We start from the raw sequence: 57,671 nt of genomic DNA, 5'->3' as shown, positions 1-57,671 counted from the left end.
GTGGCCCATCCGCACGTCAATGTTGTCGCGGTCGGCCATGGGCACGGTAGCAGTTCCGGGGGCGCAGGCCGTAGCGCGCGTCGCATGGGTTGGAGCTGGAGCCGTGCCGTCCCATGAAGCAAACGCGCCGCGCACTGCGGTTTCCACCGCATCGTGCTCCAGGTCGCCCGCTACGACCAACGTGAAGGCGTGCGGCGTGACGTGTTCGTGGTGGTACGTCTGCACCTCGGCACGCGTGGTCTGCTGCAGACGCTCCAGTTCGTCCTCGAACGGACGGCTGTAGTTGGGGTGGTCAACCGAGAACAGGCGCTGCATGAGCGCACGCGAGGCATGAGGCGCGGTGTCTTGCATCGAGCGCTGCACATCGGCCAGCGTCTGCGCTTGCACTTTCGGGTATTCTGACTCGGGAAACGACGGCGTCTGCACCATGTCGGCACATACGTCGAGCACGGTAGGCAGGTCGCCCGTAAGCGACTGCCCCGACACATCCACATAGAGCCCGTCGCTCGACAGCGAGAGCTGCGCGCCGCATTCTTCGAGCAGCGCGGCCAGTTCGAACCGGTCGTGCGTGGCGGTGCCTTTGTCGAGCATCGCCACCATGAGGCGCTGCACCAGGTCGTCGTGCGCTCCCAGGTCGGGGTGCGTGCGAAACGAACCGCGCCATGAGACAAAGCCGTCTACCGGCATCTGAAGGGTAAGCAGGCGGCACGGACCCACGGGACGATCGTGCACGCGGTCGGCATACGAGAGGGCGGAGCGATCCATAGAAGCAGAGAAAATCAGGACGGAGAACGACAGAGATAGCCGGAGCCAGCGGCGTGCTACGCATCCGGCACGTACCAGCCGATGGTGTTTTGCGTGGTGTGCAGATGCTCTTGCGCAACTTCTTGCACGACCTGCGGCGTAACGGCACGGATGCGGTCGATGTACTCGGTGTAGAGCGTCCAGTCGCCCACAGCGATGGCCTCGTTGAGCTGCGAGGCGATGCGGTACGGCCCGTCGCGCCCGTAGGCTTCCTTCGCCACAAGCTGACGCTGCGCCCGCGCCACTTCGTCGTCGGTCACACCTTCGTGCTGGATGCGCTCAATTTCTTCTTCGATCGCGGCTTCCACCGTTTCGTGGGTTGACGATGGCGTGAGGAAGGCAAAGAGGGAGAAGAGGCTCGGGTCGCGCATCCGAAAGTTCATCGCGAACACGTCGGTCGTCAGCTCCTGGTCGGTGCAGCGGCGGTAGAGGCGGCTGCCTTTGCCGGATGCCAGAATGCGCGCCAAGACGTCGAAGGCGTCGGCGGCGTCGGTGCGGCCATGGGGCACCTTATAGCTCGACAGGAGCGCCCCGAGTTCGCCATCCTGGTTCACCGTTACGCGACGCTGCCCACGCTGCTCGGGCTCACGGGTGCGCACCTCCGGAATGTCATGCGGCGCGCTTGATATGCTTCCAAAGTGCTCGGCAATGGACTGCAGATCGGCCTCCGCATCCACCGACCCGATGAGGCTGAGCGTGGCGTTGTTCGGCCAGTAGAACGTGTCGTAAAAGTGACGCAGGTCCTCGGGCTGCATCGTCTCGATGTCACTCCGCCAGCCAATGGTGGGGTGATGGTACGGGTGCGCCACGTACGCTGCGCTCCACACTGCATCGAAAAGCCGCCGCGTGGGGTCGTTCTGCCCGCGGTCGAACTCGTTCAGGATGACCGTCCGCTCCGACTCCACATCGTCGGGCGCCAGGCGGGCGTTGCGCATCCGGTCGGCCTCAATATCGAGTGCCATGCCCACATGCTCGCGCGGCAGCATCTCATAGTAGTTGGTGCGGTCGGTCCAGGTGGAGGCGTTGACCTGGGCGCCCACCCGCTGCAGCACGTCAAAAATGGACGTGCCGTGCTCCTTGTGGAAGCGCTCGGTGCCTTTGAACATGAGGTGCTCCAGCATGTGCGTGGCGCCGGTGTGCCCCGTGCGCTCGTTGCGGCTGCCCACATGGTAGGTAATCATCACGCTCGTAACCGGCGCGGCATCAATGGGATACAGCAACACCTGCAGACCGTTGGCGTCCAGCTCATACTGCTGGATGCCGCCGGATTCCTGCACGAACGAGAAGCCGTCTACCGAGACGGGCGATGGCGAAACAGCGGTGCTCATACGAAACGAGGGCGTCAATGGAAAGAATGGCTGTGCTGCACGAATGAGGACGTTCCGGCGTTCCTGCCGCCGGTGCTGCGTATCCACAAAACGCACTTGTTCAACATGGTGCCATAGCGGAATGCAATGACTGCGCCGTGCGTGGGAAGGATACAGTCAAATCGCAGTCGGCAGTCAGTGCGCCTCCAGCCAGTTATCGGCCAGCGCAATGTCCACGACAACCGGCACCCCATCGAGCGGGAGCGCGGCGTTCATCTCGGTTTCGACGAGCGATTTCAGGGCGTCCTCCTCGCCGGGCGCCACGTCGAACACGAGTTCATCATGCACCTGCAGGAGCATCCGGCTGTCGAGCTGGCTCTGCCGGATACGACTGTCGATACTATTCATGGCAATCTTGATCATATCCGCCTGCGTGCCCTGAATCGGCATGTTCACGGCGATGCGTTCGGCTGCACTGCGGCGGTTGGAATTGCTGGCCGTAAGGTCGGGAATGGGGCGGCGGCGTCCGCGCAGAGTTTCGGCGTAGCCTTTGTCGCGCGCCTCTTCGACCAGCTGGTTCAGGAGGGATGCGACGCCGGGATACGACTTCCGGTACTGGTCGATCAGCTCCTGGGCCTCCTCGACCGAGGTCCGGAGCCGCTGCGCCAGCCCCCACGGCGACACGCCATACGGAATGCCGTAGTTGACCTCCTTGGCCTTGCGCCGCTGATCGCGCGTTACGTCGTCGGGGTCTATGTCGTAGACGCGGGCAGCAGCGTCGGTGTGAATGTCGCCGCCGGAGCGGAAGGTCTCTTGCATCGCCTCGTCGCCACTCATGGAAGCGAGAATGCGCAGCTCGATCTGCGCGTAGTCGGCGGCCATGAGTTGCCAGCCCTCGCGCGGCACGAACGCTTTTCGGATCTCGCGCCCGACGGGCGTGCGAATCGGGATGTTCTGCAGGTTCGGATCGGAGGAGGAGAGCCGCCCGGTGGCAGTGCGTGCCTGGTTGAAGCTGGTGTGGATGCGATTCGTTTCAGGATGCACCAGCTCGCCGAGGCTGTCGAGGTAGGTGCTCTTCAGCTTGTAGGTTTTGCGCCAGTCGAGCACAAGCCCCGGAAGGTCGTGCTTCGTAGAGAGCTCCTCCAGCACACTTTCTTTGGTGGAGGGCCGCCCGGTGGAGGTCTTCGAGATGACAGGAAGATCCAGCTTCTCGAACAGCACCGTACCCAGCTGCTGCGTGGAGTTGATGTTGAACTCGGTGCCTGCCAGCTCATAGATCTGGCTGCCGATATCGTCAAGCTCGTCGGCGAGGCGCTCGGAGATGGCGTCCAGCACATCCGTATCCACCCGAATGCCGGTGTGCTCCATCTCGGCCAGGACGCGCACGAGCGGAAATTCCATCTCCGCGGCAATCGTCCACAAGTCAATTTCGCGCAGCGCCTCCTCCAGCGGCTCCGCAAGCTGCAAACTGATATCGGCATCTTCGCAGGCGTACCGTGCGGCATCGGCAATGTCGACCTCGCGCATCGTGATCTGCGAGCGCCCCGAGCCAATCAGGTTCTCGATGGGCTCCATCTTGTAGTTGAGGATGGACCGCGCCACATCATTCAGGTTCTGGGCCTGTTCGGGATGCAGCAGGTAGTGCGCGATCATCGTGTCGAAGATGGTGCCCTGCACGTCCACGCCATGGCGGCGCATCACCACCAGATCGTACTTCAGGTTGTGGCCGATGAGCGTAGACGGCGCTTCAAGCACGTCACGCAACACGTCGAGCACGTCTTGCGTGGAGGTGCCGTCGGGTAGCGGCGTAGGCACGTAAGTGGCCTCGTGCGGCGTCCAGGCAAACGACATCCCCACGAGCGACGCGATCATCGAGTCGGTCGAGGTGGTTTCGGTGTCGAAGGCGTAGCGGTCGTGCTCGGCCAGCGTCTCGGCGAACGCCTCCAGCTCGTCGCGGTGCTGAATGAAACCGTAGTCCACGACATCGGGATCGAGCTCTTTCACCGCCTCGTACGGCCCAAAGTCAAACGAGAGGGCGTCGCTGTCGTCGCCGCTTGTAGTCTGGGAGGAGGCGGAGGCGTCGGTGCCGTCTCCGTTCAGATCAACGCGGTCGAGCAGAGACTCGAACTCGAACACTTGAAAGAGGCGGCGCAACTCGTTCATGTCAGGATTGGCCTGGCGGAGCTGGTGCCAGTCGAGCCCAAAGTCCACATCGGTCTTAATCTGCACGAGCTTGCGACTCATGCGCGCCTGGTCGGCAAACTCCTTCAGGTTCTGGCCACGCTTGCCGCCGACCTCGTCGGCATGGGCAATGACCGATTCTACGTCAGGATACTCACGAAGCAGCTTCTGCGAGGTCTTTTCGCCAATGAGCGGCACGCCCGGCACGTTGTCGGACGAGTCGCCCCACAGGGCGAGCATATCAATGAACTGCGACGGTTCGAGGCCCATTTCCTCGCGAAAACTCTCGGCAGTGATGTGTTCAAAATCTTGATCACCACGCGCCGGTTTGTACATAGAAATGGACGGCGACAGGAGCTGCTTGAAGTCCTTGTCAGGCGATACGATGACCACATCGGCACCGTCGTGCTCGGCATCGCGGGCGAGTGTGCCAATCACATCATCGGCCTCTACGCCCTCAACTTCGGCCACGGGAATGTCCATGGCGCGCACAATGGCTTTGATACGAGGCAGGTTGTCGAGCAGGTCTTCGGGGGGAGGATCGCGGTGGGCTTTGTAGTCTTCGTAGATGTCTTCGCGGAAGGTGCCATCCTGGCTGGGCACATCGAACACCACCGCGATGTGCTCCATCTCGTGATCGCTGATGAGCTTGAGCAGCGAATTGGTGAAGCCGTAAGCTGCCGAGGTGTTTTCGCCCTTCGAGTTGATAAGCGGGCGCTTGATAAAGATGTAATGAGCACGATAGGCGAGCGCCATCGCATCAATAAGATACAGCGTGGTGTCGTCGTTTTCGGCGTGGGCCATGCGCAAAGGAGTGAGCGTGCAAGAGGACATGGGGTAGCATATCGTGTATGCCTGGCTGAAACCACGGTTCGGCAACACAACACCCTACATTGATACCTTGTATGCGCAGGAAGGCAGAACGCCTCCCTCCTGCCTCTTCCCCCTCCGCACGATATGAAAAGCCGACCAACGAGATGCACGTAGTATGTTTTCAGAAATACGTCTCTGCAATCAAGTGTTTTGTCTATCTCCCTGATTGCAATTGTCTTATATCTAAATTAGATTCATGATTATCTTGGTAGGGCATCAGTGGTTCAAATTGAAATACCGCCGCGGTAAAAGCTGTTTAAAAATCACTTGCCCCTCCGTTTTCTATTGCGTACCCTTCGTATTACGCTTGTACCTAACCAACGTATGTAAGGAAGTGTTATAAGAGGATTGAGCATCGTCGTACTTCCATGTGCCGCTTCGTGGATGCATGGTGCCTGTGATGCACATAGGCTGGTGCTGACACAAAACGCTCTGCAAGAGCAATCGCTCCAGATGAAGCATCATGCAGAATGACGCTTTCACGCCTCTTTGGCACCCTCATTAAGCTACTACAACACAATATGTTATTCACAACGCACATACGTATACCCAACCACTGCCCGCTGGTGTAGAGCGGCTCGGCCGGTGCTTGCTCGGGGCCCCAAACGCATGCTGCCGGCCTGTTTTCGGAGCAGTACTTCTTCGTCTTCTCCGTGGCCGTATTATGTTTGACCGGGTGCCCCTCTTCCTTTGCTCGTGTAGTCGCTGAAGATTTTTCTCCGGACGCAATGCTCCCAATTTCTGCCCACGGTACAACCTATCCTGGACGCCGCGAGGTCAATCAGGACGACATTTTGCAGTTCTATCCGCATCCTGATGCGTTTTTCTTAGCGGTGGCCGATGGCATGGGGGGTACCGCAGGAGGACAGATTGCGAGCCAGTCTGTGCTGAAGCGAGTAGAAGCCTATCTCGACGAGCGGTTTCGGTATCAAACCGAGCCCGAAGAGATGAAGGAGATTATGACCGAGATCTATCAGGAATCCCAAGAGGCCATTCGCACGGTTATTGAGCGCGAACCCTCATTGGATGGCATGGGCACCACGCTCACCTGCGTGCTTGGATTCAAAGACCGGTTTGTCGTTGGCAATATGGGCGACAGCCGTGTGTATCACCTGCACAGCGGGGTTATGCGCCAGGTAACCACCGACCATTCGTACTTAGAAGAGTTTCGCAAGCAAGCAAACACTGACGACCTCGACCCCAAATTTGTACGTCAGTATGGTCATATTATCAACAAGACACTCGATGGAGGCAATGATGTACCTGACTTCTTCCCCAAAGAGCAGCCGTACTACAAACTTGAAAATGGGGACGGGTTTTTGCTCTGTTCTGATGGGCTCATCGTAGATAAGATGGACGACCAAGAGAAGCTTTTTGCCTCATACATGGTGGGCACGCCCGACCTACGCACGGCAGCTGAGTCGTTGGTATCGCTGGCGTATCATTCGGGGTCGAGCGACAATATTTCGGTTGTGATGGCTGAAGCCGGTTCGATTACCCGCAACCTGGGCCAGGTACGCACTTACGCGTTCCCTCCAGCCCAAGAAGAGCCGGCATAACACCGTTCTCGTATTTCTGCCCCGCGCTGGTCGTCCGTGAGCCTCTGCCCTGTTCTTGACCTGCCGCATTCCGCCGAGTTTTATGCGTCGACCTTACCCCCCATTTCTTACTGGCCTCTTTGTCATTGTCTTCTCCATGCTGGGTGCTACCGAGCCGTTGCCGGCCTCGGCCCGCTCGATACAGGCTCAGACCTGCGACGAGTCGTTTGCAGACCAGCAGTTATCGACGGCAGATCGCCTCATTAATCAGAACAACTATTCCGGTGCGATACGACTCATCAACACGGCTCTGCGCGAGTGCTCAATTGGACGCGTGCAAGATGCACTGGTGGAGGCGTACAGCAGCTGGCATAGCTACGTGCAGCAGGCACCAAGTGGCAGTCCGTCGTTCTTGCAGTCGGTCACAACAAACGACTACCTGGCCAATCGCGGCGCGTTTGGTGGACGCATCACCTCGACCCTGGAAACGTGGGTAGGGCGGCTGCACGATAATGAATCGTACGGCGAAGCGCATCGATACTGCACCCGTTACGGTGCCTACAGCGACCGCACGTTTCGCTTGAACTACCTGTGCGGCTCCTCGGCCTATCGGACGGAGAACCATGAGGAAGCCATTGCCGCCTACGAAACCATTATTAACGACTGGAATGGCGATCAATCGTATGTTACGTGGGATGATGCAGCATCTGACCTGAAGGAGCTGTACATGATCACCACCGAGTTCGACGACGCTTTCGATATCGCCAAGCGACTGGCCATCCGCACGCCCACCCCCGAGAATGTGTTGACGAGTCTGATTACGGTACGGGGGCAGATGTTAAGCCCCATTGCCAAGCATGGAAACGTGCTGTTTGGTGGCGTAACCTCCGACGCGGTTGTGAGCCACGTACGGAGCGAGATGCAACGCATCCGCTTTCCTGATTTTGTGGTTGGTATCTACCTGATGACACGCGACGCCCGCTCGGATGTCATTTTTTACGATTCAGGCACCATCGCCCCGCCCTCAACCAACGACTTGGAGCGTCTATCAGGAAACGTGACCATGCTTGAGTCTTCAGAGAACCCGGATGAGGCATGGCTCATCTCACCTGTAGATGCCGGATACTTTGTCCTGCAGTTTGAGTCGCGCACCTCGTCCGATGAGAATGCGCTGCTTGAAGGATTGCTTGCCGATATTCAGAACAACGAACGTTGGCAACGCATGGTGTCAGAGCAACTGTCGCGATCGTACGCAGCTACCGGGAGCGCCGTGGCTACTCTCATTGGAGGAGCCTACCTGGGTGGTGAACCTCTTGCCAACTTCGGCCCGCTGTTTGAAGAAAGCAGTGCGCTCCTCTATTTTGCGGTTCAGGATCCAGAAGGGGAAGTCATTCACAGCGAGCAGTTTTCGCGAGGCGGCCTGGAATACGGTGGCGATCTGTGGGAGCGCACCACGACAACCCCCGCCCTCTATCATCATAAAACACGATATGCAGGCCGACGTGCCTACGAAGTAGTTTGGCCGAATTATCAAGACGACGAGTGGGCCGGGGTTGTACGCGTGGGCATTCGGAATAATTAGTTTACTTCCTGAATGGTTAACGACCGGGCCCCCAACCCGTGTGAGTCCCCCGCATGCAGCTATGCAGCCTGACGCCCCCTAACATTGAGGGAGTTGTTGAAGTAGCATTCCAAGTAAAACAATCTTGCCTGTGCCTTCTCGCTGACAAAACATGCTAACTGTGCCTGCTATATTACGGTCTTGATCCTGCGATATCGAAAAAGGGCATTGACCCCGTGCCTGCTAATGATTATTGTGTAGCTGTTCCTCCCCTGCAAGCCTTCCGGCCTGTGAGGCTCGGATCTTTCCTTGTTCACCAGGACAGGGCCCCGGCTACACCCCGCTTTTGCGTTCACGTTTGTTCCCTATACCTTTTCCCTTTGTCCAATGAGATTTGTTTGGTTGGCTGTAGCCTTCCTGGCTTTCATCGGAACCGCCCCCGCTGATGCTCAGACATCAGTGAGCGATATTCTTAACAACCCCGGCCAGTACAATGATACACAGGTTTCAGTTGAGGGCACCGTAGCCCGGGTCTTGGCTGAAGACGAGGGGAATTACATACTGGAAGACGAGGACGGAAACCAAATCCGGATTCGCTACTCGTCTGACACTGCCCCTTCAGAAGGGGATCAGCTCACTGTTGAGGGGCTCGTATCAATCAGCGCGTTCAATCGGGAGCCGTACATTACGGAGAGTAATCGGTCTTCTACCGCAGCGGGCAGCCAAAGCGGCGAGACGCCTGAGGAGCGTAGATTGGAGAGCGAAGGGAATCCGTTTACGATCATTGGCATCATTGGCCTGCTGATTACAATCGCGATTATTGGCAGCGCCTATTACCTCTGGAAGCGTGAGGAAGAAGCCGAGCAGCGGCGCGAAGAGAAGCGCGCCCAAGCAGAACGCGAGGCGGCAGAGGCGGCCAAGTCTGAAGCAAGCCAGGAAGACGGTGACTTGAACGTGCAAGACACCGAATTGCAAGGTGGCGACGACTCCCTGTTTCCAGACAGCGACGGCCCCACAACCGATGAACCCGAACGCCGCATCAAGTCGGAATCAAGCAGTTCAACGGCGAATAAGCCCGAGAGCCCCGAAACCTTGAAGTTCAAGGCCCCCCCTAAAACGATGAAGTTTATTCCTGGCAAGCTTGTTATTATCTCTGGACCCGACAAGGGGCGCGAGTTCCGTATTGCGGGCTTCCCGCGCGAGGAAGAAGATGGCAACGTCGTCACCATTGGTCGTGCCGATGTGAAGGGCGAACGGGCGTTTGCACATATCCAACTGGGAGACACCTACCGCACTGTGTCGCGCATCCAGGCCGAAATCATCCAAAAAACGAGCAGTAACGAGGTCTACCTCCGCAACAAGAGTACAACCAACCCCACGGAAGTTAACAACGAGCAGGTCCCCCCCGAGGAAACTGTCGAACTTCAGAACGAGGATACCATTCAGATGGGTGAGCTAGTTCTTCGGTATGAGGTGTAGCATCGCGTTTTCTGCCTTGCTTTCCTCCGCGATAGCCCTTACACCTGAGGACGGCTCGACTCTCTTGCGCCCGTACGAACCACGGACCGTTTCTAACCACTCCCACCCCCTATGTCTGAAGCCACAAAGCGCTGCCCGTACTGTCACGAGGAGATCTTGGCTGCAGCGCGCAAATGCAAGCACTGTGGAGAGTGGCTGGAAGACCCACCTACAACAACCACCAGCATCCGCAACCCGGAAACGCTGGTGCGTGAGGCGCTCGACGAAAACTACGAGATTGAGAAAGAGCTTGGCCGGGGGGGCATGGCTATTGTCTACAAGGCCAAGCAGCGCAGCCTGGGCCGTGACATTGCTCTGAAGGTACTTCCCCAGGGGGTCTCGCATGATAAAAAGATGCTGGAGCGCTTCCACCGCGAGGCGCGTTCTGCTGCACGGCTAAATCATCCTCACATCGTAACCATCATCGATGAAGGGGAAACCAATGGCGTCCACTTCATGGCGATGGAATACCTGAGTGGACGCGACATGCACGAAATCATTCAGGAGCAGGGGCATCTGTCCAGCCAAGAGGCTGTCACGATCATCACCCCTATTGCTGATGCGCTGGCGTATGCCCACGAACAAGGCATGATCCATCGCGACGTAAAGGGCTCGAACGTCATGATTACAGACGTGGGGCGGCCCGTGCTCATGGACTTCGGCATCGCGTATGCCTCTTCAGAGGCTCGCCTCACTCAAACAGGGACGGTACTTGGCACCCCCGAGTATATGAGTCCCGAGCAGGCTCGTGGCACTGAAGTTGAGGCCCGGAGCGATCTGTACAGCCTTGGCGTCGTGCTGTATGAAGCGCTCACAGGCCAATTGCCTCACTCTGGAGGGCACCCTATGAGCGTGGTGTATAAAGTCCTCCATGAGCCGTACACCCCACCGCGCGAGCTGCAGCCCGACATCCCCGAGTGGCTGGAGCAGGTTGTAGCGAAGTGTCTTATGAAAGAGGCCGACGACCGCTTCGACTCGTGCGCAATGCTTGCCGAAGCTCTCCGCAATGAAGATCCCGGAGAGTATGTGGAGATTCCTTCGCCCTCCGATAGCGGCGATGCCGAAGCCGGTCCTATTCGTCTGGGCGACGAAGATGAAGCGGAAAACCAGCCTGCCCAGACGCAAATCTTCCAGTCGAAAGACCTCTCTGATGACGACAGTGCCTCCGAAGAGAAATCCAGCTCTTCAGCCCGCCGCTCAGACGGAAGCAATAGTAGCCCGCAGCGCCAGAACCTGAGCATTGTGCGCAGCCTCGAAGGCACTGCCGACTGGGTCAATGCCGTCTCCTTTTCACCCGACGGCCAGTTCGCCCTTGGCGGCGGTAACGACAACGAGGCCAAAGTCTGGGAGGTCGTCTCGGGCGACGAAATTCAAACCATTCGTGGCCTCGATGGCCATCCCATTGCAATCGATCTGTCGTCGAATGGAGAAACGCTGCTCACGCTTAGCTCGGAGAGCACACTGCAACTGTGGGACCTGGAAACCGGCACCCAATTGCACAACCTCGAAACCTCGCCCAACTCGGTGCTCACAGCCTGCTTCTCTCCCGACGGCAACCGCGTACTCGGCGGAGCCGGCCAAGGAGGGACGCTACGCATCTGGGACGTAAAGTCGGGAGAGCCTGAGTTTACCTTCGATACACACGAAGAGCCGGTCTTCTCGGCTGCATTCTCGCCCGACGGCTCTCGCGTCGTCACAGGCACTGGGCAAGGCGCTCTGCGCATCTGGGACGTGCAGTCTGGTGGCCAGGTCATGGAGCTTGATACCAGCGACTGGGACGCAGCGTATGTCTTCTCGGTCGCATTCTCGCCCGATGGCCAGTACGTCCTCTCGGGCAGTGACGACATGACTGCTCGCCTGTGGGATGCGGCGTCGGGCAAGCTCCTGCGCACGTTCGACCGCCACGATGGCCTCGTCATTGCCGTGTCGTTCTCGCCCGATGGCCAGTTTGCCATTTCGGGCACCAGCAACCTCAACGTCTGCCTCTGGAAGGTTTCCGACGGTAGCCTTGGCTATCTGTTCAAGGGTGAGAGCGGCGAAGGCGTGAGCGCTGTCGACTTCTCGCCCGACGGGCGCTACGTGCTCTCGGGCACCAAGGAGCGCGGCATCCGCATGTGGACGCCGTAAACCGCTACACGCTGCCTGCCACACAGGACGAGAGCGCCAAACTGCCGCGTCTGATACCAACGCATTCAACAGCAAGAGGGACCGCCGGGGTCTGCCGGTCGGCCCCTCTTTTCTGTAGGGCTGTTGGATCCACAAGTAGCTGCGAGCACCGCACAGGAATCGTACCGAATCTGGGTAGTGGATAGACCGTAAGTGATGGCCTTCTGGTAAAAGCGTTGACTGGGGCGAACGGTCCGTACGTGTTTAGCGCAGAGGAAGAGCAGGTGTAAGCAGCCACTCCAGGCCGCTCCCCTGGAGAGGGGAGCTGTCGCGCAGCGACTGAGGGGTGGATTTGAAGCAGCACTTCATGCGGAGTTGTCCCGGCCCGTGAGCCGCCTGCTTCTGTCAAGGAGGAAGCGATGTTAGTAGAGCGCATGCCGTGCCGGTGTTGTAGGAGACCTTTCGACTCCTACCGACGGCTGTCGGTATGCGCTCAAGGTGACCAAAAGGGGAGAAGGGGAGCATGTGCACCCATGGAAGACCCCGGGCGGTTATTGAACCACGCTAAACAGATACAGCGGTCCTCCGTTCGCCTCCGCAAGCCCCGCCGGGGACGTCCGCGCCGGTCGGCGCTCCCAGCCTCCTGCTACTGGCATGTTTCCTCCATCACTTAGCATTGAACCGCTACCCAAATCTGGTTGCAGCATTGCGCTGAAGACGTACGTAACGGCATGTGCGGGTTTCTTTTTTTCCTTTGCTGATCGCATTGTGGCAGAATACGCGGTCCTGACATCCCCCATTCCCTCACGCTGTTCGGGCGTTTCCCCCTTCGCGAAGGGGGAAATGTCGCGCAGCGACAAAGGGGGATGCCCGACCAAAAGAAAAATGGGAAAACTTGCACACCGCGTTACGTAGTTGCAACTCACACACGTTATCTCGTCGCGGGGCTCTGCCTCGTGACGGGGCCGTTCAGGGGCTCCGCCCCGTTCTTCACGCTGTAAGTAGATGTTTTTCGTCTCCCCGTTCACCCTTCCATACCCCGATACACCAGCGAAGCCTGTGGAGTTGGAATCAGTGGATGCGCTTGAGCGCGTTACGCTGGGCCGCAAGTGTTTTGTCGAGCTCGGCTTCGCCGTGCTGCGTGCCAAAGAAGTATGCCTCAAACTGCGAGGGGGCCAGGTACACGCCTTCTTCCAGCATCGCATGGAAATAGTCGGCGTAGGCCTCCGTATCGCAGGCTTTAGCTGTCTCAAGATCGGTGACGCGCTCGTCCGAGAAGAAGAGGCTGCCCATGGCGCCCACGCGGGTGGTGTAATACGAGAGCCCGAGCGCGTCCAGGTTCTGGCGGGTGCCTTCTTCGAGCGCCTCGCTGTAGCGCTCCAACTGCGGATAGATGTCGTCTTTTTCGGTGGCGATCTTCGAAAGCACCGCGTGGCCCGCACGCATCGCCAGCGGGTTGCCGCTTAGCGTCCCGGCCTGGTAAACGGGTCCCACGGGCGACACGTAGTCCATGATCGCTTTCTTGCCGCCGTATGCGCCCACCGGGAGGCCGCCGCCGATGATCTTGCCCAGTGTCGTCATGTCGGGCGTGACGCCGTAGCGCTCCTGGGCACCGCCGGGCGCGACGCGGAATCCGGTCATGACTTCGTCGAAGATGAGGACGATGCCATGCTCGTCGCAGATGGCGCGGAGTTCTTCCAGGAAGCCGGGCTCGGGCGGAATGCAGCCCATGTTGCCGGCAATCGGCTCGACGATGATGCAGGCGACCTCGTCCTCGTACGATTCGGCAAGCTCGCGCACATGTGCAGCGTCGTTGTAGCGCGCCAGGAGCGTGTCTTTGGCGTTGCCCTCGGTGACGCCCGGCGAGTTGGGTTCGCCCAGCGACAGCGGGCCGCTGCCTGCGGCGATCAAGAAAAAGTCGCCGTGACCGTGATAGTTGCCCGCAAACTTGATAATCTTATCGCGTCCGGTGTAGCCGCGTGCCACACGGGCTGCGCTCATGGTGGCCTCGGTGCCCGAGTTCACCATGCGCACCTTTTCGACCGACGGCACCAGATCGCAGACCAGTTCGGCCACCTCAATCTCGATTTCGGTCGGGGCGCCAAACGAGGTGGAGGCATCTGCGGCCTCTTTTACGGCGCGAACGACATCGGGATGGGCGTGGCCAAACAGCATCGGCCCCCACGACCCGATGTAGTCGATGTAACGATTGCCATCTACGTCGGTCATGTACGCGCCCTCGGCGCGGTCGATAAACAACGGCGTACCGCCTACGCTTTTGAAGGCGCGAGCAGGCGAGTTCACGCCGCCAGGAATGCGGTGCTGCGCCGCCTCGTAGTGACGCTTACTGGTGGAAAGGTCGAGTTCTGTTCGAGTCTGTGTGTCTGTAGCCATAACCAGAAGATCGCTGAACGACAGAGAATGCAGAAGGTCTGCGGTGTAACGTGCGGTATCCAACTGCCCTGGTATTGATACTGCCCAAGCCGCCGGGTTGATCGTGACGGGCCTGGAATAGCCGCACAACATATGCGGTTATTTTAAGCAATTGTCTCAAACCGCGTGTACGGATGCAGCACCTCGGGCAGTTCGACGGTACCGTCTTCGATCTGGTACTGCTCAATGAGCGCGGCGATTATGCGAGGAAGCGCCAGTGCACTGCCGTTGAGCGTGTGTACAAGCTCGGGCTTGGCCTCGGGCTCGGGGCGATACCGGATCTGCATGCGGCGCGCCTGAAACGCCTCAAAGTTCGAGACGGACGACACCTCCAGCCAGCGTTCCTGTCCGGCGCTCCACACCTCCAGGTCGTACTTCTTCGCCTGCGTGAAGCCCATATCGCCGGTGCACATGAGCAGGCGTCGGTACGGCAGCCCCAGCGCCTGCAAGAGCGCTTCGGCATCGGCGCACATTGCCTCCAGGGCGCGGTAGCTCTCCTCCGGCGTCACGAACTGCACCAGCTCCACCTTGTCGAACTGATGCATGCGATTGAGGCCGCGTACATGCGCACCATACGAGCCCGCCTCGCGCCGAAAGCACGGCGTGTAGGCGCAGTACGTGCGCGGCAGGTCGTCCGCATCAAAGATTTCGTCGCGGTGCATGTTAGTGACAGGCACCTCGGCGGTGGGAATCGGGAAGAAGCCCTCACGCGGGATTTCGTACATCAGGTCTTCCTTGTCGGGCAGCTGCCCCGTGCCGCGTGCGCTGTCTTCGTTGATAAAGAGCGGCGGCTGCACTTCCGTATAGCCGTTCTCGTTGGCCTGGTCCAGGAAGAACTGGATCAGTGCACGCTGCAGACGCGCGCCCTTGCCGGTGTAGATGGGAAATCCGGCGCCGGTCACTTTCGCACCGCGCTCAAAATCCACAAGGCCGAGCGCATCGATGAGCTCCCAGTGCGGCTGCGGGTCGAAATCGAATGTCGGCTTCTCGCCCACCTCTTCCTCCACCTCGTTGTCCTCTTCGGAGGCACCCACCGGCACGCTCCGATGCGGAATGTTGGGCAACTGCAGCAGCATCTGCTCGGTGAGGGCCTTCTTTTCGCGCACTTGCTCTTCCAGCTCGCCGATCGTTTCCTTGAGCGCGCTGGTTTCGTCAATGTGCTCTTGCGCCTCTTCCTTCTTGCCCTCGCGCATCAGCGCGCCGATCTGCTTTGAGATGCGATTGGAGCGCGCCTGCGCCTCTTGCAGCTCCGTGATGAGCGTGCGCCGCTCCTCGTCAACCTCCAGCAGTGCGTCCACCTGCTCGGGACGGTCTTCGCCTTTGGCGCGCATGGCTTCGCGCACGCGGTTCGGGTGTTCACGGACAGCGTCAAGGTCAAGCATAGGAGCTACGGATTCAGGTCAACAAGCATACGAGTACAGGCGGATGCGCTGCGTATCCCTAAGAACGCAAGCGCGTCTCGAAAAGGCAGGGATGTGGTGTTAATATAGCACGAACCTGCGGAGGCGAAGGCACGGTGCCGCGGTCACGAATCTGACGCAATACCCAACGTGCTCCCCACCGCCCGCAGGCCTTCGCGCAGCGGTGTGGGGTGGTAGCCCAACTCCGTTTCAGCTTTCAAGATGATGAATCCGGTGCGCGGCGGACGCGGTACGGCGTTTTCGAAATAGTCGCTGGTCACGGGCGTGATGAAGTCGGGGTCGTAGTTGCAGACGTCGGCTACGGTGGTGGCCAGGTCGTAGATCGAGACAAGCTCGCGCCCGGAGATGTGGTACACGCCGGTCTTTTCGTAGTGCAGCAGCCGCTCAATGCCGCGGGCCAGGTCGTTCACGTAGGTGGGCGTGCGCCACTGATCGGTGACGATGTGCACCGGCTCGCCCGCTGCCAGCTTCTGCATCAGCCACGTCACGATGGTGCCGCGTCCCAGGTCGGTGCCGGTGCCGTACACCAGCACCGTGCGCACAATGGCCCAGTTGGCCAGCCCCGAGGCACGCACCGCGTTCTCGCCCGCGAGCTTCGAGCGTCCGTAGTAGTTGACTGGATTCGGGCGGGCATCTTCGGCATAGGGCCCGTCTTCGCCGTCGAACACGAAGTCGGTAGAGACCTGCACCAGGCGTGTGCCGTGGCGGCGGCAGGCCTCGGCCAGATGCTGCACGGCGGTGGCGTTGGTGGCCCAGCAGTCGTCTTTGGCATCGGTGCAGCCATCCACATCGGTCATGGCCGCGCAGTTGACAAGGACGTTGGGCGTGAAGTCCTCGAAGAGCGCCGCGATGTCATCGGGTTGGGTGATGTCGAGCGGGGCGTAGCCACACGAGCCGGTGTCGAAGCGGGGCGTGTCGTCGCGGGCGGTGGCGAGCACGTCGTACTCGGGTAGCTGGCTCAGGCGCCGGGTGAGCGCCTGCCCAAGAAGACCGTTGGCGCCTGTGATGAGTACGCGGTTATAGAGCATATGTCCGGCACAGAGGCAGTCGGGCAAACAAGGCGATGCTGCAACGAGGCAGCAGACAATCAGAAACGTAGGTAGTAGCGGAGGCCTACGCTTCCCCCTATACGAACATCGGGCGCAGGCAATCCCTCGGCGCGGGGGCTGGCGTGCAGGTACACCTCAATGCGCTCGGTGTAGAAGTTGAGTCCGACGCGCGCGCCGGCCCCGGCCACCACGCGCGATCGGGTGTCGAGGCTGCGCAGCCCCAGAAACAGACTCGGGCCCCAAAACACCCAGAGGGCCGATTCGGGCAGGTCTCGTTCGCGCAGCAGGTGCACATGGGCCACCGTCTGATCGCGAAAGTTGGTACCCAGACTAAACACTCCGGCCCAGGGCGCGCGGCCATATGTCTTGACGGTAAAGCCGCCCGGCTGCCCGGCTTGCGTTCCAACGCCAATGGAGCCAGGGGCACGCTGAGCATGGAGCGGGGTGAGCAGCACGCTACTCACCAGTCCACCAGCAACAAGCAGAATGCAGAGCAGGTAGCGCATGGGGATGCAGAAAGCTTACTCGCTGTCGCGGGCGGTACGCACGGCCTCGACCATATCGTCTTGCAGGTGGTTGGCCTCGTCGAGCGAGAGGCGTCCGGCCAGCACCAGGCGCACGTCGCGGCGCTTACCGGCGGCTTTGAAGCGCTCTTCTTGCCGGGCGGTTTCGGGCACGATCTGGGGCACCTCGATCGGATGGCCGTCTTCGCTGAGGGCCACGAACGTGTAGAAGGCACGGTTGCACTTGCGGCGGGTGCCATCGCGCGGGTTTTCGGCCCACACGTTCAGTTCCACCTCCATCGACGTGCGGAAGGCGCGGTTCACCTGGCTCTCGACCACCACGACGTTGCTCTCGCGAATGGGCCGCTGAAACTCGACGTTATCGACTGAGGCGGTGACGCACACGCGCCGGGCGTGGCGCTGTGCCGAGATGGCGGCGCACTTGTCCATGAGGTGCAGCAGCCGCCCGCCCATCATGTTGCCGAGCCCGTTGGTGTCGTTGGGTAGCACAATCTCGGTCATGGTGCAGCGCGAAGCGGCGACGGTGTGTTCGGTTGACATAGCAATGGGGAGGCCAGAAGAAACAGGCAGATACAGTAGTAACGATACGAACCCGCAGCGGCGATGTCACTCGAAAGCCTGGCGAACCGGGCGGTCCTATCACGTTTTTACGGAGCTGTTGCGCTGTCTCGTAGACATGTGAGATGGGCGCACACAACGGTTCCGTCTTGTGCCCCGTGCTATCCATGCCGAGATGCACATCGCATCCACGAAAAAGCCTCCTTCCGTCGGCAGACAGAAGGAGGCGTCGGCGTGTGTGTTTGTATCAGCGGTGGGGGAGGGATTCGAACCCCCGGTACCCGTGAGGGTACTCCGGTTTTCGAGACCGGTGCGTTCAACCAGGCTCCGCCACCCCACCGGGGCGTTGCAGATGTGCTGTACCTGTCCTCATGCCCCACGTTCCGCCCGCCTGGCTCAAATTATGGTGAACGGCAGCCCTTCATCTGCTGCGCAACCTTACTCCGGCACCACAAGGTGATCGTTTTCTCGGACAAGCGTTTCATTCTCCAGCATGGATGCGATGGCGTCATCTACATGCTTGCGGATCTTTGAGCCCACGCGCCCGAAGCCGAGCGTACGCCCCACCTGCTGCACCAGCTCCTCGCGGTCAACGCCAAAGGAGGCACGCACAATGCGGCGGGCCGCCTCCTGGATCTCGGGCATGGGCACATACGCAATATCACGGTCGCGGCGGTCGAGAGCACTTCGGTCACGCACCGGCACGTCCTCCTGGCCAGGCGGCATCAGCACGTCATCGGTGCGCGTGATGCGCCTGATGTCTTCGGCATGGACGATGGCCTCACGCAGTGCGTCTTTGATGCGCGTGCCCATGCGACTGGCCCCCGACGCGTCGACGATGCGGCGCATTACAGTGTGTGGATGGACCGGACCTTCGCGCTCGACTACGGTCGACACCCACGTTGCCCGGGTGCTGCGGTCGATGGAAGCCAGGTCGCTGGTGTCGGGCAGCGAGAGCGTAGCCGTTTCGTACGGCACCGCCTCCACCGGGTCTGCCGCTTCGAGCGTAGAGGCCGATTCGCGGGCAATAACCGGTTCGTCGTGCTGCGGCGCAGCGGGACCATCGTCCTGCGCAGTGGCGTCGTCTTTGGGGTTGGTCTCCGTTGCAGGAGCCGCCGGCGCGTCCTGCGCCGGGGCCTTGCGGTCGCGCTCGGCCTTCGCCTCCACCTGTGCACGCTCAATGGCTGCAATGGTGGCTTTCATCTCGTCATCGGGATTGCGGAACCAGTCGGTGCTCCAGATGCGGTGAATGCGCCAGCCCAGGTTCTCCAACACCGCCTGACGCGTGCGGTCGCGCACACGAGCCATCTTGGCGCTGTGGTACGTGGCGCCGTCGCACTCAATGCCGAGCACGTAGCGGCCCTCGCGCTCGGGGTCGACCACCGCCAGATCGATGAAAAACCCGGCCACCCCAATCTGATGCTCCACGCGGTAGCCCGCACTACGAAGCCGCTGCGCAACCGCGCTCTCAAACGGCGAGTCGGGGCCGCCTCCAGTGACTGTGGGCACGTCGAGTTCGCCGGTCTCTGCAAACTTCAGATATTCCTTCAGCACCTGCACGCCGCGCGCATTGGTGCGATGCAGATCGATGTCGTCGGCCTTGAGGTTCGTGAACACCTCGCAGCGATACTTGGCGCGTGTGGTGAGCACGTTGAGGCGCCGCTCGCCGCCTTCACGGTTGAGCGGGCCAAAGTTCATGGTCACCTTGCCGTTCGCATCCCGCCCGTACCCCACGCTAATGTACATCACGTCGCGCTGGTCACCCTGCACGCTCTCCAGGTTCTTGACGAAGAACGGTTCGGTGGGATGCCCGGTGAAGAACGACTCGCACGATGGATCGTCGCGGCGCAGGTGCTCCAACCGGTCGCGGATGGCGTCTTGCTGCGCTGAGCTAAACGTGGCTACGCCCAGCGACATATCGGGACGTGTACGGGCGTGCTCCATCACGCGCTCGGCCACGGCCTGGGCTTCCTTCTTGTTCTGGCGGCTCCCGCCCCGGTCGTAGACGGTATCGGGCAGGTGGTTGTAGACGAGCCCGATTTCGCCCTGCTCGGCACTGGGACTCGGAAAGACGTTTAAATTGTTGTCGTAGAACGCTTTGTTGGAAACGGCAATCAGCGATTCGTGGCGGCTGCGGTAGTGAAACCGTAGCATCTGCTCGGGCGCGCCCTTCGCCCGAAACAGGTCCAGCACACTCTCCTGGTCGCCTGCCTGCTGCGCGAAGTCGTCGCCGCTGGTGTCGATGGCCGCGTCGAAGAAGTCGGTGGGCGGAAGCTGCTTGCTGTCGCCCACCACCACGGTCTGGTCGCCGCGCAAGATTGCGCCGAAGGCATCCACCGGACGCACCTGACTGGCTTCGTCAAACACGACCAGATCGAACGATGCGCTCGCGGGCGGCAGGTACTTCGGCACCGACATCGGACTCATCATAAAGACGGGCTTAAGCGCCTGGATCGCGTTTCCGGCACGCTGCATGAGCAGCCGAATCGGCATGTGGCGGCTCTTTTTGCCGAACTCATGCATTAGCACGCCCATCTGCCCGGCGCCGCTGGGCGGGGGCATCTGCTCGTAGTGCTTCAGCGCCAGTTCGTGCCGGTTGTGCTGGAGCGAGGCGCGGTCCAGCTCCCGGAATTTCTCGGCCACCTGCTCGTGCTGCTCCCCGCTGAACGTCTTGAGCGCAGGCCGCTCCTCGATAGCGCGCCGCACCAGCGCAGCGTAGTAGGCCCGGTCAAACAGATCGACCAGATGCGCCGGCGCCTCGTCCCACGTGCGCGCTACCTGCTCGACCGGCTCCAGATCCTTCGCGGCCAGGTCGTTCGCCAGGTCGTTGTAGGTAATCATCTGTTGGATGCGAGGCACCGCGGCTTCGCACCGGTCAAGCAGTTCGGCCTGCACGTCGTACGGCTGATCGTGCAATGGGCCCTGTTCAAACCGCACATCGGCGTTCAGTGCAACGGATGTCGCAAACGCATCAGCAGCCTCGTGGTAGCGCGTGCGGCGCGTGTGCAGGGTGTCGAGGTGATCGGCGGGCGCGGCGGTATCGGGCAGAGGCAGCGCATCGAGTACATCGGCGGGCAGGTCGTCCGCAGCGATGGCGTCGTGCAGGGCAGTAAGTGCTTCGGTGATGGCGTGCAGGCGCTCCCAATCGGAGGAAGGGCCGCGCCAGGCGGGACCGAAGACGTCGGCAGCAATGGCATCGTAATCGGTAAGGGTGGATTCGAGGCGCTGGGCTTCGAGAATGGCATCGAGCAGCGCCACGCGGTCCTCGCTATCGTCGGGCAGCGGCCCCTGACACAGCGCAGCCAGCTCGCTTTTGGCGCGTCGCCAGTCGCCAATGAACCAGCGGTACCACTTGGAGCTGTGCTTGGCCAGCGCCTGCCGCATGGCAAACACGTCTTGCGTCCACGCCTCGGGAATGAGTGTGTCGTCGTAGGTGGCGTGGAGTTCGGCATAGCGCTGCCCGGCTTCCACCAGCTCATGTAGCGCGTCGGTGTTTGCGCACCACACATCGGCCTTCACATCGACACCCGACAGGTCAGGGGCGTTGGCGGCCCAGGTGGCAGCGTGCTCCAGGCGGTCGGTGGCCTGAGGCGTGGGTGGTGCGTTGAGACAAAGCTGTTCGGCCAGCGCCTGGGTGGTGGTTTCGAGGGCGTGGAGCGCTTCGCGGGCCGTACGGGCGGCTTGTTCAACCGCATCCTGCTCTTCGGGCAGGTAGCCCTCCTTTTCGCATCCCCAAAACGGATGGCGAACCGGCACACCCATGCCGTCGAGATGCGACGCCACCTGCTCCACCAGAAACCGGCGCGTGTCGAAGTCATCCTTCGTCCACGACTGGGCGGTAGGCAGCCTGAGCGTTGGGGGCTCGGCCTCGCTCAGGGCGTCGCGCAGGTGCGCAAGCTTGCCGTAGGCCACGTACGGACGCACGCTGCTCTGTCCTACGGGCGTGTTAACGGCGTCGGTGTAGTCGTTGAGCCGCTGGCGCGCTTGCAGGAATACGTCGGTGTGCTGCGCGGCATCGTTGACGGTGGGGCGCCCGAGCTTGAGGGTGCGCTGCAGTTCGTTGAGCACCGACTTTTTGCGCGTTTTGTGGCTGTGCAACTCCAGGCAGGCATCGCCCAGCCCCACCTGATCCAAGTTGCGCTTAACCACATCGAGCGCCGCTGCCTTTTCCGAGACGAAGAGCACGCGCTGCCCCTGCCCAATGGCCTCGGCAATGATGTTCGTGATGGTCTGCGACTTGCCGGTACCGGGCGGGCCTTGCAGCACCAGGTTGCACCCTTGCTTGACATCGAGCACGGCGCGCGTCTGCGAGCTGTCGGCATCGACCACGTGGTGGGTGTCCTCGGGGGCCAGGTGGTCGTCGAGGTGGGCGTCGTCGGGGATGCGCCCTTCGGGTACAGAAAAGCCTTCGTCGAGCACCTTGCGCAGCACCGGATGGTCGCCGGGCTTTTGATCCTCGGGCCAGTTGGCGGCGTCGAGGTCCTCGAACATCAGGAAGCGCGTGAACGAGAAGAAGCCAAGCGCCATGGCATTCGGGGCAATCGACCAGCGGCTCCGTCCCTCGATGACCGAGCGTAGCGCTTCGGTGTAGGCAGCCACATCGAGCGGGACGCTGTGGGCGTCGTCGGTATCAGGCAGCGGCCAGTCGAGCCCAAACTCGCCCTCCAGAAACGCACGCAGCGAGAGGTTGCCGCCCACGGTGCCGCCGGTGTAGGTGAGGCGGAAGCGGCCCTGCACGTCGGTGCGGTCGAGCGATACGGGCACGAGCAGCAGTGGCGCGCTCCGCTCGGTGTCTGTATCTGGACTGCGGTACCAGCGCAGCATGCCCAGGGCCAGATACAGCGTGTTGATGCCTTCTTCCTGCAGCGATTGCTGCGCGTGGTAATAGGTGTTGAGCAGGCGCTGCTGGAGCTGCGGCGAGGTGTACGGCGTTTGCAGCACCGTGTCGGTGTGGCGCTCGGCGGGGCTGTTCGCCTCGGTATCGGGAGCTGGTTCTTCGGGGCCGGTGGATTCGTTCGGCTGACCAAACACCAGTTCGTATTGATCGGCCTCTGGTTCGCCCTCCGATTCGCCATTCAGCTTCTGGCGCTGCTCATCGCTCACGCTGTTGAAGGAGAGGCGCCGTTCCTCGTCGACCAAGAGACGATGCACCTGTGTGGCACGTTCGTCGATCACTTCAACGCCCCGCGACTTCAGGGTGCGGTAGCTGATAAGCGGGTTGCGCAGGGTGAGGTCCAGCAGTTCGTTCTTGCGTGCGCGATCAAGCTGCGCATCAACAGAAGCCATAGTAGAATGGGGGCGATTGGATAAGACGGCCCCGGCACGCACGCGACGGATGTGGTTCAATTCCAGACGCGTACAGGGTTGCAGGGCGAAACGCGTGGTACCAACATGCTGATTGGCACGCACAAGCGCAACACAGCGCGTCCAGCGCCGCAGACCATGCAGCACAGACTCACCCCACCCGTCCGCGCACCCAATCGGCCACCCCATCGAGCGCAGCAGCGAGCTTGTCGCCGTGGCGTCCGCCTGCCGAGGCAAAGGTCGGACGTCCCCCGCCGCCCCCGCCGAGTTCGCGGCCCAGATCGCCCACCAGGTCGCCCGCCTTCAGGTCGTGCGCCCCGATGAGGTCGTCGGCGACCGACGCGACCACGTAGACTTTCTCGCTTTCGGGATCGGTGCTGCCGAGCACGCCCACGGCTCCGGCTCCGAGACGATCACGCAGTTGCTGCCCCAAGTCTTGCAGCAGATCCATATCCGCTTCGCCGATGGAGCCCGTGGCCACGGTGATGCCGTTCACCTCGGTCGCGTCCTCGATGATACGATCCAGGTGCTGAGCGAGCTGGGCGCGCTGCAAGTCCTGCACCTGATCGCGCAGGGCGTCACGCTCGGCCTTCAAGGCTGCGATTTCAGATTCGAGCGGACGCTGCAATCCCTGAAACTGCTTCCGCGCCCGATCGAGCGTCTCCAGTTCGCTTTCCACGTAATCCACGGCCGCATCCCCCGCCACCGCTTCGATGCGGCGGATGCCCGAGGCCACCGAGCCCTCCGAAAGCAGCCGCACAAACCCGATTTCGCCCGTGGCGTCGACATGCGTGCCGCCGCAGAGCTCCATCGAGAAGTCCGGGTCGAACGTGATGACGCGCACCTCGTCGCCGTACTTTTCGTCGAAGAGCGCCGTAGCGCCGCGGTCGAGGGCCTCGTCCATCGGCACGCTGCGCTCTTCCTGCTTGGCAATGTTGCGCTGCACGGCCTGGTTGATCTGCACCTCCATGGCGCGGAGTTCGTCGTCGGTGACGGCCTCGAAGTGACTGAAGTCAAACCGCAGCCGATCCGGCGCCACGAGCGAGCCTTTCTGCTGCACATGCTCGCCCAGCGTGCGGCGCAGCACTGCGTGCAAGAGGTGCGTGGCGGTGTGGTGCTTCTTGATGTGCTGACGGCGCGGGGCGTCGACCGTGGCTTCAACCGGCGCGTCGAGCGATTTCGGCAGGCGCTCCACCATGTGCACAATGCGGTCGCCAATGCGCTGCGTGTCGAGCACGCGCACGGTGTCGCCATCCACAGTGAGCGTGCCGGTATCGCCCACCTGACCGCCGCTCTCGCTGTAGAAGGGCGTGTGGCTCAGTTCAATGTGCGCGCCAATGCGGTCGTCATCGTCCACCGTGCGCACGGCACGAATGGCGGCGTCATCAACATGCGTGGTGTCGTAGCCGACAAACTCCGAGCGCGGGCCATCGGACACCGTGTGCCAGTCGCCATCGGTGTCGCCTGTGCCGCCAAACTGCGAGGCGGCGCGAGCGCGCTCCTTCTGGCGCTGCATGAGCTGCTCGTAGCCGTCCATGTCCACGGTCAGCCCCTCCTCACGCGCCATGAGCTGCGTCAGGTCGATGGGGAAGCCGTAGGTGTCGTGCAGCAGGAATGCGACTTCGCCCGCCAGCGCGCCCGCTTCGGCGGTGGAAACAAAGGCGTCGGCAATAGCGGCGCGGTCGTCGTGGTCCACGTACGCATTGGTGAGCAGATGCATCGCCTGCGCATCCCCCTGAAGCGATTCGAGGGCGGCCTTGGCATCCTTCTGAGACTGATGCACATACGGCACCACGGTCTGGAAAAAGTCGAGTCCGGTACCCAATGTCTCCAGGAAGCTCTCCTCTTCAGAGCGGATGACGTTTTCGAGATAGCCCTGTTTTTCGTCGAGATCGGGGAAGGCATCGCCCATGGCCTCAGTGAGCGCGGGCAGGAGCGCATGCAAAAATGGCTCGCGCAGACCGAGCGTCTGGTAGCCATAGCGCACGGCCCGGCGCAAGATGCGACGGATGACGTAGCCGCGTCCTACGTTGCCGGGGGTGACGCCGTCGAGGATGGCGAACGCGATCGCGCGGATGTGATCCACAATTACGCGCAGCGCAATGCGCACCGCCTCCACCTCGTCGGCATCGTCAAGATCGATGTCGTTGTACCCGCGCACGGATTCGCGAGGCGACGCATCGGCCACTGCCTGCAGGAGCGGCTCAAACAGGTCGATGTCGTACGTGCTGTCTTTGCCCTGCAGCACCGCCGCAATGCGCTCAAAGCCCATGCCCGTATCGATGTGCTGGTTGTCGAGCAGCTTCAGCGAACCGTCAGGCTGCGCATCGTACTGCATGAACACGAGATTCCAGATCTCAATGACCTTCGGGTGGTCCTTATTGACGAGCGTCTTGCCGTCCACCGCCGCGCGTTCCTCGTCGGTGCGCATATCCACATGCACCTCCGAGCACGGCCCGCACGGCCCCGTGTCACCCATCATCCAGAAGTTTTCTTTCGAGGGCTCATACAGGATGTGCGCCTCCGGAATCGTTGTCTCCTCGGCCCAGAGCGTGGCAGCCTCCTCGTCGGCCTCCAGCCCGAGTGCCTCGTCGCCTTCGTGGACGGTGGCGTACAGCCGCTCCGGCTCCAGGCCCCACTCATCCACCAGCAGCTCCCACGCCCAGCGGATGGCCTCGCGCTTGAAGTAGTCACCGAAGCTCCAATTGCCGAGCATCTCAAAGAACGTGTGGTGGTACGTGTCGTGGCCCACCTCATCCAGGTCGTTGTGCTTGCCCGACACCCGCAGGCACTTCTGCGTATCGGCAGCGCGGCTGTAATCGCGGGTCCCCGTGCCCAAAAACACATCCTTGAATTGGTTCATCCCCGCGTTCGTAAAGAGCAGCGTGCTGTCGCCACCTGGCACGATCGAAGCGCTGGGCACAATCGTGTGGTCATTCTCCGCAAAGAAGTCGAGGAATTGCTGGCGGATGGCCGAAGCGGAGCGATCGGGGGTAGGCATAGACAGAACAGCCGGTTAGGAGACACAAAAGTATAGATGGCACAGGAGAAAGCGCAGGCCCGTGCCACGGTCGGATGTAGATATCCGCGCTCCGGGGGCTCCGTTCCACAAAGGACGCATGTGTGCCGCAGGCAAGGGCTAAGCTTTCGCTCAAAACGATGGAGTTTTTCGTCGCATAATACCTTGTAGCAATAAAAATTAAAGATGCGGGCTGTTTTTTTGTAACTTGAACATACACTGACATAGGGATCAAACCTAGTCGCTACCAGTGTCGCCAATCCAATTTACTTCCATTTTGACTCGCACAAGTACAGGATATGGATCTCTCTAATCTGCGATTTAGTCGGATCGCGGTGCATTACATACCAAACAAATCAGCATCGGAGGACGCTGACCCTGAATATGGTGACGACTTGATTGAATTAGGCTCAAATGCCCAAGACATCCTCACTCAACGAGTTACAGAAGTTTTAGGAGATCCGAGCTTCTCTGTAGAGATATCGATTATAGAGGATGAAGAAGATAGCACCTTCCAGAAGTCTGCCCCCCTCATCAGAGCAAGCACAGAGGAGTTCCTTGATGGGTCACGTCATATAGCAGATAACCTGAATGATGCTCAACAGCGTAGCAATATTCCTGCAAGTGTACTTCTAGTTGCAACTGGAAAGTCGGGAATAGCCCAAAATAATATTGTTGCTCTCGTGAAAGCCGAGACTCAAGATGGTTTTAGTTTCTCCACCTCAGAAGGCGACATCCGGGTCGATTTCATACGCGATCTTTTCCTGACTCCTGATCAAAAGCTCTACAAGGTAGGACTATTCGCCGAAATGAGCCGAAGTTCAGACGATAAGAAGCTAAGGGAGAAAGAAGACTTCGAAGCCTTAGTTTATGATAGCAACTTGCGTCAGCGGAGTGAGGCCGCAAAGTATTTTTACCGTACATTTTTGGGATGTGACTATGCTTCTTCAGGTAAGCAGATGACCAAAGAATTTTTTGAAGCACATCAAGAATACTTCGACTCTATAGATATCAGTTCCGAGGAAAGGAAAGATCTCAAAACTCATCTTTACTCTTACTTGAAGTCGAAGCAAAATCTCATCGGGGTCGCGGGCTTCGCTGACAATTACATTGGAGATAGCGATCGGGCTTCTTATCTGCAGTTTATGGATGAACGTGAAATTGCCGATCATGCATTCGAAAAAGACATCTCTTTAGTTCAGTCAAAGCTCAAAAACAGGAGAATTCGGTTCACAAATGGAGTGACAGTTCGAGCAAAAGCAGAAAACTTCAATGAGAAAGTCAAAGTCATAAAAGAAGAGACAGACACTACAACTATACGTGTTCTTTCAAAAATTGAAAACCAAACATAGAGAGCCGTGACTGAGACTGAAATAATCAAACGCTATACGAATGAACGTCCAATGTATGAAGCATATGGCGAATTCATCGTTGATGAGTTCACGGCAAAAATGAGATCGGAGATAGAGAGTCAAGATTTTGGAGACTTGTTTAAGGTAGAGCCGAGCTACCGAACGAAAGAGCCCGCCTCGTTAGTAGCAAAAGCGCTGTACAGGGCAAAAGGATATGAAAATCCCTACGAGGAAATTAATGATAAAGTAGGAGCGCGATTTGTGGTCTTATTACAAACACAACTCGAAAAAGCATCTGCACTGATTGAGGATCATGATATTCTTGATTTTGAGAAGTCAAGGGACTTTAAAGATGAGAGACATGAGAACCCTTTAAGCTTTGAGTATCAGTCGATTCACTATATTGTGAGGCCTACAGAAGATGTAAAAGTTGGAAATATGACAATACCAACGAACACTCCTTGTGAAATTCAACTTCGAACTCTTCTACAGCATGCGTATAGCGAACTCACGCACGATACGGTTTACAAACCCCGTTTAGTTGCAACACCGGATGTTCAACGAGTTGTTGCGAAGAGCATGGCTCTTATTGAGACAACGGGAGAGTTATTCTCCAAAGTCGAGGAGAAACTGCGAGATATGGACAAACAATATCAACATATAACTGATCAACTTACACAGATCTATGACAAATTTAGCGATCCAGAGTATAATAAACGTCTAAACGATTTTCTTCTTAGCGAATTTCACCCTCTTCTTGAAAAGGATAATTTCAATATGCAAGAAGTAATTGATTTTTATGAATCAAGTGAAAGCAGTTACATTACTGAATATATTAATGATAAATCCAGTGACAGTTTAATTTACAGACAGCCGGCTATCTTACTGGTGGCCTATCTGGTGAAAGAGTACAAGTTCGAGGCTTGGCGCCACTGGCCGCTTCCTCAAGATGAACTTGCGCCTATATACTCAAAGTTTGGCTATAGTCTGAGCAGCATTTCTGGGAAAGGAACCTACTGATTTGCCCGTCGATTACCGTTTATTGTCACACCCGATAGAGTATGGGGACGGCTTGCAAACGTGAGAGACAGCCCCCCACAATCACAGAACCACTACCGTTGCCCGCCCGGATGGAGGCGCAGAGCAGGCGACCGAAATGTATCCTGTTTGAGTAAGCGCCAGCGAATGCGTTTGATACATGTCAGCGCGCACGGAGCCGACATCAGGCGTTTTCTTCACCGCCTTGATTGTCGAAGTCCCTTCTGTATCCAGACAAACGCTCCCCACCGGCGAGCCCTACTCACCCAGCGTGGGTACCGAATCGCCCAGCGTATCCGCTACGTACAACATCTGGATGAGCACAATGAGGACGACCGCGAGTGGCGTTGCCATGAGCACGCCAATGGCCCCCGCCAGTATGCCTATGATAACCTGGGCGCTGATGAGCACCGCTGGCGGGAGCGACACCGCGCGCTCCTGGATGAGCGGTGTGATCAGGTAGCTCTCAAGCAGCTGAACCGCCCAGTAAATAACGAGCACGTAGAGCACCTTGTTGGGACTGTCGGCCAGCGCGACCAGCGCAGCGGGAACGACCGATGCGATCGGGCCAATGTACGGCACAAACGAGAGCAGCGCCGCAATAAGCCCCAACACAAATGCAAGCGGTATACCGGCAATCCAAAGGCCCACAGCGGTCAAGGCCCCAACGATGGCCATCGAGGCGATGCGTCCCAGCAGCCACCAGCGCAGCGCTTTTCCCAGGGCGCGAACGACCTCACGTCCGCGGCTGCGCCGGGCCGGAGGCAACAGCCGGATGGCTCCATCAATGTAGACACTCGGGGTTGCAGCAGCGTAGAGACCGATGATGAGCACGACCAGCCCACTGGCGAGCGCGCCTATCGTGTTGGTGATTCCACCCGCTACAAATGACATCGCCTGCCCCGAAAAGGATATGCCTTGTCCGGAACCGCTTGGTCCAAGCAAGAAGCTGCGCACCCACTCGTACTGCGCCACCGTCGCTTGAATCCGTTCGATCGCACTTGGAATCCGCTCGCCCAGCCGATTGATCTGATCGTTGATCGGCGGCCCTGCAAACCACCCCGACGCCGCGAAGGCCAGGCCCAACAGGAGAACAACAAGCCCGAGGCACCATCCCCGAGCCAGGCCAATGCGTGCTTGCACGAGAGATGTCAGGCTATCCAGAAATACAGCCAGCAGGATACCTGCAAAAATCAGCAACAGCACGGATGCCACGCGCTGTAGAATCAGGGCCAAAAGCACGAAGCCCAGTACAGTTGCTCCGGCGATAAGCACCCGTTTCGTGTAGGGATCGAAGTTCGTGTCCATACAGGCCCTGTTTGCTGTTATTCGTTTTGAGAACAGAACGGTAGAGACCGTGCGGCATCCTGGCAGCGTTCGCTCGTCAGTTCACTTACTGATTCGAGCCGCTCTCACGCTCCATTTCGTCCATCTTCTGCTCGATGTTTGTGCGCAACTCGGCGAGGTTTTCGGCCAACGTATCCCGCATGTTAGCGAACTCGTCTTCGCTGGCGTCCTGCACCCGACTAAGGGCCTGCGTAAGCTCATCGTATCGGTACCGCAGTTCGCTGGCCTCTTCACTGTAGTCGGACTGCATCTGGCCACTGGCGTTTTCGGCTTGCTGCTCCAGCGTATTGATTTCCTGCTCCATCTTGTTGAGGCGCTCTTCAGCAGCCTGCGCAAACTCCTCGCGAGAGTCGGCGGTCCGCAGTTTCAACTCTTCCAGACGACGATTGAGGTTAGCTCGCTGCTCTTGTAGACGCTCGCGCACCGTCGCCAATTCATCTTCGTTCGCGTTCTGCACCTCCTGGAGCTGCTGTGCAATCTCCTGACGCTGCTCACGGAGGTCGGCAACGGCCTGCTGCATCTCAGAGTCTACATTGGCAGACTCCATCCGGCGTTCCAGTGCGTCCAGCTCCTGGCTGGCGTCGTCCAAGGCAGCATCCATCTCACCTCGCAGATTGTCCACATGCTGCTGAATGGCCGATCTGGCCTGCTCGCCCTGTTGCTGGGCCTGCTCTTCGTGCTGCTCCGTGCACGCTGTCAGGACCAGAAGTAGCATAAGAGGTACTGCAATTAAACGTTGCATAGTCGATCATTTCGTTGATAAGAAAATCGAGTTATACTGTATGGACTTGCACGTAGTATTGGTGCAGTCCACACGCTCACCCGAGCCAAGATAGCAGTGCAGAAGGCATGGTAGCCAATCAGTAGGCGTTGCTTTCACAGCAGGATCTCCGCATTCTCCCTATGGCTTCACCGAGACGTACGGATGCCCCGCTACCGAAAACCGCCACGGGCGCTCGGCCCCTTTGGTGATGCCGATGCGCGGACTGCGCACAATCGACAGCGTGGGCGCCTCCGAATCACGGGCCAGATAGAGTGGCGGTTCGGTGAGGGGCACATTGTGATAGGTTTCGTCGTCGATGCCAAACGCCTGCGTGAGCTTGCCGGGCCCGTTCGTAAGGTCCACGTCGCGCTTTGCTGCCGGACGGTTCGGGCGCATGGCGGCAAGGCCTTCAAGCGGCTCCACGGCCCGAATCAGCACGCCCCCGCCAATGCCATCGGGCTCGGTGACGACATTCAGGAGCCAGTACATGCCGTAGATCAGGTAGACGTAGGAGCGGCCCGGCGGACCAAACAGATCGGCGGTGCGGCTGGTGCGCTGCAGTTCGCCGGTCTCGGGGTCGCGGGCGTTCCACCCGTGAAAGGCCGGATCGTCTTCGGTGTAGGCCTCCGTCTCCACAATGCGACCCACCCGACGTGGCACATCGGGCGGGTCGTGCACCACGCAGTGGCCGAGCAGCTCCGGCGCCACCTCCAGCGCCGACCGTGCGTAAAACGAGGCCGGAAATGGATCCATGGTACATCTGTTGGTTGCAAGGGGGAATATGCGCCACGACACCAACCCGAAAGCTTGCGTATGTGTTTTGTTCAGGGGGATGCGCTGCGTATCCCTCTAAAAAAAGTCCGCCTCAGCTTCGGCACCGTACGTCACAACAAAGCGCGGACCCTCACAGCCGAGCGTCCGCGCATGGCGTTGGAAACCCCAACCGATTTCGGGAGGCTTAGAACCTGTTTGGGTTTTGGTTTGACGGCGAGAGCGAGGGCCGCTGAGGCGAAAATTGGACCCCAATCGAGGCTCGTAGCCGGGGCTACGGGCCGAGATTAGGGGCAATTTGCAGCCCAGCGGAGCCGCTCGGAGCCCAAAATAAGAAATCAAAACAGGTTCTTACACCCGCTCGATGCCCATGGCCACGCCGCCGCCGGTGCCGTGGCAGATCGACGCCAGGCCCTGCGTGCCGTCGTGCTGGATGAGCGCATGCAGCAGCGTGACCACAATGCGCGACCCCGATGCGCCGATGGGATGCCCCATTGCAATGGCACCGCCATGCACGTTCAGGCGATCGGCGTCTACGTCTAACATCCGCTGGAACAGCAGGTTGTTGATCGCGAACGCCTCGTTGTTTTCGAAGAGGTCGTAGTCGTCGGTGGAGGTGCCACTTTTTTCGAGCACCGTTTCGACAGCGGGAATGGGGGCTTCGGGGAAGCGCCACGACTCGCCCGCAGCCCAGCTGCTTTCGGTGACCTTGGCCAGCGGGGTAAGACCGTGCGCCTCGACCGCTTCTTTGCTGGCCAGGAGGACCGCCGCCGCGCCATCGCTGATCTGGCTGCTGTTGCCGGCGGTGAGCACGCCTTCTTCGTCGAACGCCGGACGCAGTCCGCTGAGCGAATCGGTGGTAGTGTCGGGGCGCACGCCTTCGTCGTGGCTGAGCGTCTCGGGGCCTTTGCGGGTGCGGTACTCCATGGGCAGAATCTCGCCCTCGAACGCGCCGCTCTCGTGGGCCTGCGCGGCGCGCTGGTGCGAGGCAGCCGCTACGGCATCCAACTCGGCCCGTGATATGCCGTGCTCAGCGGCCAGGCGCTCGGTCTGCACGCCCATGGCCTCGCCTGAAAACGGATCGCTGAGTCCGTCGCGAAACATCAGATCGGTGACCTGCTCGTGGTCGCCCGGCAGGTACTTGTAGCCCCACCGCGCTTTCGAGGAGAGGTAGAAGCCGGTGTCCGACATCGACTCGGTGCCGCCGGTGAGGACCAGGTTGGCCTCGCCCGCCTTGATCATGGTAGCCCCGTTGATCAGGCTCATCATGCTGGAGGCGCAGACCATGTCGACCGCATAACCGTCGATGGTTTTGGGGATGCCTGCCTGAATGGCCGCCTGGCGCGGCACGAGCTGGCCGTGTCCGCCGCGTAGCACATTGCCAAACACGTAAATGTCGAGCGCTCCGCCATCGACATCAGCCGATTCGAGCGTGCCTTTCATGGCGTGAGCGGCCAGATCGACCGGCGAATGCTTCTTGAGCGCGCCGCCGAAGCGTCCGATGGGCGTGCGGTGAGCGGATACGATGTATACGTCGCGCATGGCGAGTAAAGGGTGTATGAGACAAGCAGGCGGTGGGATGCGCCGGGTGGGCATCCGAAGTAAGTGGATGTACAGCATCCGGAAACGCTTCCAGAGAGGCAAGCCCTCCATCTAAAATTACAGCAGGCTCCGCTTGGAAGCCTGCCGTGCAGATGTCGTTGGCAGCCTGTGGAGGCGGCCCCTACGCATCGTCAGAGGTTTCGGGCGCGGGCATGGACGTGTGGAAGTCCTCGTAGAAGCGAGTCATGTACTCGTGGAGCAGGGCGTCGACGCGCTGCTGGCTATCGGCCCGCACGATGAGCCCGGCATGATGCTTCTTCTCCATTTTCCATGCGATCGCCTCCTGGTATGCTGAAAGATCGGGGTGCTCCTGGCGCGCCAGCGAAATGATAATGCCCGCGTAGTCTTGCTTTTGCTCCGGTAGTTCGTAGGCATCGTTGCGGGCGCGCTGCACCTCGATGCGGGCCCACTGTGCCCACAGATTGATGCCCGTTGAGGCTTCGACCATTTCTGCGATGTGGGCCCCGCCGACCCGAGCAGCAGTTTCGAGAAAGTAGAAGTCGCCATCGTCGCGTCCGCGAATAAACTCGGTGTGCACCGCGCCGTGGTGCATCCCAAAGTCTTGCACAAGCTGTTTGTTAAGGGCACGGCAGGTGGCCGACTCGTCGCCGTTGCGGTCGAGGGTGCGGCTGGCAAAGATACCGCCGCCGTGCATTACGTCGAAGGGAGCGTTGGCGTAACGATGGGCCTCGGCAAAGACCACGTCCCCATTGCTTACGAGCGAATCGATGTGGTAGACATCGCCCGGCACGAACTGCTCCATCAAGAAGTGCGACTGCCGGTCGCCCAGCTCGTCGAGCGTGCGCCAGAGTACCTCGGGGGCGTGGATTTTCTTGATGCCAATGGCTGATGCCTCGCTGCGCGGCTTCAGAATCCACGGACGCGGGCAGCGATCCATGAAGGCGCGTATGTCATCGTAGTTGATGACGGGCACGAAGTCGGGCACACGGATCCCCGCATCGCGCGCTTTCATGCGCATGGCGAGCTTATCGCGAAAGTAGCGCACAGCAGTCTGCCCCATACCCGGCAGGCGCAAGTGCTCACGCAGCATGGCCGCGTTATACAGATCAAACTCGTCAAGCGGCACGATCCGGTCGATCTTCTCCGCCCGCGCCAGATAGCTGATGCTGTGAAGGACGTCGTCTTCGTTCGAAAAATCGGGAACGTAGTAGACCTCGTCGATCGCCTCCCACGGCCAGTCGGCATCGCGGAGCTTCTCAACGGTCACAAAAATAACGCGGGCGCCCTGCGCTTTCGCTTCGCGGAGGAAAGCCGCGCCCTTTTCGTAGCTGGCAAGACACAGAAGGGTGACAGGCTGTTGCGTGCTCATAGAATCTCAGATTTGTTGCTGGATATATATTGTAAAAGGGCTCGCTGCTGCATTTTGGGCCGTATTTTGGGGGATGCGAAGGGCCACGAGCTACGGCAGTACGCGTCGCAAAAAGCGCAACCAGTTGCCTCCCATAACACCGCTTCGCGCCTCTTCAGGTACCAGCTTTCCAAGTTTTGAAAAGTCGGCGCCCCGCGTGAGTTCGTGGGGCGTTTCCTGTACCCCGAAGCCCCCGTCGAAGTCGCTCCCGATGGCCACCTGGTCCCACCCAATCAGGCTGGCGACGTGTTTGGCATGGCGGCGCACATCGCGCAGCGTGACCTGCATGGTTGCATGATCGGGATGCAAGAAGGCATCGCCAAGCACGATACCAACGACCCCGCCCAATGCTCCTACCGCGCGAATCATGTCATCGCTTATCTGACGATCACCCGGCGTTATGGCGCGGGCGTTGCTATGGCTGGCCAGTACGTGCCGGGGCGATAGATCCATTGCATCCCAAAAGCTCTCTTCAGCAAGGTGGCTTACATCGAGTGGGATGTTGTGCTCGGTCATGGCCTGCACGAGCGCTTTTCCTTCGGCGGTGAGCGGACCGGGGGCGCTGGTGCCCCCAGCATAGCGCGTGCCCCGCCAGGCAGGCCCGATCATGCGAAGCCCTCGGTCGACCCACCACGCAAGTTCGTCGGGCGTACGGATCGGGTCAGCCCCTTCCATGAGCACTACAAGTCCGATGGTGCGGTCCCCGTCGTCCCACGCCGTAACGTGCGCCTGCAGGTCGCTTTGCGTACGCAGAATGCGGATGCGCCCTTCGTCCTCCCATTGCTCGTAACAGTCCAATTGATCTACAGCAAGGGCATGCGCTTCATCGGGCGTGGCGTAGCTGAGTTTTGCTTTCCACGTTGGGGGAGTGTCGCCCTCGTACTGCAAGGCCGAGCGGGGCATGGCGAAGAGCGTGCCAAACACAATGCCTACGTTGGCACGACGCAGCTCGGGGAGCGTCACCATAAGCTCCTGATGCGAGCGGTCTTCGTCTGCACGAACGGCTATCACCCCGCGTGTCAGATCGCGCTTGTGAACGACGGCATTGAAAGCAAGATCGAGGTGGCCGTCGATATACATACTGAGGCGAAGTGAGAAGAAGATAAAGGAAGCGTTGTATGATGCTTCATACGAACGAGCGACGCGTGCAACGTTTAGCGAAGGGGGTGGGGTTCCCCGCGAGAATGCTACAGCCTGCGGAAGCCACATTCTGGTCGGGTTGCTTGTCCACACCAGCACGTTGCAATGCCGTTGAACTTTTGACCCAGACTCCTGTTTTGAAACGACAGCTTTACCTCATTTTCGAAATGCATGCACGGCCATGCCCATCGACACCCTCAAATCGAAGCGCCGCCTGGTTGAAGAGTACGGCCTGGATGACCGACAGGCCGAGGGCATTGTGGAACTCATTGCACAGTCGGAAGAGCGCGGCGCGACCGCCTCTGACATTGAGCTGGCCGAGCAGAAGCTGAGCAGCCAGATCAAAGCGCTCCGGCAAGAGATGCAGTCTGGAGACGAAGCCCTCCGGGCAGAAATTGAGACACTCCGGAAGGAGATGCGATCTGGCGACGAAGCGCTCCGGCAAGAAATAAAGGCAATGGATGAGTCGCTCCGTCAGGAGATACAATCCGGGGATGAAGCCCTCCGCCAAGAGATAAAGGCGGTCGATAAATCGCTTCAGCAGGAGATAAGGGCGGTGAATGAATCACTTCACCAGGAAATAAAGGCAGTGGATGAGGCCCTCCGCCAAGAGATCAAGTCGAGCAATGAAGCGCTCCGGGCGGAAATCGAAACGCTCTGGCACGAGATGAAATCTGGCGACGAAGTGCTCCGCCAAGGGATAAAGGCAGTCGATGAATCACTTCGCCAGGAGATTCAATCAACGGAAGGGCGACTCCGCCAGGAAATCCTTATGTCGCAGCAAACGATCCTCAACCGCATGTACGCGATTGCTGCGTTCATTGCCGCGCTCATCTCGCTATTCGAGTACGTACTGTAACCGTACGTCCTTACCTTAACTGCTCTGCCAGCGCTTCTGGATCGGTGGTCGGGGCATCGCAGGTGAAGCCTTCGCACACATAGGCGGTGGGCACGTTGTCTTGTGGCGGTTGATGCACCAGGTAGGGGGCCCAATCGAGCAGCACGTGTTCATCGCCAGGGGGACGGTGTATGACCATGTCTTCAGGCGTCTGATGCGCCTGGACGGTCTCGAGCAGCGCCTGATAATGTGCATCGCCAGGATCGCCCGCAAGCACGATTTCACGCCCGGCATGGTGCCAGTGATGCAGCGCCCATAGCAGCGTGGTGTGCTGTCCGGGCTGCGAGCGCATGTGGCGTCCGGCACGCTGTAGGGCCCGCTCGGCGGTATCGGCAAATGCCTCAGTGCCCAGCATGCGGTAGAGACGATGCAACACGTAGATGGCCACGCCGGTGCCCGAGGGCCGCGCTCCATCCGAAATCGCCTGCTGGCGCACCAGCACGTCATCGGCAGTGTGGGGCGCGGTATAGAATCCACCACGCTCTTCATCAGCAAAGTCGGCGCACAGGGTCTGTGCCAGCGTGCGCGCCGCTCCGAGCCAGCGCGTGCTGAGTGTGGCGTCGTACAGATCGAGCAGGCCCCACGCCAGGTAGGCATAGTCGGCAAGCGTGGCCTCAATACCGGCTTCGCCATTGCGGTAGCGATGCCACAGGCGTCCGTCGTCGCGCAGCATGGTGTCACACAGAAACGAGGCAACGTTCTCCGCAACAGGCAGATACGACGCGTCAACGTGCTGTGCAGCGCGGGCGAGGCCAGCGAGCGCCAGTCCGTTCCAGTCGGTTAGGATCTTATCGTCGAGGAAGGGACGCGGATGCTCGCTTCGCACCTTGAACAGCGTAGCGCGGGCGGCGTCTATGTCGTGTTGCAGGGCGTCAGGCGTTGTGTCAAGCTGTTCGGCCAGCGCGCCCCAGCTATCGGCGCGATGAAGCACGTTTTCGCCGGTGCGTTTGCCAGTGGATTCCTCCTCGAAGTTACCCTGCTCCTGCATACTGTACACCGTTGCAAAGCGCTCGGCGGTGTCAGCGTCGAGATGATCACGGATGGCGTCCAGCGTCCACGTGTAGAAGGCGCCCTCACGCGATTCGCCCGTCTCAGGGTCTGCGCTGTCGGCATCTTCGGCGGAGTAGAACGCGCCGGTGTCATCCAAGAGATCGCGTTTCAGGTAGGCGACCAGATCGTCGACGTGACCATTCCAACCGGCATGGGGCTGCAAGCGATGCGCATCCGTCAGGGCCATAAGGAGCAATCCCTGGTCGTAGAGCATCTTCTCGAAGTGCGGCAACCGCCAGATGGCATCCGTAGCGTAGCGGTGCAGTCCGCCACCCAGGTGATCGTTAATGCCGCCGCGCATCATGGGACGCAGCGTGGAGGTGGCCATATCCACGGCGTAGTCACTTCCCGACGCAGCGCCGTAGGTGCTCAGGAAGAGCAGCGTATGCGGCATGGGAAACTTGGGCGCACCGCCAAATCCGCCATGCGTAGGATCAAACTGGCGGCTGAGCTGCTGCACACCGTTCTGCAGGGTAGACGGCGCGGGGACATCGCCCCGTGTGTCGGTGTCGCTCTCTTGCTCCAGCAGGTCGATCATCTTGTCGGCCTCCTGCTCCAGCTTATCGCGTTCCTGCGCCCAAAGCGCCTCCACGCGGTCGGTGAGCTCCATGAGTCCGGTGCGCCCCATACGTCCGTGTTTGGGCAGGTAGGTGGCCGCATAGAAGGGCCGTTTGTCGGGCGTCAGGAGCACGTTGAGCGGCCAGCCGCCGTTGCCACGCATCATTTGGCAGACGCTCATGTAGAGCTGGTCGAGGTCGGGGCGCTCTTCGCGATCCATTTTGATGGGTACAAACACCTCATTCAGGCGCGCGGCCACCTCCGCATCCTCAAACGACTCATGCGCCATCACGTGGCACCAGTGGCAGGTAGCATAGCCAATTGACAAGAACACAGGCTTGTCTTCGGCCTGTGCCTTCGCAAACGCCTCTACGCCCCACGGATACCAGTCCACCGGGTTGTCTTTGTGCTGAAGCAAATAGGGGCTACTGGACTGCGCGAGCTGGTTGGGCATGACGATATGGAGCCAGGGGGAGACAACGCGAAGACACACACGCAGAGATGCGTGGGTTGACTACTATGAGCAGGTCTGCAACGCGTGCCCGCCCCATCTTGCTTTCATGCAGTGTGCACGAAGGACCGCACGGATGAACATCCATTCAGATGGCATCTCCAACCCGTGCGGTCCACGTGCTTACACCATGGCATCTACAACAGGCAGCACCACCTCCATCACAAAGAGCACCAGTTCGTGAACCCACTGCAGCATGTATTCGATTACAGATTCAGCCATAACGAAACAGAGGTATCAGACAATGATCGGGGAAGACTGCAGAAGCTATGATTGCATAGCGTCCACATGGTTTCAATAGTTTCGAACAATGTAAGGAGAACGATAGAGATCTCCAAACGAATTATCGGGCTCTTTGGCAGTACGCCTGGGCGCATTGTCCATCTCGAAAAGGAACCTTACGGATATGCGCCAATAGATGCACTCCTTTTCGCCTGCCCTACCCCTTGGAGCTATTTTCCGTGAGTGGCTCGCTGCTTGCTTCGGCCCGTTCCCACTTTGCGACGCTGCGTGCCCGGGCCCACGTTCCGTTCTCGGATCGCCCGCGCAGCGTACTCTTGGTGCTGCGTGACGGACGTTGGATTCCGGGCGTCCGCATCGAAAGCGCATCGTACTCGCTTAGCATATCGGCCCTCGGCAATGCCGTGACAACCGCATACAGCCTGCGCTGCTTCGACGCCGTGGCTGGGATCCTGAGTTCGGCTCCGCTCTCGGCTGCTGACCACGCCTATCTGCGAGCACTCGATGGGTTTTCAGGTGCAGCACCGAACTCGAACGGACAGGCTGTTACGGCCTACTGGCGCACGTCTCCTCCTTCCCAGCTGGGTACTGTGGTGGATTCGGCGCGTCCTGTGCCTGCCTCGCCAGAGGCAGGCATCAGCGCGGCGCGTAACGTGGCGACCACTGCCCACGTCCCCGAGTCGCACTTTCCGGTGGGGGCTGTGCTCGTGCACAACAACCAGATCGCCATTCCCGGCGTAAACGTGGAGCATCCCGACTGGACGCGCATTCTGTGTGCAGAGCGCAATGCCCTAAGCACGGCGTACGCATACGGCTACACGCACTGCACGGCGCTGTATCTGTCGTGCCCGAAAGCGCCGAACGGATCGCCTTGCGGGGCATGCCGACAGGTGCTGGCCGAGCGGGCGCCCGAGGCTACGCTCTACATGGACCGCCACGATGCCCCGATGGAGCAAAGCACCCCTGCGGCGCTGCTGCCTGCCTTCTTTAACAGCTCCGACCTGATTTCCGACTGATTCTTCTCCGTTTTCGTCTCACGCGGCTTCCGCTACTCCGTCCTGTATGCTTGTCCATCTTAGCTTTTTCATCCTTGGCCTGATTATTCTCTACTTTGGGGCCGAGTGGATGGTCGGCGGCTCCTCGCGCCTTGCGCTCTATTTTGGTATTCAGCCTCTCGTGGTAGGGCTCACCATTGTAGCGCTGGGCACCTCGCTACCTGAGTTTCTGGTAAACCTGTTCGCCGTCATCGCCCGCGAGGACAGCATCGCCGTAGGCAACATCATTGGCTCCAACATCTCGAACATTGCCCTCATTCTGGGCATGGTGGCCGTGCTGGCACCCCTGCGCATCGCACGAAACACGCTCCACCGCGAGTACCTCATCATGATGGTGGTGCTCTTAACGTTTGCTGGACTGGCCTCCGATGGCGTCATTCAGCGTCACGACGGCGCCATCCTCGTTGTCGGACTCGTTGCGTTTCTGGGCTATCTCTTCTACAGCAACCAGGGCCGTCCCAGTATGATTGAAGAGGAATGGGCCGAGCAGGCCGAGTACGACGCCATCTCGCTGCCCTGGCAGTCTGGGCGTATCGTGCTGGGCATGGCCGGGCTGGGACTGGGCGCACACCTTATGGTCGACCACGCCGTGGCCATCGCCAAGATCTACAACATCTCGGAGGTCGTCATTGGCCTCACCATTGTGGCCATTGGCACGAGCCTGCCCGAGCTCGCAGCCTCGGTCGTGGGCGCCGTGAAGCACGAAGATGGCCTCTCGATCGGCAACATCTTGGGCAGCAACATCCTAAATGTGCTGTTTGTAATAGGGGCCGTATCCAGCATACAACCGCTCGGGGTCGATGCCGAGTCGGTCCGTATCCACCTGCCGTTTATGGTGGCTGTGGGCGGTTTGCTCTATGTACTGGCGCGTCCGTCGTTTAAGCTGGGTCGTGCAGGCGGCGTGGCACTCTTGCTGCTGTTTGGGGGATACATGGCGTTTCTGCTGCTGCCGTATGTTTGATTCCGCCCCCCGCAGGTCATCTTGGGTCCTCATCGGGCCGCCGCAGGTATAGGCCCAAGCCCACCCGTTTTTTCTGATCAGTTTGCGGTGTTATGCTCACGCTTAGCGTATCCGGATGGTGGCTTCTTCTTGTGGGGGCGGGTGCCATCACCGGGGCCGCCTGGAGCTATGCCCGCACCCAGCCCGCCCTGCCCCCTGCCTGGCGGTGGGGCCTGGGCACCCTGCGCGCTGCCACGCTCTTCCTGGTGGCTCTGCTCCTCTTAGAGCCGTTCTGGACGCGCGAGCGCACCACCACATATCCGCCTCAGCTGGGCGTGCTGGTCGACAACTCCCTTAGCATGCAGCACACCGGCATCGACACGAGCAGCACCTCCGTATCCGCCCAGATGGATGCACTGTTCGATAGCTGGATCGGCACCCTTGAGGCTGCGCCCCGCATCTACCCGTTCGATGCCTCTCTGCGCCTCGATGCTCCGCGTACCTACGATGGCACAAGCACGAACCTGACCGCAGCACTCCGCGATGCCCGGCAGCAGTACGAGCCGTACACCGACACACCCCTCAGCGCCCTCGCTCTCGTCTCCGACGGCCAGCACAACAGCGGTCCCTTCCCGCTGCAGCAGGCCGAAGATGCGGGTGTGCCCATCTATCCCGTGGTGGTGGGCGACACCCTGCCGCAGCGCGATGTGCAGGTGCGGCGCGTACGTACCAACGAGCGAGGCTATGTGGATACGCCCCATCCTGTAGAGGCGCGCATCCGCAGCATCGAGGCGGCGGGCGAGTCGGTGACGGTGTCGCTTCTTGGTGAGGACGGCACCACGCTCGACCAAACAACCCTCTCGCTACCCGAAGGTACCGCCGATCAGCCGGTATCGCTTAGCTACACCCCGACATCCGCAGGCACACGCACCCTCACGGTGCGCGTAAGCGACCTGCCCGGCCAGGCCACCGACGCCACCAACACGCAGTCCACCACGGTGCGCATTGACGACCGGGCGCGCACGGCGTGGATCGTGGCGGGCTCGGCCTTCCCCGATGTGGGCGCGCTCCGACGCATTCTTGCGTCGAACCCCGAGTGGGACGTCTCGGCGACCGTGCTCGGGCCGCAGGGCGAACTACTTACGCCGCTTTCTGATGCCGAAACCGCCCCCGATGTGCTGCTGCTTGCGGGCTTGCCCACCGCCAACACACCGCAGCGCATACTCGACCGCCTCAGCGACTGGATCGACACGCAGCCGCTGCTTGTGTTTGCCGGTCCGCAGGTAGATGCCGACCGCCTCGATGCGCTTGCGGGCGAGCGGCTTCCTGCATCGCTGTCGGCGGCCTCGGACCAGGAGGCGCGGGTGGTGCCGCATGATCAGGCAGCTCGCCACCCGGTGTGGACGGGGCTCGACAACGCATCGGCCTGGGCGCAGCTTCCGCCTGTACTCATCCGCCCCTCTACTGATGCACGGCCCGATGCCCAGGTGCTGGCGACCACCGAGCGCGGCATGCCCTTCCTGCACACGCTTCAGCGCAACCAGCAGCGTAGCGCACTCGTCACCGGGTACCGTACCTGGCGCTGGCGCACACTTCCCCCTGCACGCAGCACGGCGGCTACGCTTTGGCCCACGCTCGTCACCAACCTGGCGCGCTGGGCCAGCACCGACCTCGACACGCCCGTGCGCATCCGCCCCGACGCGCCCGTGTTTGCCGGAACCGAGCCGGTTACCTTCTCGGGCCGCGTGTTTGACGGACGCGGCGAACCGGTCTCTGAGGCCGCTGTCGCGCTTACCGTCACCAATGACGCGGGCGAGGAGTTGCCTTACACCATGACCCACGCCGGCGGTGGGCAGTATCGGGGGGATGCGGGAGCGCTGCCTGCTGGATCGTACACCTACACGGCCACCGCCACGCGCAACGGCACCACGCTGGGCACCGATGCGGGCTCGTTCGACGTGGACACCCCCAACGTAGAGCGCCAGGCCACCCGGACCAATCTGCAGCTCATGACGCAACTGGCCGCGCGCACTGGAGGCGAAGTGCTCTTTCTCGACGAGGCCGACGCGCTGCCCGAGCGCCTGCAATCGCATCCCAACTTTACGCCAACCGACCGCTCGGAGCGAAGCAGCGCAGCACTGGCTCACGCGTGGCCCTTCCTGGTTCTTCTGATTGGGCTGCTTAGCGCTGAGTGGTTCCTGCGTAAGCGGCAAGGATTGGCGTAAGCAGGGCAATGCCTTGCCAATGCGGCACCGCACCAGATTCATGCGTTCTCACCATGCTCATCTCTCTTGCGCACGTAAGCGCTTTCGGTGCCACACGGTCGTAACGCCTCCCCCGGTTTGAATCTCTGTGCCGGGGCTGTCGGTGTAAGAAGTGTTCGCTATTGTCCATCACCCGCCCGTTTCCCTCTGTATGTCTTCCTGGATCCCCTCGGACCCGTCTTACCTGCCTGATGTGCTGCGCGATGTGCTGGAGGAGGATGCCAGCCTTGCCTCCCTCTTGATTGGCATCCGGCGCCACCTGCACCGTAACCCCGAGGTGGGCATGAAGGAGCATGCCACCAGCCGCTTCATCCGCCAAACGCTTACGGCATATGGGCTGAATGTACGTGGCCCCATTGCAGGCACCGGGCTATTCGTGGACATCGGTCCGAAGGATCCCACGCGTCCCATGGTCGCCTATCGCGCCGACATTGACGCATTGCCGACACAAGACCAAAAGGATGCGCCGTACCGCTCACAACGTCAGGGGGTGGCGCATCTCTGCGGGCACGACGCGCACACCACAATGGGCATTGGCGTGGCGCTGATGCTCCGTCGCCGCGAAGACGACCTGCCCGGACGCGTACGCGTATTCTTCCAGCCCAATGAAGAAGGTCTGCCGAGCGGCGCTCCGCTCATGATTGACGGCGGCGTGCTCGACGGCGTGGGGGCCGTGTACGCCGTGCACGTAGATCCGCACCTGTCTGTGGGACGATACGGACTCATTGCGGGCGCAGCAACGTCTTCATCCGACCGCTTCGACGTCTACGTGCGCCAGGACGGCAGCGGGCACTCGGCCCGTCCGCACGAGGGCGTCGACACGGTGTGGGTGGCGCATCAGCTCATGAACGCGTACTATCAGCTTGCTGGACGCGTTACCGACACGCGCAATCCTTCGGTACTTACCGTATGCCGTCAGGGCGGAAGCGAAGCGCATAACGTCATCCCCGAGTGTGCCTCGTTTGGTGGCACGCTGCGCACCACCCAGCCCGACGACCGCGCCACGCTGCGCGACCACATGCACAGCTTGGCGACCCTCTGGGAAACCCAGTCCGGCGCCGAAATCGAGCTTGATTTTGAAGACGGCTCGCCACCGGTCATGAACGACGCGATGCTCATTGAGCATGCCGCTGACACGATTACCGACCTGTTTGGCCCACAGGCCGTCTACCGCATCCCCCAGAATAGCATGGGCGGCGAAGACTTTGCGCACTACCTGAAGCACGTGCCCGGCGCCTTCTTACGAGTGGGCACGGCCTCCGGCCCACAAACCGAGTACCCGCTGCATCACCAGCGCTTCGACCTCGACGAATCGGCCCTGCGTCCCACCGCTGAGCTGATGCAATCGATACTGGTGCGCCACCTGGAGCGCGACCTCACGAAAAACCGCGCCCCCACCCAGGCTCCGCAGGCACGCACCGCCTGAGCGCAACTTGCAGACTTCGTGAAGGGTTCGTATCCTGGTTAGTGCGCTTCTTGTGTTGTGCTGCGCACCGCGCCTCACTTCGGATACGATGCCCTTCGCTATGTATTTTCCTTTGCACTACACGCCGTCGTACTGGACTCGGCTGCGTAGACTGCTCCTTGTCGCTGCTCTCCTGATGGCATGGCTGGCAATGCCTACACGCTCGGCGGCACAGTCACCGCCCGATGTGGTCATAAACGAGATCATGTATGCGCCGCAGCCCAGCCAAAACGAATACATCGAGCTGTATAATCGGTCGGATGCGGACGTCAATCTCAGCGAACTGAGCTACGCCAACGGATACCGGGAGTTTGCCCCCGTCACCGACTCCTCGGTTGTGCTACAGGCCGGCGGCTACGCGGTGCTTGTGCGCACTCCGTCGCAGTTCGAGGCGGCCTTCCCCGAGGTGCCCTACCTGGCCCCAGATGGATTCCGCGCCCTCCGCAACAGCGGCGACACAGTGGTCTTGCGCTACGGCGAGACCAACATCGACGAGGTCACGTACGTCCCCAGCTGGAGCACCCGCGACGATGCCGCCCTGGAGCGCGTTGAGCCGAATGCGCCCAGTCAGGCCCCTTTCAACTGGCAGAGCGCCACCGCTCCCGCTGGCGGCACGCCCGGATTCCAGAACAGCGTGTTCACCCCCGACAGCACTCCGCCCACACCGCTGTTTGCCCAGGTGGATGCAGATGCTCGACGCATCACCCTAACGTTTACTGAGCCCCTAAACCCGGCTTCGCTTGCCAGTGCCTCATTTACCGGACCCGAACGCGCCCCGGTGTCCGTCGAACAGGGAGATGCGAACACCGTGCGCCTGTTCTACACCGAGCCGCTCCGCGCCGAAACGCTCACCGTACGCGGCATACGCGACTGGCAGGGCAACAGCACCGAGGCCACGCTCCCATTGTCGTACGCGCCACAGCAGGGCGATCTTGTTGTCACCGAGATCATGTATCGTCCGCTCAGCGACGACTTCGACGAGCGTCCCAACCAGCCTGAGTACTTCGAAGTGGTCAATCCCACCGAGCGGTGGATCTCGCTGCAGGGCCTCTTCACCACCAACCGTCCGCGCGACACGGGCGGAGCCGACACGCTCAACCTGGGCATTGGCACCCAACACGTAGCGCCCAGCGGCGGCTATGCGGTGGTGTACGCCGAACCGAACTCCGACAATGAGGCCTCCTCTACGCTCGACCGTGCGTTTCCCACGCAAGACCTCTCGGCGCCGGACGGTCCCACCGTGATTGCGGTACCCCGCTCACGCCTCGGATTGCGCGTACAGCCCGACCGTCTGCGCCTGCACCGCGCCGACGGCGAACCTATAGCCACGGTAGATTACCATCCTGATTGGCATGCGCCCGGTGTGCAGGACACGCGCGGGCTATCGCTGGAGCGCATCAGCCTGACGGCGCCAGCAGCCAACGCCATGAACTGGACGAGCAGTGCGCATCCCGAAGGCGGCACGCCCGGCTTCCCGAACAGTGTGGGGCCGCCTCCTGCTGAAGGATCCACTGCACGCGTCAGCGCTGATCCATCGCCATTCGCGCCCGAGGTCGACCAGGCCACGCGGATCCAGTATGCGTTACCGTTTCCGCCCGACTGGGTGCAACTCCGCATCTTCGACGCCCACGGACGGCCAGTACGCACCGTAGAGGAAACTGTGCTTTCCGGTCCCGAGGGCGAAGTGTTATGGGACGGACGCAACGACGCAGGCCGCATCGTGCGCATGGGCGTCTACGTGGTGCTCATGGAAGCGCAGAATTGGAACGACGGCACCAGCACGCAGCATCGCACAACAGTTGTGGTAGCGCGCCCACTCTGATCGTCCCTGGTTGATACCCTGGTTGGTAGGTGCGGTCCTACTGCCGCGTAACGCGCCTCTTTGCATATCCACATACGCATGCATGGAACTGTGCTTTTTGGGGACTCGTTCGACCCTTCTGCAATACACACCACTGGTTGTTCGTCATACATACTTTAGAACCTATGGCTACGCAAACCCAGTCTCCGATCGCGATGAGCGACACGGCGGCCAGCGAGATTCGCAAGATTATGCGTACAAAGAAGATCCCCGACGGCTACGGCCTGCGCGTGGGCGTAAAAGGCGGCGGGTGCTCGGGTATGAGTTACGTGCTCGGATTTGACAAGAAGCGCGACAAAGACCAGGAGTTCGACATCGACGGGATTCCGGTCTTTATGGACAAGCGCCATGGCCTCTACCTGATGGGAACGACCATCGACTACCATGACGGGCTCGATGCACGCGGCTTTACGTTCGACAATCCCAATGCTACCGAAACGTGCGGCTGCGGGTCGAGCTTCGCGTCGTAGCTGCGAGTAGTCCTGGCTTTGCACGCGCTACACGGAAGTATCGCAAAGCTGACAATTCCGACTGCGGCCTGCTGGGCAGAGGAACAGTGTATCGGAGGGTTGGTACCGCACATCGATTCAGGGGGCGGTCTTTAAGGCACCTGTCGAAGACCGGTGCCGCACCACTTCGGGCCGTTCTGCACAAGGCCGCTGTACGAGGCTACATAGATAGCCACCACACTCAGCCTCAGCCGCGTTCTCGGCACACCCTGCTGGTTGGCACGCCCTGGAACCGTGCACGATGCCATGCACTGTGCGCAACGCCCTGCGGCCCTCGTGCTGCATCCTCTTCACAAGCTTCAGTGTCGCCTCGACACATCCTCACGGTTTCTACACTCTGTATGGAAGGCAATTTCTCGAACCGGGTCCGCGACGTGATCTCCTACAGCCGCGAGGAGGCTATTCGCCTGGGCCATGACTACATCGGCACCGAGCATTTGCTCCTGGGTATTATCCGTGAGGGCGAAGGCATTGCCATCAAGATCCTTCGGAACCTGGGATGCGACCTGATGAAGCTGAAAAAGTCTGTCGAGGAAACCGTGCGCAGTCAGGGCAGCGCCCTCTCGGTGGGCAACATTCCCCTGACGAAACAAGCCGAGAAGGTACTGAAGATCACTTACCTGGAAGCAAAGCTTTACAAAAGCGATGTAATTGGCACTGAACACTTGCTGCTAAGCCTACTTCGTGACAATGAGAACATCGCCGCTCAGATTCTTCAACAGGGGTTCTCTGTGACCTACGACGCCGTGCGCAACGAACTTGACTCGATTATCAGTGGCAAGGCCTCTTCGTCGACCACCGGAAGCGGTGGCGGATCAGGAGGGGGCGGACTATCTTCTGGATACGGAAAAGAAGGAGGCAAAATGGAAAAGAGCAAAACGCCGGTATTAGACAACTTCGGTCGCGACCTCACGGAAATGGCCGAAGAGAACGAACTCGATCCCATTGTGGGACGCCAGAAAGAGATTGAGCGTGTTGCTCAGGTCTTGAGCCGTCGCAAGAAGAACAATCCCGTTCTCATAGGCGAACCGGGCGTCGGAAAGACGGCCATTGCCGAGGGGTTGGCGATGCGTATTGTGGAGCGCAAGGTAAGCCGCGTGCTCTACGACAAGCGCATTGTGACGCTCGACTTGGCTTCGCTCGTGGCGGGCACCAAGTATCGCGGCCAGTTCGAGGAGCGCATGAAGGCCGTGATGAAGGAGCTGGAGAAAAACCCGGAAGTGGTGCTCTTCATCGATGAGATCCACACCATTGTCGGTGCCGGAGGTGCTTCGGGCAGCCTCGATGCGTCGAATATGATTAAGCCCGCACTGGCCCGTGGCGACTTGCAGTGCATCGGCGCTACTACGCTCGACGAGTACCGCCAGAACATCGAGAAAGATGGCGCACTCGACCGCCGCTTCCAGAAGATCCTGGTCGATCCCTCCACGCCCGAGGAGACGATCAACATCCTCACCAACATCAAGAAATACTACGAGGAGCACCACAACGTCCGCTACTCAGCCGAGGCCATTAAGCTGGCCGTGCAGCTGAGCGACCGGTACATCACCGAGCGCTTCCTTCCCGACAAGGCTATTGATGTTGTCGACGAAGCCGGGGCGCGGGTGCACCTCTCAAACATTGAGGTGCCGCAGGAAATTCTTGACCTGGAAGAGGAGATCGAGGAAGTTCGCGAAGAGAAAAATCAGGTTGTAAAAAGTCAGCGCTTTGAGGAAGCTGCCCGCCTGCGCGACAGCGAGAAGAAGCTGCAAGAGAAGCTTGAAGAAGCAAAGCGCGAGTGGGAGAAAGATTCCGAAACGCAGATTCATGACGTAACCACCCAGAACATTGCTGAGGTGGTAGCCATGATGACCGGCATTCCGGTCGATAAGATCTCTGAGCCCGAGCAGCGCAAGCTCCTCGAAATGGAGGATGCGCTCAAGGAACGTGTGGTTGGCCAAGACGAGGCCATCAAGAAGCTCTCGAAAGCCATCCGCCGTACACGCGCCGGACTCAAGGATCCTGAGAAGCCCATCGGCTCATTCATCTTCCTGGGACCGACGGGTGTCGGCAAAACCGAGTTGGCCAAGGTGCTTACAGAGTACCTGTTCGACTCTCAGGACTCGCTCATCCGTATCGACATGAGCGAGTACATGGAGAAGTTTGCTGTCAGCCGACTCGTGGGGGCCCCTCCCGGCTACGTAGGCTACGAAGAAGGGGGGCAGCTCACCGAAAAAGTGCGCCGCAAGCCGTACTCGGTGATTCTGCTCGATGAGATCGAGAAGGCCCACCCCGATGTCTTCAACATCCTGCTTCAGGTGCTTGACGACGGCGTGCTCACCGATGGGCTCGGGCGGCGCGTCGACTTCCGCAACACCATTATCATTATGACCTCAAATATCGGGGCTAACGACATCAAGAGCCTCGGGCAGGGCATCGGTTTCTCTCAGGGTTCTGGAGAGACGATGAACTACCAGACGATGAAGAGCACCGTTGAGGATGCGCTCAAGAACGTGTTCAACCCTGAGTTCTTGAACCGCATTGACGATGTGATTGTCTTTCATGCTCTGGAGCGTGAAGACATCTTCGAGATCATCGATATCATGTCGGACGATCTGTTCAACCGGGCTCAAGAGCTTGGTCTCACCATCGAGATCGACCAGAGCGCCAAGTCGTTCCTTACGGACAAGGGCTTCGACCCGAAGTATGGGGCACGCCCCCTGCGCCGCGCCATCCAGAAGTACGTCGAAGACCCGATGGCCGAGGACATCCTGCACGACCGCATTACGCCGGGCGACACGGTCACCCTCATGCATCATGAGGACGACGAGGAGCTCTCTTTTGATGTCGAAGAGGGCGAAGCTCCTGCCGGCAAAGACGGTGACGAGGAAACGTTCGACGACGTGTCGGGCCTCCTTGATGGCGGAAACGGCTCGGTGAGCTCCGGGCCCAGCCCATCGTCAGGCCCCGGCGCCCCCCCTTCTTCTGATAAGCCTGCCCCGGGCGGTGCGCAGCGTGCTACGGAAGAGTAGCCGACGCTGCAGGCTCGCAGGCCACACTACATATCGCAACACGCAACGGCTCTGCCTCTATGCAGGGCCGTTTGTGGTTGGTAGACGGACACGCTGCCCCCCATGAAGATGGAACGAACCATTATAGCATCTCGTGTCCCTGCTTGTGTCCCCACTTCATAAACTATTTCCTATCACGCAATGGAGCTATGCAACGGCTTTTGTACGCCCTTTTACCAATTCTGCTTGTCATAGGAGATGGACTGGCTGTACAGGCACAGCCTATACCGGGCTCGTCGCCTACGAATGCATCTGAACTGCTTCCGCTTATCAACGAGGCCCGTAGCGCGGCGCGCATGTGCGGCGACGACCGCTTTCCTGCAGCGCCCCCAGTAGCATGGAGCGATACGCTCGCGCAGGCGGCGGCTGCGCACAACAACGACATGAGCACAAACGCCTTTCGGGGACATGCCGGAAGCGATGGGTCGGTACCACACGAACGTGTGCGTAATCGCACCGACCAGTTTGCATCCGTAGGTGAGGTCCTGGCGTACTTTCAAAACAATTCTGCAGAAACAGTCGACGCCTGGCTCGGCAGTCCAGACCACTGTCGCATCGTGATGGATGCGGCCTATACCCACGTGGGCACAGCCCGCGCCACGGGTCCCCGCTACAATGCTCCCAACCAAACCGGTACCTACCGCACAGCCGTCTTTGGTGCAAATCCCGACGCCCCGCGTCCAACCGTACACACCAATGTGGATTCGTCGGAGCAGCAAGACAGCTCGCCTGAAGCCGCTGGCGTCGTGGTGTACGGACGCGACACCTGTCCGAACACAACCGCTCTGCGCCGTGCCCTCGACAACGAGGGCATCCCATACACTATGCGCGACATTGACGATGAAGCTGGCGCCTCCGACGCGATGTGGGATCTGCTCTACTCTGCCGACGAGGTCATTGGCAGCACACGACTTCCGGTTGTAGAGGCCAACGGCGTCGTCTTTGGCGGCATTCGCTCGGCCGACCGCATCGAGCAGGCTCTACGCGGCGACCTTTAGAACCTGTTTGGGTTTTGGTTTGACGGCGAGAGCGAGAGACGCTGAGGCGAAAATTGGACCCCAATCGAGGTTCGTAGCGGGGCTACGGGCCGAGATTAGGGGCAATTTGCAGCCCAGCGAAGCCGCTCGGAGCCCAAAATAAGAACTAAACCACCCCCGACTGGAAGTCGGGGGGTTTGAGTGGCCGACTGAAAGTCGGCTGAAGCTCATTCTCGAGTCAAGCTGCCACCCCGCACTCTTTTGCTCAGACAATTTGCCAACGCAGTAGTGCCTGGAGAAAGGCGGTCTCTACGCAAGACCGCCTTTCCCGAAAAGCGATGCTGAAAGCGGCTCGTCTGAAAGACGAGGGTTTGGGACCAAGTTTTTTGGAAATCAAAACAGGTTCTTAGCTTACCCAAACGCACCTTCCGGCTCCTACATCCTATTCGGTAGCGGATCAATGCCACGTAAGGGAAGAAATATGCCAGCAGCCGGAGAACTTATGCCGAATGCTAACGGCTCTGCCTCTGTGTAGGGCCGTTGATTTGTGGAGAGTCCGACAAGCGCTTGGTATGCACCGATGCTTGGGACACCGCCGCCAGGATCTTCAAGAAAACGAATGGATGCTTCACCCGCTGCCCTTTTGGTTCTCAAACAGCGGCTTGTACGTTACACGAGTCGTTCTTTTCTCTCGACTTGTTTGATACCGCATGAACTGGTGGGAAGCTGCATTGCTGGGGCTCGTTCAGGGCCTGACCGAATTTTTGCCCGTGTCGTCATCGGGGCACCTTGTGCTGGGCCAACATGTGCTGGGGATTGAAGAGGCGGGCATCACGTTCGAGGTGTTTGTTCACTTTGGCACGGTGCTTAGCATCCTGACTGTGTACGGACGCGATGTGCTCGACCTGTTACGGGAGGCCGGAAGCGCCCTGGCCGCTCCTGCCGAAATCCCCGAGCGCTACGCCGAAAACGACACGTTTCGCCTGGGTGTATTCATCCTCATCACGCTCATTCCCACGGGCCTGGTCTACGTGCTCTTCAAAGAGCCGCTGGAAGCCGCCTTTGGCGATCCGCGACTGGCGTCGGGGATGCTTTTTGTGACCGGTGTCTTGCTGCTGCTCACCCTTCTGCGCCCCAACCCCAAAGGCCGCCTCTCGTCTCTCAAAGCATTTGTTGTCGGCATCGCACAGTCCGCCGCTATGATTCCTGGCATCTCGCGCTCCGGATCCACGATCTGCGTGGCGCTCTACCAGAACGTAAAACCCGAACAGGCGGCCAACTTCTCGTTTCTGATGCTCCTCCCGGTTGTGCTGGGGGCCACGCTTCTCAAAGGACTCGAACTGGTCGAGCAGGGAGCCACTGTTGCGTGGTTGCCGCTACTTCTGGGCACGCTCATTGCCTACGCATCGGGCGTAGTTGCCATTAAGCTGATGATCGACTTCGTGAAGCGCGGCAACCTGCAATATTTCGCGTACTACTGCTTCCTCATTGGCGGACTCGGGCTCTGGCTCCTGTAGCACACCAGCCAAGACATGACTCTAATACAAAACCCCCAGTGCACCTTGTGTACACTGGGGGTTGTCTTTTGGGATGCGATGATTATGCGCTCCCGTTAGCGCTCAATATCGTACTCCGTGGGTGGCGTCTCGTCCAGCAGGTGCTCCACGAAGTAGTCCCACGTGCGGCGCAGCACATACGGCTCGTTGGCATAGCCGTGATCGCGGTTCGGCATCACGAGGAGGTCGAAGTCCTTGTTGTGCTCAATAAGCGCATCAATGACCAACTGCGTCATGTTCGGATGCACATTGTCATCGAGCGTGCCATAAGAGAGCATTAACTCGCCCTCAAGCCCCTCCACACGAAGCTGGTTCGCCTGATTCGTGTAGGTGTCGCCTTCTTCGGTGTCTCGCAGAAGGCCCTGGTACTTCTCGCCCCAGTAGTAGGTATAGCTGCGGTTGTCGTGGTTGCCTGCCCCCGATACGCCGACATGAAAGAAGTCGGGATGATCGAAGAGCGCTGCTGCGGTGGCAAATCCGCCGCCGCTGTGGCCGTAGATGCCCACGCGGTCAAGGTCAATCCAGTCGTGGCGCTCAGCCAGCTGCTCCATCACAGCACGCTGGTCGGGGAGGCCATTGTCGGCCATGTCGCCGTACCAGGCGGTGTGAAAGTCCTTGGACCGAAGCGGCGTGCCCATTGCATCCACCTGAACGACAATAAAGCCCAGTTCGGCCAGCGCATGCGCCTGTCCGCGGCGGCTGGTGGAGAAGCTACGCGTGCCCATGCTGCCGGTTTGCGGCCCCGGATAGATGGAGTTGATAATCGGATACGACTGCTCCGGATCGAAATTGGACGGCTTGTACAGGTAGCCGTGTAGTTCCGTCTCGCCATCGCGGGCCAGCGCGGTGAAGTGCTCCGGCGCTTGCCACGCCGTGCTATCGGTAAGTGCGCTTGCGTCGGCCTCTTCAATCGGCAGCACAACTTCGCCGTCGGCGTTGCGCACAACGGACTGCGGCGGCGTGTCGTATGTCGAATAGGTATCAACGACGTAATTGCCGCTGGGCGCCATATCGAGCGTATGGTCGGCGGGTTCAGGCGAGAGCAGTTCGATGTTGGAACCGTCCAGGTTGGCACGATAGAGATGCGTATGGTAGACATCGCGGTCGGCTTCGCGTCCGGCAGCAGAGAACAGCAGCGTCTCGTTTTCGGCATCAACGTCGAGGACATCCATCACATTCCAGTCGCCCTCGGTAATCTGCGTGATCTCTTCGCCGGTATTCAAATCGTGCAGGTAGAGGTGGCCCCAGCCGTCTTTCTTGGTGAACCAGATGAACTGCTCCTGGTCGTGCAGCACGCGCCAGTTGGGCACGCCACGCGACTGCAGGTTCGACTCAAAAAACGGCGCATCGCTCTCGCTGTACACGGTACGAACCTCACCGGTGGTGGCATCCGCCAGGCGCAGCGTGGCGGTGTTGTAATCGCGGGAGGTGGATACGAGGGCGAGGGTTTCGCTGTTGGCGCTCCACTCCACATCGGCCAGTTCCTGATTGCGCGAAAGGCCGCAGCAGCTGGACGTGCGCTGATGGTCGGGCTCCATGTCGAGGAATGTAACCTCGGCAGCTTCTACGTCGATCACGACGCGTTCGAGCATGGGCACTTCATCGTCGGGGTCACCGGGCAGGGCGTAGGGCCAGGTATCGAGTTCGGGACGACCTTCGGTGGTGCGAATCAGCGGCATGAGTTTCGTATCGCGCTCGTCGAGGCGGTACGTAGCAATCTGTTCGCTGTTGGGCGACCACTTCAGGATGGGCATGTCGGAGCGGCGCCAGCCCTGCGAATCGGTCGCATAGCCGTAGTGCTTTTTGCCGTTGGTGGTGAGCTGTACATCTTCGCCCGTCTCCAGATTGCGCATCCACAGGTTATGGTCTTTAATGTAGGCAGCGCGCTCCCCATTGGGCGATTCGATAGACGTAGGTAGGTCGGCGTTGGGATCGTCGCCGGTAATTTCGCAGGTGTAGGCGTCAAGGTCGCACCGCCAGGCCGAATCGTTGTGCGTGAACGTGATGGCCGTTTGGTCGTCGGCGTATGCAAAGGTAGAAAACGGCAGATCGTACGGCGTAACAGCGGCTTCCTCATCCTCCTCTTGCAGCACCGCTTCGATAGCTGCAGCAAGCTGTTCGTGGTCGAAAGCCGGTGCGCGCATCTCTTGCGACGGATGGACACGGAGAAACTCGTGCCCTTCTTCCACCTGAACGCGATACCAAAACTGGTCGTCTCCAAACCAGTGCGGCTGTACCGAGGTGCGGTAGACCTTGTCTTGGGTGTTCCAACTCAAGAGCGACTCGGCTCGCTCATACGCCTGAACCAGATCTGACGCAGCCCCCGGCTCCGCCGTATCAGATTCAGACTGCGCATGGGCAGGTCCGGCACAAAACAGCATACCTGCAAGCAGCACAACCGCGACAGCGGCCCAGCTCCGCTCTGTACACAGGATGCAACGAGACGAAAAAGCAATTGACATAGAAACGGGAAGGTCGGTGAGTAAGGTGGTTCGGGGTGTAACATACAAAATCGTGTGTCCAGATCCCACCCCGCCCCACGCCTGCAGCCCGTCTTCGTGCCTCCGGCCTATCATCGGCCTCAAAAGCCGGCCAGAAAGTTGCTATTGGTGGCCTTTTTTGATACACTGTATAGTTACATCGTACGTACCAGCGCAGCCCATTGTGTGTGCAGCGCTATATTCTCTACAGCAGCTTTCCCTCGTTCTCATGGCACAGCCAACCCGCATCTTGTATATCGCCGGCGAAATGGAGCCATTTACTGATGCTTCAGACCTTTCGACGCTGGTGCGCACGCTGGCTGAACAGGTGCAAGACGTAGGGGGACACGACGTGCGGGTTTTCATGCCGAAGTTCGGCGCCATTAGCGACCGGCGCAACAAGCTCCATGAAGTCATTCGCCTTTCGGGTACCGAGGTCCCCATCAACGGCGGAACCGACGCGTGCACCGTCAAAGTGGCCTCGGTGCCCGATACACGGGTTCAGGTGTATTTCATGGAGCACGAGGAGCACGTTCCCGAAACGCCAACATCTGATTTTCCGGCCAGCCACGCGCTCTTCTTCAACCGTGCCATCCTCGAAACGGTGGTGTCGCTGCGATGGATTCCAGACGTAGTGCACGGATTTGGGTGGCAGAGCGCACTCTTTCCGGCTCTGCTGGAGCAAGAGTATCTGGACCACGAACAGATGACGCACCGGCCTCGCTTTGTCTTTACGCCTGATGCCTCGGCCGCAACCCGTGCGCTCCCTGAATCGATTACGCTGGATGCCTCGACCTATCACGAATTGGGCGTCGCCCAGGCTGAAGGACTCGCGCTGCTCCATGATGAAGACGCCCCCAACGATGCCGTACACCTGCGCACCGAGGGGGCCTCAGAACAGGTGCTGGCGCTCTACGACCAGGTTGGCGTACCTGCGTAACGACCGGATGGGCAAACTGCCTGCCCCCGCATTCGGGCCTGCAGGCACCGCCCTATCCCCAAATCTTTAAAATTGGGCAGGATCTCTTCTGTAGCGTCCAGCACCCACATGCATCAGAGAACCCATGCGACAGTGTGCCGTTTGGGGTGGTTGGTTGATTGCATTCACATATTGTAACCAACTAACAACGCCGATTCGCCACGTGTCTCACAATCGCGCTCTGCCCAGCGCTCCTTTGTTGCGTATACCCACCCGCTTGGTTTGGTACGCTGCCTGCCTTGGCAGTCTCATGCTCTTTCTCACCGCCTGCGACGACAACCCCACCGGGGTCGGCGTAGATGTAGGCGATGACCCACTTCAGGGCGGCGAGCCCGTTACGGTAAGCCTGACTCCCACGAGTCTCAACGTGGAGCGACGAGCGCCTGTCACTGGCGCCGTTGCTGGCAACCTTCCTGAACGCTTCTTTGCCGGACGCGTCGACGATCCGCTCGTAGGCACAACTGAGGCGCAGGGGTTTCTGAATCTCTTTCAGCCGATAGAGGAGCTTTCAGGCTCTCTCTACAACGACCCTCTGACCGATGTGTCGCTGCGCCTGGCACCGATCTCGGTCTACGGTGATACCACCAGCACCGTTACGATGGCCTTGTACGACATGCCTGCCCCTTGGGATGGCGCGGGCGCTCGGTCGGATACGACTCTGGCCGAAGGCGAACAGATCCTAACCTTTGAGCTTGATCCGACGGACGAAGAGACCCTCGTTCCACTGCCCCGCACCTGGATCAACGAGAATGAACCGGTGTTGCGCGACACCACCGGCGGTGGCGAGGCATTCCTGGATGCATTTGCAGGCTTTCGCATTGCCCCGGCCTCGGGCAACGCTGCCATTGGGTTTAACCGGAACGACACTTCACTGCGTGTGGCCACTTCCACCGACACAACAAACTTCAACGGACGGGTAAGCCTGACGACGCTTGAGCGCACCCCATCTGATGCGCTTCCCGACGACCGGGCACTGGTACAGGGCGGATTCGCGAATGCCCTCACCTTCACGTACGACTTCGACGCACCTCCACTTGACACGCTGCGCGGCACGCCCGTTAACCGTGCCGAGTTTGTGCTTCCGGTCGACACCACACTCTGGGCCGACTCTACTCCAGACGGCTTTGCGCGTCCTACCCCCGACAGCTACTCGTTCACTGGTACCTCCACCGACGGTGACCAGACGGTAACCCTCTCCAGCAATCTCACCCCTTTCAACGAGGGGTTGCGGTTCACCGGAGATACCCCTGTTCGCATCTTTGAAGAGGGCTTTCTGCGCGAATCAGCATTCAGCGAGTTTGTCATTACTCCGAATGCAACAGAGAGCGGTACGTCGAACGAAATTAGCCTGGACGTAGCGCTCTTCCATCGCCTCCCTATAGACCCGACTGCTTCGGATACAGAGGGACCGCGCGCCACGGTTACCGTAACTCCGTACTAACAACCTGCTGACTCGCTCTATCTGCCTGGAGGCACAGCGCCCGATTGCGTGCTCCGCCGCTGACTGCTCAACGCAGCATGCCCGCCGCACAGCTTAGCATTCGTGTAGGTAGGATGCCGGAGCACAGGGCTCGACAGGCCTCTGCTTGCTTTTGACTTCCACGACTTCCCTTTATGATGCATTTTGCTCGAACCCTGCTGATTGGCTTGTTGCTCACCCTTGGGGGCGTACTCCCCGTATGGGGGCAAGACGCAGGCGA

At 60.0% G+C, this 57,671-nt stretch carries 37 protein-coding genes and 1 tRNA gene (2 of these 38 cut by a window edge); 19 read left to right on the top strand and 19 right to left on the bottom strand.

The window, feature by feature from the left end; translation table 11 throughout:
- The 3 genes from CRI93_RS07745 to polA form a co-directional block, all read right to left on the bottom strand.
- Positions 1 to 765 carry the 5' portion of a M16 family metallopeptidase gene (locus tag CRI93_RS07745; RefSeq protein WP_098062052.1) on the bottom strand. It extends 531 nt beyond the left edge of the window, so only the first 765 of its 1,296 coding nucleotides appear in the window; the start codon lies at positions 763 to 765; its stop codon lies beyond the left edge, outside the window.
- Between the two features lie 56 nt (positions 766 to 821).
- The gene (locus tag CRI93_RS07740; protein WP_098062051.1) at positions 822 to 2,132 is read right to left on the bottom strand and encodes a M16 family metallopeptidase; all 1,311 of its coding nucleotides are present in this window, start codon (positions 2,130 to 2,132) and stop codon (positions 822 to 824) included.
- Between the two features lie 174 nt (positions 2,133 to 2,306).
- Positions 2,307 to 5,096, bottom strand: coding sequence for a DNA polymerase I (polA, locus tag CRI93_RS07735; protein ID WP_098062050.1), 2,790 nt, complete (start codon positions 5,094 to 5,096; stop codon positions 2,307 to 2,309).
- Between the two features lie 797 nt (positions 5,097 to 5,893).
- Here polA and CRI93_RS07730 point away from each other — a divergent pair.
- The 4 genes from CRI93_RS07730 to CRI93_RS07715 all read left to right on the top strand — a co-directional run bounded on the left by CRI93_RS07730 (position 5,894) and on the right by CRI93_RS07715 (position 11,909).
- Positions 5,894 to 6,724, top strand: a complete 831-nt coding sequence (locus CRI93_RS07730; protein ID WP_098062049.1) for a protein phosphatase 2C domain-containing protein — start codon at positions 5,894 to 5,896, stop codon at positions 6,722 to 6,724.
- An 82-nt stretch (positions 6,725 to 6,806) separates the two neighbouring features.
- Positions 6,807 to 8,285: a hypothetical protein gene (locus CRI93_RS07725; RefSeq protein ID WP_098062048.1), complete on the top strand. Its 1,479-nt coding sequence runs from the start codon at positions 6,807 to 6,809 to the stop codon at positions 8,283 to 8,285.
- Between the two features lie 366 nt (positions 8,286 to 8,651).
- Entirely contained in the window at positions 8,652 to 9,743 is a 1,092-nt protein-coding gene (locus CRI93_RS07720) for an FHA domain-containing protein (RefSeq protein WP_098062047.1), read from the top strand.
- A gap of 111 nt (positions 9,744 to 9,854) precedes the next feature.
- Positions 9,855 to 11,909, top strand: coding sequence for a serine/threonine-protein kinase (locus CRI93_RS07715; protein ID WP_098062046.1), 2,055 nt, complete (start codon positions 9,855 to 9,857; stop codon positions 11,907 to 11,909).
- Positions 11,910 to 12,959: 1,050 nt separating this feature from the next.
- Here CRI93_RS07715 and hemL read toward each other — a convergent pair.
- From hemL to alaS, 8 genes are all read right to left on the bottom strand, one after another.
- Positions 12,960 to 14,282 (bottom strand): glutamate-1-semialdehyde 2,1-aminomutase, encoded by a 1,323-nt coding sequence (gene hemL / locus CRI93_RS07710; protein ID WP_098062045.1) that lies wholly within the window; start codon positions 14,280 to 14,282, stop codon positions 12,960 to 12,962.
- A gap of 143 nt (positions 14,283 to 14,425) precedes the next feature.
- Complete coding sequence (gene serS / locus CRI93_RS07705; RefSeq protein ID WP_098062044.1) at positions 14,426 to 15,703, bottom strand: serine--tRNA ligase; 1,278 nt, start codon at positions 15,701 to 15,703, stop codon at positions 14,426 to 14,428.
- Between the two features lie 143 nt (positions 15,704 to 15,846).
- Positions 15,847 to 16,770, bottom strand: a complete 924-nt coding sequence (rfbD, locus tag CRI93_RS07700; RefSeq protein WP_098062043.1) for a dTDP-4-dehydrorhamnose reductase — start codon at positions 16,768 to 16,770, stop codon at positions 15,847 to 15,849.
- Between the two features lie 59 nt (positions 16,771 to 16,829).
- Positions 16,830 to 17,297 (bottom strand): RNA polymerase subunit sigma-54, encoded by a 468-nt coding sequence (locus tag CRI93_RS07695; RefSeq protein WP_098062042.1) that lies wholly within the window; start codon positions 17,295 to 17,297, stop codon positions 16,830 to 16,832.
- 15 nt (positions 17,298 to 17,312) lie between these two features.
- Entirely contained in the window at positions 17,313 to 17,855 is a 543-nt protein-coding gene (locus tag CRI93_RS07690; protein WP_098062041.1) for an acyl-CoA thioesterase, read from the bottom strand.
- Positions 17,856 to 18,124: 269 nt separating this feature from the next.
- Positions 18,125 to 18,213: transfer RNA gene (locus tag CRI93_RS07685), tRNA-Ser, on the bottom strand.
- 98 nt (positions 18,214 to 18,311) lie between these two features.
- A complete protein-coding gene (locus CRI93_RS07680) occupies positions 18,312 to 23,159 on the bottom strand; it encodes a DUF3320 domain-containing protein (protein WP_176521771.1) in 4,848 nt (1,615 codons plus the stop codon).
- A gap of 169 nt (positions 23,160 to 23,328) precedes the next feature.
- Positions 23,329 to 26,178: an alanine--tRNA ligase gene (gene alaS / locus CRI93_RS07675; RefSeq protein ID WP_098062039.1), complete on the bottom strand. Its 2,850-nt coding sequence runs from the start codon at positions 26,176 to 26,178 to the stop codon at positions 23,329 to 23,331.
- Between the two features lie 317 nt (positions 26,179 to 26,495).
- Here alaS and CRI93_RS07670 point away from each other — a divergent pair, with 317 nt between their 5' ends.
- Both CRI93_RS07670 and CRI93_RS07665 read left to right on the top strand, forming a co-directional pair.
- Positions 26,496 to 27,548 carry a nucleoid-associated protein gene (locus CRI93_RS07670; protein ID WP_098062038.1) on the top strand — a complete coding sequence of 351 codons (1,053 nt, stop codon included), beginning with the start codon at positions 26,496 to 26,498 and terminating at the stop codon, positions 27,546 to 27,548.
- 6 nt (positions 27,549 to 27,554) lie between these two features.
- On the top strand, positions 27,555 to 28,568 hold the full coding sequence (locus CRI93_RS07665; protein ID WP_141491618.1) for a GTP pyrophosphokinase: 1,014 nt from the start codon (positions 27,555 to 27,557) through the stop codon (positions 28,566 to 28,568).
- Positions 28,569 to 28,844: 276 nt separating this feature from the next.
- Here CRI93_RS07665 and CRI93_RS07660 read toward each other — a convergent pair whose 3' ends face one another.
- From CRI93_RS07660 to CRI93_RS07635, 6 genes are all read right to left on the bottom strand, one after another.
- Positions 28,845 to 29,894, bottom strand: a complete 1,050-nt coding sequence (locus CRI93_RS07660) for an AI-2E family transporter (RefSeq protein WP_098062036.1) — start codon at positions 29,892 to 29,894, stop codon at positions 28,845 to 28,847.
- Positions 29,895 to 29,979: 85 nt separating this feature from the next.
- Positions 29,980 to 30,648 (bottom strand): sll1863 family stress response protein, encoded by a 669-nt coding sequence (locus CRI93_RS07655; RefSeq protein ID WP_098062035.1) that lies wholly within the window; start codon positions 30,646 to 30,648, stop codon positions 29,980 to 29,982.
- 186 nt (positions 30,649 to 30,834) lie between these two features.
- Complete coding sequence (locus CRI93_RS07650) at positions 30,835 to 31,449, bottom strand: DNA-3-methyladenine glycosylase (RefSeq protein WP_098062034.1); 615 nt, start codon at positions 31,447 to 31,449, stop codon at positions 30,835 to 30,837.
- A gap of 369 nt (positions 31,450 to 31,818) precedes the next feature.
- Positions 31,819 to 33,009, bottom strand: a complete 1,191-nt coding sequence (locus tag CRI93_RS07645) for a thiolase family protein (protein WP_098062033.1) — start codon at positions 33,007 to 33,009, stop codon at positions 31,819 to 31,821.
- A 181-nt stretch (positions 33,010 to 33,190) separates the two neighbouring features.
- Positions 33,191 to 34,399 carry an ATP-grasp domain-containing protein gene (locus tag CRI93_RS07640; RefSeq protein ID WP_098062032.1) on the bottom strand — a complete coding sequence of 403 codons (1,209 nt, stop codon included), beginning with the start codon at positions 34,397 to 34,399 and terminating at the stop codon, positions 33,191 to 33,193.
- A gap of 90 nt (positions 34,400 to 34,489) precedes the next feature.
- On the bottom strand, positions 34,490 to 35,518 hold the full coding sequence (locus CRI93_RS07635; RefSeq protein ID WP_098062031.1) for a dipeptidase: 1,029 nt from the start codon (positions 35,516 to 35,518) through the stop codon (positions 34,490 to 34,492).
- A gap of 241 nt (positions 35,519 to 35,759) precedes the next feature.
- Between CRI93_RS07635 and CRI93_RS07630 the strand changes: the two genes are divergently transcribed.
- The gene (locus CRI93_RS07630) at positions 35,760 to 36,437 is read left to right on the top strand and encodes a CCDC90 family protein (RefSeq protein ID WP_098062030.1); all 678 of its coding nucleotides are present in this window, start codon (positions 35,760 to 35,762) and stop codon (positions 36,435 to 36,437) included.
- 10 nt (positions 36,438 to 36,447) lie between these two features.
- On the opposite strand, the gene CRI93_RS07625 is transcribed toward CRI93_RS07630, so the two are convergent.
- A complete protein-coding gene (locus CRI93_RS07625; protein WP_098062029.1) occupies positions 36,448 to 38,538 on the bottom strand; it encodes a thioredoxin domain-containing protein in 2,091 nt (696 codons plus the stop codon).
- 503 nt (positions 38,539 to 39,041) lie between these two features.
- Between CRI93_RS07625 and CRI93_RS07620 the strand changes: the two genes are divergently transcribed.
- The 9 genes from CRI93_RS07620 to CRI93_RS07580 all read left to right on the top strand — a co-directional run bounded on the left by CRI93_RS07620 (position 39,042) and on the right by CRI93_RS07580 (position 52,473).
- On the top strand, positions 39,042 to 39,851 hold the full coding sequence (locus CRI93_RS07620) for a cytidine deaminase (RefSeq protein ID WP_141491617.1): 810 nt from the start codon (positions 39,042 to 39,044) through the stop codon (positions 39,849 to 39,851).
- A 46-nt stretch (positions 39,852 to 39,897) separates the two neighbouring features.
- On the top strand, positions 39,898 to 40,851 hold the full coding sequence (locus CRI93_RS07615) for a calcium/sodium antiporter (protein ID WP_098062027.1): 954 nt from the start codon (positions 39,898 to 39,900) through the stop codon (positions 40,849 to 40,851).
- A gap of 92 nt (positions 40,852 to 40,943) precedes the next feature.
- A complete protein-coding gene (locus CRI93_RS07610; protein ID WP_098062026.1) occupies positions 40,944 to 43,055 on the top strand; it encodes a hypothetical protein in 2,112 nt (703 codons plus the stop codon).
- A gap of 190 nt (positions 43,056 to 43,245) precedes the next feature.
- Positions 43,246 to 44,520, top strand: coding sequence for an amidohydrolase (locus tag CRI93_RS07605; RefSeq protein WP_245850399.1), 1,275 nt, complete (start codon positions 43,246 to 43,248; stop codon positions 44,518 to 44,520).
- Positions 44,521 to 44,620: 100 nt separating this feature from the next.
- Complete coding sequence (locus tag CRI93_RS07600; RefSeq protein ID WP_176521770.1) at positions 44,621 to 46,381, top strand: lamin tail domain-containing protein; 1,761 nt, start codon at positions 44,621 to 44,623, stop codon at positions 46,379 to 46,381.
- A 164-nt stretch (positions 46,382 to 46,545) separates the two neighbouring features.
- The gene (locus CRI93_RS07595; protein WP_098062024.1) at positions 46,546 to 46,890 is read left to right on the top strand and encodes a HesB/IscA family protein; all 345 of its coding nucleotides are present in this window, start codon (positions 46,546 to 46,548) and stop codon (positions 46,888 to 46,890) included.
- A gap of 380 nt (positions 46,891 to 47,270) precedes the next feature.
- Entirely contained in the window at positions 47,271 to 49,940 is a 2,670-nt protein-coding gene (locus tag CRI93_RS07590) for an ATP-dependent Clp protease ATP-binding subunit (RefSeq protein WP_098062023.1), read from the top strand.
- A gap of 188 nt (positions 49,941 to 50,128) precedes the next feature.
- Positions 50,129 to 50,977 (top strand): CAP domain-containing protein, encoded by an 849-nt coding sequence (locus CRI93_RS07585; protein ID WP_176521769.1) that lies wholly within the window; start codon positions 50,129 to 50,131, stop codon positions 50,975 to 50,977.
- A 689-nt stretch (positions 50,978 to 51,666) separates the two neighbouring features.
- Positions 51,667 to 52,473 carry an undecaprenyl-diphosphate phosphatase gene (locus CRI93_RS07580; protein WP_098062021.1) on the top strand — a complete coding sequence of 269 codons (807 nt, stop codon included), beginning with the start codon at positions 51,667 to 51,669 and terminating at the stop codon, positions 52,471 to 52,473.
- 95 nt (positions 52,474 to 52,568) lie between these two features.
- Here the strand turns inward: CRI93_RS07580 and CRI93_RS07575 are convergent, their stop codons facing one another.
- Positions 52,569 to 54,974 carry a S9 family peptidase gene (locus tag CRI93_RS07575; protein ID WP_176521768.1) on the bottom strand — a complete coding sequence of 802 codons (2,406 nt, stop codon included), beginning with the start codon at positions 54,972 to 54,974 and terminating at the stop codon, positions 52,569 to 52,571.
- A gap of 247 nt (positions 54,975 to 55,221) precedes the next feature.
- On the opposite strand from CRI93_RS07575, the gene CRI93_RS07570 reads away from it, so the two are divergent.
- The 3 genes from CRI93_RS07570 to CRI93_RS07560 all read left to right on the top strand — a co-directional run.
- A complete protein-coding gene (locus CRI93_RS07570; protein WP_176521767.1) occupies positions 55,222 to 55,932 on the top strand; it encodes a glycogen/starch synthase in 711 nt (236 codons plus the stop codon).
- A 289-nt stretch (positions 55,933 to 56,221) separates the two neighbouring features.
- Positions 56,222 to 57,412 carry a hypothetical protein gene (locus tag CRI93_RS07565; RefSeq protein WP_098062019.1) on the top strand — a complete coding sequence of 397 codons (1,191 nt, stop codon included), beginning with the start codon at positions 56,222 to 56,224 and terminating at the stop codon, positions 57,410 to 57,412.
- Between the two features lie 173 nt (positions 57,413 to 57,585).
- Positions 57,586 to 57,671, top strand: the 5' end (the start) of a protein-coding gene (locus CRI93_RS07560; RefSeq protein WP_098062018.1) for a hypothetical protein. The gene runs 1,237 nt beyond the window's last position; the window shows 86 of its 1,323 coding nt (coding positions 1-86); the start codon lies at positions 57,586 to 57,588; the stop codon falls past the right edge of the window.

It is taken from the genome of Longimonas halophila (assembly GCF_002554705.1).
In the GTDB taxonomy this organism is placed as follows: domain Bacteria; phylum Bacteroidota; class Rhodothermia; order Rhodothermales; family Salinibacteraceae; genus Longimonas; species Longimonas halophila.
Note: the sequence above shows the minus strand (reverse complement) of the source record. Positions and strands in the feature narration are given on the sequence as shown.

What these genes read in the sequence shown, in the direction of transcription:
- CRI93_RS07740 (WP_098062051.1), bottom strand. Translation starts at nt 2,132, where the DNA reads ATGAGCACCGCTGTTTCGCCATCGCCCGTCTCGGTAGACGGCTTCTCG.
- polA (WP_098062050.1), bottom strand. Translation starts at nt 5,096, where the DNA reads ATGGCCCACGCCGAAAACGACGACACCACGCTGTATCTTATTGATGCG.
- CRI93_RS07730 (WP_098062049.1), top strand. Translation starts at nt 5,894, where the DNA reads ATGCTCCCAATTTCTGCCCACGGTACAACCTATCCTGGACGCCGCGAG.
- CRI93_RS07725 (WP_098062048.1), top strand. Translation starts at nt 6,807, where the DNA reads ATGCGTCGACCTTACCCCCCATTTCTTACTGGCCTCTTTGTCATTGTC.
- CRI93_RS07720 (WP_098062047.1), top strand. Translation starts at nt 8,652, where the DNA reads ATGAGATTTGTTTGGTTGGCTGTAGCCTTCCTGGCTTTCATCGGAACC.
- CRI93_RS07715 (WP_098062046.1), top strand. Translation starts at nt 9,855, where the DNA reads ATGTCTGAAGCCACAAAGCGCTGCCCGTACTGTCACGAGGAGATCTTG.
- hemL (WP_098062045.1), bottom strand. Translation starts at nt 14,282, where the DNA reads ATGGCTACAGACACACAGACTCGAACAGAACTCGACCTTTCCACCAGT.
- serS (WP_098062044.1), bottom strand. Translation starts at nt 15,703, where the DNA reads ATGCTTGACCTTGACGCTGTCCGTGAACACCCGAACCGCGTGCGCGAA.
- rfbD (WP_098062043.1), bottom strand. Translation starts at nt 16,770, where the DNA reads ATGCTCTATAACCGCGTACTCATCACAGGCGCCAACGGTCTTCTTGGG.
- CRI93_RS07695 (WP_098062042.1), bottom strand. Translation starts at nt 17,297, where the DNA reads ATGCGCTACCTGCTCTGCATTCTGCTTGTTGCTGGTGGACTGGTGAGT.
- CRI93_RS07690 (WP_098062041.1), bottom strand. Translation starts at nt 17,855, where the DNA reads ATGTCAACCGAACACACCGTCGCCGCTTCGCGCTGCACCATGACCGAG.
- CRI93_RS07680 (WP_176521771.1), bottom strand. Translation starts at nt 23,159, where the DNA reads ATGGCTTCTGTTGATGCGCAGCTTGATCGCGCACGCAAGAACGAACTG.
- alaS (WP_098062039.1), bottom strand. Translation starts at nt 26,178, where the DNA reads ATGCCTACCCCCGATCGCTCCGCTTCGGCCATCCGCCAGCAATTCCTC.
- CRI93_RS07670 (WP_098062038.1), top strand. Translation starts at nt 26,496, where the DNA reads ATGGATCTCTCTAATCTGCGATTTAGTCGGATCGCGGTGCATTACATA.
- CRI93_RS07660 (WP_098062036.1), bottom strand. Translation starts at nt 29,894, where the DNA reads ATGGACACGAACTTCGATCCCTACACGAAACGGGTGCTTATCGCCGGA.
- CRI93_RS07655 (WP_098062035.1), bottom strand. Translation starts at nt 30,648, where the DNA reads ATGCTACTTCTGGTCCTGACAGCGTGCACGGAGCAGCACGAAGAGCAG.
- CRI93_RS07650 (WP_098062034.1), bottom strand. Translation starts at nt 31,449, where the DNA reads ATGGATCCATTTCCGGCCTCGTTTTACGCACGGTCGGCGCTGGAGGTG.
- CRI93_RS07645 (WP_098062033.1), bottom strand. Translation starts at nt 33,009, where the DNA reads ATGCGCGACGTATACATCGTATCCGCTCACCGCACGCCCATCGGACGC.
- CRI93_RS07640 (WP_098062032.1), bottom strand. Translation starts at nt 34,399, where the DNA reads ATGAGCACGCAACAGCCTGTCACCCTTCTGTGTCTTGCCAGCTACGAA.
- CRI93_RS07635 (WP_098062031.1), bottom strand. Translation starts at nt 35,518, where the DNA reads ATGTATATCGACGGCCACCTCGATCTTGCTTTCAATGCCGTCGTTCAC.
- CRI93_RS07630 (WP_098062030.1), top strand. Translation starts at nt 35,760, where the DNA reads ATGCCCATCGACACCCTCAAATCGAAGCGCCGCCTGGTTGAAGAGTAC.
- CRI93_RS07625 (WP_098062029.1), bottom strand. Translation starts at nt 38,538, where the DNA reads ATGCCCAACCAGCTCGCGCAGTCCAGTAGCCCCTATTTGCTTCAGCAC.
- CRI93_RS07615 (WP_098062027.1), top strand. Translation starts at nt 39,898, where the DNA reads ATGCTTGTCCATCTTAGCTTTTTCATCCTTGGCCTGATTATTCTCTAC.
- CRI93_RS07610 (WP_098062026.1), top strand. Translation starts at nt 40,944, where the DNA reads ATGCTCACGCTTAGCGTATCCGGATGGTGGCTTCTTCTTGTGGGGGCG.
- CRI93_RS07605 (WP_245850399.1), top strand. Translation starts at nt 43,246, where the DNA reads ATGTCTTCCTGGATCCCCTCGGACCCGTCTTACCTGCCTGATGTGCTG.
- CRI93_RS07600 (WP_176521770.1), top strand. Translation starts at nt 44,621, where the DNA reads ATGTATTTTCCTTTGCACTACACGCCGTCGTACTGGACTCGGCTGCGT.
- CRI93_RS07595 (WP_098062024.1), top strand. Translation starts at nt 46,546, where the DNA reads ATGGCTACGCAAACCCAGTCTCCGATCGCGATGAGCGACACGGCGGCC.
- CRI93_RS07590 (WP_098062023.1), top strand. Translation starts at nt 47,271, where the DNA reads ATGGAAGGCAATTTCTCGAACCGGGTCCGCGACGTGATCTCCTACAGC.
- CRI93_RS07585 (WP_176521769.1), top strand. Translation starts at nt 50,129, where the DNA reads ATGCAACGGCTTTTGTACGCCCTTTTACCAATTCTGCTTGTCATAGGA.
- CRI93_RS07580 (WP_098062021.1), top strand. Translation starts at nt 51,667, where the DNA reads ATGAACTGGTGGGAAGCTGCATTGCTGGGGCTCGTTCAGGGCCTGACC.
- CRI93_RS07575 (WP_176521768.1), bottom strand. Translation starts at nt 54,974, where the DNA reads ATGTCAATTGCTTTTTCGTCTCGTTGCATCCTGTGTACAGAGCGGAGC.
- CRI93_RS07570 (WP_176521767.1), top strand. Translation starts at nt 55,222, where the DNA reads ATGGCACAGCCAACCCGCATCTTGTATATCGCCGGCGAAATGGAGCCA.
- CRI93_RS07565 (WP_098062019.1), top strand. Translation starts at nt 56,222, where the DNA reads ATGCTCTTTCTCACCGCCTGCGACGACAACCCCACCGGGGTCGGCGTA.